59 protein-coding genes and 3 tRNA genes (1 of these 62 only partly in view) are annotated in these 54,744 nt (G+C 65.0%); 23 read left to right on the forward strand and 39 right to left on the reverse strand.

Annotated features, from left to right (window positions below; translation table 11 throughout):
* The 6 genes from ABMA46_RS02715 to ABMA46_RS02740 all read right to left on the reverse strand — a co-directional run.
* Window positions 1-552, reverse strand: the 5' end (the start) of a protein-coding gene (locus ABMA46_RS02715) for a vWA domain-containing protein (protein ID WP_425475677.1). 1,536 nt of this gene lie to the left of the window's left edge; only the first 552 of its 2,088 coding nucleotides appear in the window; the start codon lies at window positions 550-552; its stop codon lies beyond the left edge, outside the window.
* On the reverse strand, window positions 549-1,109 hold the full coding sequence (locus tag ABMA46_RS02720) for an RNA polymerase sigma factor (protein WP_348997735.1): 561 nt from the start codon (window positions 1,107-1,109) through the stop codon (window positions 549-551). Before ABMA46_RS02720 ends, ABMA46_RS02715 begins: the two co-directional genes overlap by 4 nt.
* A 182-nt stretch (window positions 1,110-1,291) precedes the next feature.
* A complete protein-coding gene (locus ABMA46_RS02725; RefSeq protein WP_348997736.1) occupies window positions 1,292-1,696 on the reverse strand; it encodes a hypothetical protein in 405 nt (134 codons plus the stop codon).
* Between the two features lie 442 nt (window positions 1,697-2,138).
* The gene (gene cobO / locus ABMA46_RS02730) at window positions 2,139-2,753 is read right to left on the reverse strand and encodes a cob(I)yrinic acid a,c-diamide adenosyltransferase (RefSeq protein ID WP_348997737.1); all 615 of its coding nucleotides are present in this window, start codon (window positions 2,751-2,753) and stop codon (window positions 2,139-2,141) included.
* Window positions 2,753-3,262, reverse strand: a complete 510-nt coding sequence (gene cobU, locus ABMA46_RS02735; RefSeq protein WP_348997738.1) for a bifunctional adenosylcobinamide kinase/adenosylcobinamide-phosphate guanylyltransferase — start codon at window positions 3,260-3,262, stop codon at window positions 2,753-2,755. Before cobU ends, cobO begins: the two co-directional genes overlap by 1 nt.
* Before the next feature lie 117 nt (window positions 3,263-3,379).
* A complete protein-coding gene (locus ABMA46_RS02740) occupies window positions 3,380-4,579 on the reverse strand; it encodes an MFS transporter (protein WP_348997739.1) in 1,200 nt (399 codons plus the stop codon).
* 178 nt (window positions 4,580-4,757) lie between these two features.
* On the opposite strand from ABMA46_RS02740, the gene ABMA46_RS02745 reads away from it, so the two are divergent.
* Together ABMA46_RS02745 and ABMA46_RS02750 are read left to right on the forward strand one after the other, a co-directional pair.
* On the forward strand, window positions 4,758-5,753 hold the full coding sequence (locus ABMA46_RS02745) for a heparan-alpha-glucosaminide N-acetyltransferase (RefSeq protein WP_348997740.1): 996 nt from the start codon (window positions 4,758-4,760) through the stop codon (window positions 5,751-5,753).
* Entirely contained in the window at window positions 5,750-6,226 is a 477-nt protein-coding gene (locus ABMA46_RS02750) for a methyltransferase family protein (protein ID WP_348997741.1), read from the forward strand. Before ABMA46_RS02745 ends, ABMA46_RS02750 begins: the two co-directional genes overlap by 4 nt.
* Window positions 6,227-6,347: 121 nt before the next feature.
* On the opposite strand, the gene ABMA46_RS02755 is transcribed toward ABMA46_RS02750, so the two are convergent.
* Both ABMA46_RS02755 and ABMA46_RS02760 read right to left on the reverse strand, forming a co-directional pair.
* On the reverse strand, window positions 6,348-6,512 hold the full coding sequence (locus ABMA46_RS02755) for a hypothetical protein (protein WP_348997742.1): 165 nt from the start codon (window positions 6,510-6,512) through the stop codon (window positions 6,348-6,350).
* 203 nt (window positions 6,513-6,715) lie between these two features.
* Window positions 6,716-6,800 (reverse strand) — tRNA-Leu (locus ABMA46_RS02760).
* Between the two features lie 263 nt (window positions 6,801-7,063).
* On the opposite strand from ABMA46_RS02760, the gene mgtE reads away from it, so the two are divergent.
* Together mgtE and ABMA46_RS02770 are read left to right on the forward strand one after the other, a co-directional pair.
* Window positions 7,064-8,479, forward strand: coding sequence for a magnesium transporter (gene mgtE, locus ABMA46_RS02765; protein WP_348997743.1), 1,416 nt, complete (start codon window positions 7,064-7,066; stop codon window positions 8,477-8,479).
* Window positions 8,480-8,792: 313 nt separating this feature from the next.
* A complete protein-coding gene (locus ABMA46_RS02770; protein WP_348997744.1) occupies window positions 8,793-9,179 on the forward strand; it encodes a MerR family transcriptional regulator in 387 nt (128 codons plus the stop codon).
* Window positions 9,180-9,217: 38 nt separating this feature from the next.
* Here ABMA46_RS02770 and ABMA46_RS02775 read toward each other — a convergent pair whose 3' ends face one another.
* Window positions 9,218-9,400, reverse strand: coding sequence for a hypothetical protein (locus ABMA46_RS02775; RefSeq protein ID WP_348997745.1), 183 nt, complete (start codon window positions 9,398-9,400; stop codon window positions 9,218-9,220).
* Between the two features lie 132 nt (window positions 9,401-9,532).
* Here ABMA46_RS02775 and lipB point away from each other — a divergent pair, with 132 nt between their 5' ends.
* Entirely contained in the window at window positions 9,533-10,273 is a 741-nt protein-coding gene (gene lipB / locus ABMA46_RS02780; RefSeq protein ID WP_348997746.1) for a lipoyl(octanoyl) transferase LipB, read from the forward strand.
* 417 nt (window positions 10,274-10,690) lie between these two features.
* On the opposite strand, the gene ABMA46_RS02785 is transcribed toward lipB, so the two are convergent.
* Window positions 10,691-10,767 (reverse strand) — tRNA-Pro (locus tag ABMA46_RS02785).
* A 324-nt stretch (window positions 10,768-11,091) separates the two neighbouring features.
* Between ABMA46_RS02785 and exbB the strand changes: the two genes are divergently transcribed.
* The 6 genes from exbB (at window position 11,092) to ABMA46_RS02815 (ending at window position 15,844) form a co-directional block, all read left to right on the forward strand.
* Window positions 11,092-12,027, forward strand: coding sequence for a tonB-system energizer ExbB (gene exbB / locus ABMA46_RS02790; protein WP_348997747.1), 936 nt, complete (start codon window positions 11,092-11,094; stop codon window positions 12,025-12,027).
* Between the two features lie 10 nt (window positions 12,028-12,037).
* A complete protein-coding gene (gene exbD / locus ABMA46_RS02795) occupies window positions 12,038-12,481 on the forward strand; it encodes a TonB system transport protein ExbD (protein ID WP_348997748.1) in 444 nt (147 codons plus the stop codon).
* Between the two features lie 38 nt (window positions 12,482-12,519).
* A complete protein-coding gene (locus ABMA46_RS02800) occupies window positions 12,520-13,404 on the forward strand; it encodes an energy transducer TonB family protein (RefSeq protein ID WP_348997749.1) in 885 nt (294 codons plus the stop codon).
* A gap of 189 nt (window positions 13,405-13,593) precedes the next feature.
* The gene (locus tag ABMA46_RS02805; RefSeq protein ID WP_348997750.1) at window positions 13,594-14,232 is read left to right on the forward strand and encodes a lysophospholipid acyltransferase family protein; all 639 of its coding nucleotides are present in this window, start codon (window positions 13,594-13,596) and stop codon (window positions 14,230-14,232) included.
* On the forward strand, window positions 14,229-15,179 hold the full coding sequence (locus tag ABMA46_RS02810; RefSeq protein ID WP_348997751.1) for a phosphatidate cytidylyltransferase: 951 nt from the start codon (window positions 14,229-14,231) through the stop codon (window positions 15,177-15,179). Before ABMA46_RS02805 ends, ABMA46_RS02810 begins: the two co-directional genes overlap by 4 nt.
* Window positions 15,176-15,844 (forward strand): CDP-alcohol phosphatidyltransferase family protein, encoded by a 669-nt coding sequence (locus tag ABMA46_RS02815; RefSeq protein ID WP_348997752.1) that lies wholly within the window; start codon window positions 15,176-15,178, stop codon window positions 15,842-15,844. Before ABMA46_RS02810 ends, ABMA46_RS02815 begins: the two co-directional genes overlap by 4 nt.
* Window positions 15,845-15,889: 45 nt before the next feature.
* Here ABMA46_RS02815 and ABMA46_RS02820 read toward each other — a convergent pair whose 3' ends face one another.
* The 7 genes from ABMA46_RS02820 to ABMA46_RS02850 all read right to left on the reverse strand — a co-directional run bounded on the left by ABMA46_RS02820 (window position 15,890) and on the right by ABMA46_RS02850 (window position 20,683).
* Window positions 15,890-16,192 (reverse strand): hypothetical protein, encoded by a 303-nt coding sequence (locus ABMA46_RS02820; protein ID WP_348997753.1) that lies wholly within the window; start codon window positions 16,190-16,192, stop codon window positions 15,890-15,892.
* Window positions 16,193-16,295: 103 nt separating this feature from the next.
* Entirely contained in the window at window positions 16,296-16,838 is a 543-nt protein-coding gene (locus ABMA46_RS02825) for a MerR family transcriptional regulator (RefSeq protein WP_348997754.1), read from the reverse strand.
* A 138-nt stretch (window positions 16,839-16,976) separates the two neighbouring features.
* The gene (locus ABMA46_RS02830) at window positions 16,977-17,297 is read right to left on the reverse strand and encodes an integration host factor subunit alpha (protein WP_348997755.1); all 321 of its coding nucleotides are present in this window, start codon (window positions 17,295-17,297) and stop codon (window positions 16,977-16,979) included.
* A gap of 103 nt (window positions 17,298-17,400) precedes the next feature.
* The gene (locus ABMA46_RS02835; RefSeq protein ID WP_348997756.1) at window positions 17,401-18,372 is read right to left on the reverse strand and encodes a beta-ketoacyl-ACP synthase III; all 972 of its coding nucleotides are present in this window, start codon (window positions 18,370-18,372) and stop codon (window positions 17,401-17,403) included.
* A 7-nt stretch (window positions 18,373-18,379) separates the two neighbouring features.
* A complete protein-coding gene (plsX, locus tag ABMA46_RS02840; RefSeq protein WP_348997757.1) occupies window positions 18,380-19,450 on the reverse strand; it encodes a phosphate acyltransferase PlsX in 1,071 nt (356 codons plus the stop codon).
* 136 nt (window positions 19,451-19,586) lie between these two features.
* Window positions 19,587-20,135: a YceD family protein gene (locus ABMA46_RS02845; RefSeq protein WP_425475678.1), complete on the reverse strand. Its 549-nt coding sequence runs from the start codon at window positions 20,133-20,135 to the stop codon at window positions 19,587-19,589.
* Entirely contained in the window at window positions 20,135-20,683 is a 549-nt protein-coding gene (locus tag ABMA46_RS02850) for a ubiquinol-cytochrome C chaperone family protein (RefSeq protein ID WP_348997758.1), read from the reverse strand. Before ABMA46_RS02850 ends, ABMA46_RS02845 begins: the two co-directional genes overlap by 1 nt.
* Window positions 20,684-20,795: 112 nt before the next feature.
* On the opposite strand from ABMA46_RS02850, the gene ABMA46_RS02855 reads away from it, so the two are divergent.
* Entirely contained in the window at window positions 20,796-21,314 is a 519-nt protein-coding gene (locus ABMA46_RS02855) for an outer membrane protein assembly factor BamE (protein WP_348997759.1), read from the forward strand.
* Window positions 21,315-21,440: 126 nt separating this feature from the next.
* Here the strand turns inward: ABMA46_RS02855 and ABMA46_RS02860 are convergent, their stop codons facing one another.
* From ABMA46_RS02860 to ABMA46_RS02930, 15 genes are all read right to left on the reverse strand, one after another.
* On the reverse strand, window positions 21,441-23,597 hold the full coding sequence (locus tag ABMA46_RS02860) for a sodium-translocating pyrophosphatase (protein ID WP_348997760.1): 2,157 nt from the start codon (window positions 23,595-23,597) through the stop codon (window positions 21,441-21,443).
* A 181-nt stretch (window positions 23,598-23,778) separates the two neighbouring features.
* A complete protein-coding gene (locus ABMA46_RS02865) occupies window positions 23,779-24,996 on the reverse strand; it encodes an MFS transporter (RefSeq protein WP_348997761.1) in 1,218 nt (405 codons plus the stop codon).
* Window positions 24,993-25,487 (reverse strand): transcription antitermination factor NusB, encoded by a 495-nt coding sequence (gene nusB, locus ABMA46_RS02870; protein WP_348997762.1) that lies wholly within the window; start codon window positions 25,485-25,487, stop codon window positions 24,993-24,995. Before nusB ends, ABMA46_RS02865 begins: the two co-directional genes overlap by 4 nt.
* Window positions 25,484-25,978: a 6,7-dimethyl-8-ribityllumazine synthase gene (gene ribH, locus ABMA46_RS02875; RefSeq protein WP_348997763.1), complete on the reverse strand. Its 495-nt coding sequence runs from the start codon at window positions 25,976-25,978 to the stop codon at window positions 25,484-25,486. Before ribH ends, nusB begins: the two co-directional genes overlap by 4 nt.
* 91 nt (window positions 25,979-26,069) lie before the next feature.
* Window positions 26,070-26,687 (reverse strand): riboflavin synthase, encoded by a 618-nt coding sequence (locus ABMA46_RS02880; protein WP_348997930.1) that lies wholly within the window; start codon window positions 26,685-26,687, stop codon window positions 26,070-26,072.
* The gene (gene ribD / locus ABMA46_RS02885; protein WP_348997764.1) at window positions 26,687-27,811 is read right to left on the reverse strand and encodes a bifunctional diaminohydroxyphosphoribosylaminopyrimidine deaminase/5-amino-6-(5-phosphoribosylamino)uracil reductase RibD; all 1,125 of its coding nucleotides are present in this window, start codon (window positions 27,809-27,811) and stop codon (window positions 26,687-26,689) included. Before ribD ends, ABMA46_RS02880 begins: the two co-directional genes overlap by 1 nt.
* Entirely contained in the window at window positions 27,811-28,278 is a 468-nt protein-coding gene (gene nrdR / locus ABMA46_RS02890; protein ID WP_348997765.1) for a transcriptional regulator NrdR, read from the reverse strand. The genes ribD and nrdR overlap by 1 nt, the downstream gene beginning before the upstream one ends.
* A 7-nt stretch (window positions 28,279-28,285) precedes the next feature.
* Window positions 28,286-28,693, reverse strand: coding sequence for a type II toxin-antitoxin system VapC family toxin (locus ABMA46_RS02895; protein ID WP_348997766.1), 408 nt, complete (start codon window positions 28,691-28,693; stop codon window positions 28,286-28,288).
* Window positions 28,690-28,923, reverse strand: coding sequence for an AbrB/MazE/SpoVT family DNA-binding domain-containing protein (locus ABMA46_RS02900; RefSeq protein ID WP_348997767.1), 234 nt, complete (start codon window positions 28,921-28,923; stop codon window positions 28,690-28,692). Before ABMA46_RS02900 ends, ABMA46_RS02895 begins: the two co-directional genes overlap by 4 nt.
* A gap of 75 nt (window positions 28,924-28,998) precedes the next feature.
* Window positions 28,999-30,312 (reverse strand): serine hydroxymethyltransferase, encoded by a 1,314-nt coding sequence (gene glyA / locus ABMA46_RS02905; protein ID WP_348997768.1) that lies wholly within the window; start codon window positions 30,310-30,312, stop codon window positions 28,999-29,001.
* A 124-nt stretch (window positions 30,313-30,436) separates the two neighbouring features.
* Entirely contained in the window at window positions 30,437-32,065 is a 1,629-nt protein-coding gene (locus tag ABMA46_RS02910) for a Na+/H+ antiporter (RefSeq protein ID WP_348997769.1), read from the reverse strand.
* 175 nt (window positions 32,066-32,240) lie between these two features.
* Window positions 32,241-33,488: a L,D-transpeptidase family protein gene (locus ABMA46_RS02915; RefSeq protein ID WP_348997770.1), complete on the reverse strand. Its 1,248-nt coding sequence runs from the start codon at window positions 33,486-33,488 to the stop codon at window positions 32,241-32,243.
* A 342-nt stretch (window positions 33,489-33,830) separates the two neighbouring features.
* Window positions 33,831-34,346 carry a transcriptional regulator LdtR gene (gene ldtR / locus ABMA46_RS02920; RefSeq protein ID WP_348997771.1) on the reverse strand — a complete coding sequence of 172 codons (516 nt, stop codon included), beginning with the start codon at window positions 34,344-34,346 and terminating at the stop codon, window positions 33,831-33,833.
* Between the two features lie 205 nt (window positions 34,347-34,551).
* The gene (locus ABMA46_RS02925) at window positions 34,552-34,974 is read right to left on the reverse strand and encodes a DUF6163 family protein (protein WP_348997772.1); all 423 of its coding nucleotides are present in this window, start codon (window positions 34,972-34,974) and stop codon (window positions 34,552-34,554) included.
* Window positions 34,971-36,014: an enoyl-CoA hydratase/isomerase family protein gene (locus ABMA46_RS02930; RefSeq protein WP_348997773.1), complete on the reverse strand. Its 1,044-nt coding sequence runs from the start codon at window positions 36,012-36,014 to the stop codon at window positions 34,971-34,973. The genes ABMA46_RS02925 and ABMA46_RS02930 overlap by 4 nt, the downstream gene beginning before the upstream one ends.
* Window positions 36,015-36,185: 171 nt before the next feature.
* Here ABMA46_RS02930 and hemB point away from each other — a divergent pair, with 171 nt between their 5' ends.
* The 4 genes from hemB to ABMA46_RS02950 are packed head-to-tail and all read left to right on the forward strand — an operon-like array spanning window position 36,186 to window position 38,978.
* Window positions 36,186-37,217 (forward strand): porphobilinogen synthase, encoded by a 1,032-nt coding sequence (hemB, locus tag ABMA46_RS02935; protein WP_348997774.1) that lies wholly within the window; start codon window positions 36,186-36,188, stop codon window positions 37,215-37,217.
* 49 nt (window positions 37,218-37,266) lie between these two features.
* Window positions 37,267-37,563 (forward strand): nucleotidyltransferase family protein, encoded by a 297-nt coding sequence (locus ABMA46_RS02940; RefSeq protein ID WP_348997775.1) that lies wholly within the window; start codon window positions 37,267-37,269, stop codon window positions 37,561-37,563.
* Window positions 37,563-37,916, forward strand: coding sequence for a HepT-like ribonuclease domain-containing protein (locus tag ABMA46_RS02945; RefSeq protein WP_348997776.1), 354 nt, complete (start codon window positions 37,563-37,565; stop codon window positions 37,914-37,916). The genes ABMA46_RS02940 and ABMA46_RS02945 overlap by 1 nt, the downstream gene beginning before the upstream one ends.
* A gap of 18 nt (window positions 37,917-37,934) precedes the next feature.
* Complete coding sequence (locus ABMA46_RS02950) at window positions 37,935-38,978, forward strand: aldo/keto reductase (protein WP_348997777.1); 1,044 nt, start codon at window positions 37,935-37,937, stop codon at window positions 38,976-38,978.
* A 3-nt stretch (window positions 38,979-38,981) separates the two neighbouring features.
* Here ABMA46_RS02950 and ABMA46_RS02955 read toward each other — a convergent pair whose 3' ends face one another.
* Window positions 38,982-39,647, reverse strand: coding sequence for a GntR family transcriptional regulator (locus ABMA46_RS02955; protein WP_348997778.1), 666 nt, complete (start codon window positions 39,645-39,647; stop codon window positions 38,982-38,984).
* A gap of 151 nt (window positions 39,648-39,798) precedes the next feature.
* Between ABMA46_RS02955 and ABMA46_RS02960 the strand changes: the two genes are divergently transcribed.
* Window positions 39,799-41,055 (forward strand): multidrug efflux MFS transporter, encoded by a 1,257-nt coding sequence (locus ABMA46_RS02960; RefSeq protein WP_348997779.1) that lies wholly within the window; start codon window positions 39,799-39,801, stop codon window positions 41,053-41,055.
* 28 nt (window positions 41,056-41,083) lie between these two features.
* On the forward strand, window positions 41,084-41,452 hold the full coding sequence (locus ABMA46_RS02965; RefSeq protein ID WP_348997780.1) for a DUF423 domain-containing protein: 369 nt from the start codon (window positions 41,084-41,086) through the stop codon (window positions 41,450-41,452).
* A 6-nt stretch (window positions 41,453-41,458) separates the two neighbouring features.
* Here ABMA46_RS02965 and recJ read toward each other — a convergent pair whose 3' ends face one another.
* The 4 genes from recJ to ABMA46_RS02985 all read right to left on the reverse strand — a co-directional run bounded on the left by recJ (window position 41,459) and on the right by ABMA46_RS02985 (window position 46,534).
* On the reverse strand, window positions 41,459-43,246 hold the full coding sequence (recJ, locus tag ABMA46_RS02970; protein ID WP_348997781.1) for a single-stranded-DNA-specific exonuclease RecJ: 1,788 nt from the start codon (window positions 43,244-43,246) through the stop codon (window positions 41,459-41,461).
* 279 nt (window positions 43,247-43,525) lie between these two features.
* On the reverse strand, window positions 43,526-44,839 hold the full coding sequence (locus ABMA46_RS02975; protein ID WP_348997782.1) for a homoserine dehydrogenase: 1,314 nt from the start codon (window positions 44,837-44,839) through the stop codon (window positions 43,526-43,528).
* 215 nt (window positions 44,840-45,054) lie between these two features.
* A complete protein-coding gene (locus ABMA46_RS02980; protein ID WP_348997783.1) occupies window positions 45,055-46,272 on the reverse strand; it encodes an LL-diaminopimelate aminotransferase in 1,218 nt (405 codons plus the stop codon).
* A 46-nt stretch (window positions 46,273-46,318) separates the two neighbouring features.
* The gene (locus ABMA46_RS02985) at window positions 46,319-46,534 is read right to left on the reverse strand and encodes a hypothetical protein (protein ID WP_348997784.1); all 216 of its coding nucleotides are present in this window, start codon (window positions 46,532-46,534) and stop codon (window positions 46,319-46,321) included.
* Between the two features lie 288 nt (window positions 46,535-46,822).
* On the opposite strand from ABMA46_RS02985, the gene phaC reads away from it, so the two are divergent.
* The 3 genes from phaC (at window position 46,823) to ABMA46_RS03000 (ending at window position 50,377) form a co-directional block, all read left to right on the forward strand.
* Window positions 46,823-48,655, forward strand: coding sequence for a class I poly(R)-hydroxyalkanoic acid synthase (gene phaC, locus ABMA46_RS02990; protein WP_348997785.1), 1,833 nt, complete (start codon window positions 46,823-46,825; stop codon window positions 48,653-48,655).
* Window positions 48,656-49,054: 399 nt separating this feature from the next.
* Window positions 49,055-50,227, forward strand: a complete 1,173-nt coding sequence (locus tag ABMA46_RS02995) for a D-Ala-D-Ala carboxypeptidase family metallohydrolase (RefSeq protein ID WP_348997786.1) — start codon at window positions 49,055-49,057, stop codon at window positions 50,225-50,227.
* Window positions 50,228-50,302: 75 nt separating this feature from the next.
* Window positions 50,303-50,377: transfer RNA gene (locus ABMA46_RS03000), tRNA-Glu, on the forward strand.
* A 212-nt stretch (window positions 50,378-50,589) separates the two neighbouring features.
* Here the strand turns inward: ABMA46_RS03000 and ABMA46_RS03005 are convergent.
* A complete protein-coding gene (locus ABMA46_RS03005; RefSeq protein WP_348997787.1) occupies window positions 50,590-51,576 on the reverse strand; it encodes an alpha/beta fold hydrolase in 987 nt (328 codons plus the stop codon).
* 132 nt (window positions 51,577-51,708) lie between these two features.
* On the opposite strand from ABMA46_RS03005, the gene ABMA46_RS03010 reads away from it, so the two are divergent.
* Both ABMA46_RS03010 and ABMA46_RS03015 read left to right on the forward strand, forming a co-directional pair.
* Window positions 51,709-52,758, forward strand: coding sequence for a PdxA family dehydrogenase (locus ABMA46_RS03010; protein ID WP_348997788.1), 1,050 nt, complete (start codon window positions 51,709-51,711; stop codon window positions 52,756-52,758).
* Between the two features lie 16 nt (window positions 52,759-52,774).
* The gene (locus tag ABMA46_RS03015; RefSeq protein WP_348997789.1) at window positions 52,775-53,848 is read left to right on the forward strand and encodes a tartrate dehydrogenase; all 1,074 of its coding nucleotides are present in this window, start codon (window positions 52,775-52,777) and stop codon (window positions 53,846-53,848) included.
* 119 nt (window positions 53,849-53,967) lie between these two features.
* Here the strand turns inward: ABMA46_RS03015 and ABMA46_RS03020 are convergent, their stop codons facing one another.
* Window positions 53,968-54,717, reverse strand: a complete 750-nt coding sequence (locus tag ABMA46_RS03020) for a 3-oxoacyl-ACP reductase family protein (protein ID WP_348997790.1) — start codon at window positions 54,715-54,717, stop codon at window positions 53,968-53,970.
* Window positions 54,718-54,744 lie beyond the last annotated feature (27 nt).

Consider the following 54,744-nt stretch of genomic DNA (forward strand, 5'->3'; position numbering starts at 1 on the left):
TTCCATCGCCATCGGCGCCGGGGCGACTTCGCGCGTCAGCGCATCCTGCGCCTGACCGGACGCCGCGCTGCTCTCTGCCTTCGGCAGGGGCGGAGCGGCCGGCGCGACCAACGTCTCGTCGAGATCGGGGCTTTGCTCGACTTCCATCTTGCCGGCCGGTTCGGTTGTAGCCGGTTTGCTGGTGGACACCGGCGCGTTGGCCTCCGGCTTGTCCGCGCTGGTCTCGGCGATCGTACGGTCACCGCCGAAATTGAAATTCTGCTGGTCGAGCAGATAGAGCGCCGTATAACCGGCGATCGGCAGTGCAATGAGTCCGGCGATGGCCGGCGTGGCGACGAGCTTCTTCTGCATGATCTCCCTCCAGAGTTTTGCTGCTCGTGAGGTGAGACGCTGTGGTTCGGCCGATCCTTGGGGAACCGGCGAATTTTCTTCCTGGGCCTCGTCAAAAGCCGTCATCGCCGCATGCAGCGCGCCGATCTTCGCTTGCGGATTCGGCACGGGGACGCGCAGGGTGCGCAGCCTTGCCAACTCGTTGTCGTCAACCATCGTCATTCATCCCCGGCTGTGCGCATCAGCACTTTCAGCCGCTTCTTCGCTTCATGGATGTGCCAGGAAACCGTCGTCTCCGAGATCGCCATCGCCTCGGCCGCCGCCGCGTGGGACAGGCCTTCGCCATAGACCAGCAATACCGCGCCCCGCTGCTTGTCCGGCAGCCTGCGCACGGCGGCCCATAGCGCCTCGGCCTGATCGTCCGGTTCTTCCGGCGTCTCGCCGGAAATCAACGCATGCACGCCATAGGCTTCGGTCTTGGCACTCTCGCGCATCGATTTCCGCGCGTGATCGCGAGCGGCGTTCAACGTCATGGCATAGAGCCAGGTGGTGAAAGCGCCGCTGCCGCGATAGTCGCGGATCGACCGGCCGAGCCGCACGCAGACGTCCTGCGCTATATCCTCGGCGTCGGCCTTGCGGCCGCACCAGCGCCAGGCGACGCGATGGACGAAGTCGTAGTGCCTTTCGACCAACCTGCCGAAGGCTTCCCTGTCTCCGTCCCTCGCCCGCCCGACCAGTTCGCTGTCGGATGCGTCGCTCTCGTCAAGCATCATCGCCATCATCGGACTGTTGGACGATAGCCGTTAGCGATTCCTTGGGGTGACGGGAGATTTTTTTGTGGCAGCAACTCCCATCGGCACGCGGCTTAGCGTTCCCGACGGCACAGTTTCCGTTCGCCAGGTTCTGGGAAGCCGTCGCTGTCAAGGATCAAGGCCCGGCCCGGAGCCTCGCGAAGTGCCGGCTACGATGTGTCCGCAGCGGGCGGTGCCTCCCGCCGACGAACCGCCCGCCCGGACTTTTTGTGCGGGTGCCGGCAGGCTGGCGGACCAGCCGCGCCGGGAAGCGCGACCCCTTGCGCCAGCAGGAGGCACAGCATCAGCGCCAGAGCGCGCAGACGTACCGCGAGGCACGCCGCATCGCCGCTTGCCTCCAGGGTGTCGAGGGGCGCCGGCTCTCCAGTCGCAACCCCGATGACGAAGGCGCGCGCCTCGGCCTCGCCGTGACTCACGATGCCGAGCACCCGCAGGCGGCGGAGGAAGGAAGCGCCGGCGGCACGGTCAGCCAGATTGGCGAGCGCGAACAGCAAAGCCACGATGCGCTTCAGCACATCGCGATCCCAGTTCGCCTCTCCGTCCCAACCTTCCATCCTGTCCTCCGCTTCGGGCGGGCCAAGTATGGAAGAGGGTTTGCGGGTGTGGAGAGATTTTTTTGCGAACGTCTGTTTCGTCATCCTCGGGCGGAGCGGGGCGCAGCTGTTTTTTCCTTCGTCATCCTCGGGCAAGCGAAGGCGAAGCCAAGAGCGACCCGAGGATCCATGCCTGACCATCAACGAAGCGCGGGACGATACACAACGAAGTGCCTTCTGCCCGTCTCACGCGGCCATACCGTTCCGGCATGGATCCTTGGGTCTTCGCCTCGCTGCGCTCGGCTCCGTCCAAGGATGACGAAAGCGCGTATCGCCGCCCCTCATCGCCTGTCATCGTCTCCCTTGTGGGGAGGGAATAAGGGTGGGGTGGGGTGCACTGCCGGTTTTGGATGCGCTGCTTGATAACAAGCGCACCGGCGATCGCGGTTGAATCGTAATGCGCTCAAAACTCGATGCCTTGCTGCGCCTTAACGCCGGCGGAGAAATGGTGCTTGGTCGACCCCATCTCGGTGACGAGATCGGCAGCCTCGACCAGCGCCGGCTTGGCGTTGCGGCCGGTGACCACGACATGCAGGTCCGGCCGCCGGCCTGAAAGGCCCGCCACGACCGTGTCGAGATCGAGATAGTCGTAGCGCAGCGCGATGTTGAGTTCGTCGAGCACGACAAGACTGATCGTCGGGTCCCCCATCAGGTCCAGCGCCTTCGCCCAGGCGGCCTGCGCCGCCGCGATGTCGCGCTTCAGGTCCTGCGTCTCCCAGGTGAATCCTTCGCCCATCGTATGCCACACGACCTTGTCGCCGAACGCGGCGAAGGCATCCTTTTCGCCGGTTTGCCACGCGCCCTTGATGAACTGCACGACCCCCACACGCCTGCCGTAGCCGAGCATCCTCAGCGCCAGCCCGAAGGCGGCCGTCGTCTTGCCCTTGCCCGGACCGGTGTTGACGATCAGCAAACCTTTCTCGATTGTCTTTTGCGCGACCTCGGCGTCCTGAACCGCCTTGCGCTTTTCCATCTTGGCGCGGTGTTTTTCCGCGTCCCGTTCATCGATCTGCGTCATCACTTCACCTTCAGCGGCAGTCCCGCAACCATCATCAACACCGTGTCCGCCGCCGAGGCGACCTGCTGGTTGAGCCGGCCCGCGGCGTCGCGAAAGCGCCGCCCCAGCGCGTTGTCCGGCACGATGCCAAGCCCGACCTCGTTGGAAACGACCACCCACGGGCCACGCGGTCGCGACAGGGTCTCGGCCAGACGGCTGCACTCGGTGGCCACATCGGCGTCCGCCAGCATGTGGTTGGTCAGCCACAGGGTCAGGCAGTCGACGAGAACGGGACGACCGTCGGGGACAGCCCGCAGCGCGCCGACAAGACCGAGCGGCGCGTCGACAGTCTCCCACCCTGCCCCGCGCCGTGCCTGATGGTCCGCGATTCGCTGCCGCATCTCGTCGTCATAGGCCTGCGCGGTCGCAATGTAGATCCACGGCGCCGCGTGCCCCGACACCAGACGTTCCGCATGGGCGCTCTTGCCCGAGCGCGCGCCGCCGAGAACAAAGGTCAGGCTTGTGGACACGGGCTGGATATTTCCTTCACAGAGCGATTCCCTTCGTGCGGGCGACTATAGGAAGACCAGTCAACGGCCGCAAATGCGGCGTCCCGACGCCGACTGCGAGGGGATGCCTGAGAACGTCTACAACGATTTCGGGAGATAACGCCATGTGACGATCGCGCAGGCGGCGGCAAGGCACCCGAGCGTGGCGAACACCGAACCGAGGCCGAAGAAGGCCAGGACGACCGAATAGACCAGCGGCGGCGTCAGCTCGGAGAAGTCGAGATAGGTGCGGTAGACCGCCGCCATCTGCGGTCGCTCATAGGCACGCACCGCGCGCATGAATGCGGTCGAGCCCAGCGCATCGACGGCAATGGTGAAAAGAGCGCCTACCAGCAGGAGCCCGGCCGTGACGAGCGGAGCGGACTCTCCCACGGCTCCGGCCGCCCACAGCGAGAGAGCCATGCACAAGAACGCCACCGTGATGACGTTGCGCACCCCGAAGCGTTTGCCCGCTTTGCCCCAGAAAATGGCGGCGAAAAGGAGCGCATTGCCCGCCGAGACAAGCAAACCGCCCGCCAGGTCGCCCTGGCCGGTAACGACCATGAACAGCGGCCCGTAGACGAAGAAGGTGCTCCAGAAGCACGACCGCCCGAATGCGATCAGCCACGCCAGCCTGAGCCGGGGCTGCGAGACGAACCGACCGATATTGGCCAGCGGGTTGATCGCACGGCTCCTGCCGGGCGCGATCATGGTGTTGTCGCTGAGCCGGTAGAACCAGAACAGCGCCACCAGCGCCAGCGCGAAGACGGCCACCGCACCGTGCGCCGCATAGATGCCGTAGCGGGAATAAAGCCAGATGCCGAGCGTCGGACCGCCCGTCCAGGCGAACATGGAAAACGCCATGCGCAGCGATTCCGCCTGCATGAAATCCGCCTTGCGGATGTGGTCCATAATATAGAGATTGAGCGTGATGGAGAGCGCGCTGGCGCCCATCACCCGCGCCAGCATGCCGAGCATCTGGCCGGGCAGCGTGTGGGTGACGAAGAACAGCGAGCCGACCGCCAGCAGGCAGGCGCCGGCCGTATAGACCCAGCGCCGGGCAAAGCGGCGGATGAGCAACGGCATGAACAGCGTCGCCGACAGGCCGGTCAATGAGACGATCGTGTAGAGGATCGAGACCATCTGCTCGTTACGGAGGATTTCGTAGGCCTGGATGGGGATGACGCTGGAGACCGTCGCCCGCGCGAAGGACTCGATGGCGTAAAGGGAAGCGAAGGTTCGCGCGTCCGCAGGCCGCACGGCGGGAAGCCAGATGGGATGGCGAACGTGTGTGGACATTTGGCCCCGGAAGCGATCGGTGCGAATCTGCGCCGGGCCATGCGGCGCCGGTAGCAGGAAACCGACACCCTCCTGTCGGAATAGAACAGCGGCCAAAGCCTTTCCGTCGCTGGCCCAACTTTACAGTGCCCGGCTTTCGCCCTACCCCTCTGCCGTTCTGGCCGGAGTGAACAGCAATATGGAACTGGAGCAAGCGCCTGCCGGGCAACGGAAGCCGACACGGCGAATCCTGGTCATCGACGCGTTGCGCGGCGCCGCCCTGCTTGCCATGGCGAGCTACCATTTCACCTGGGACCTGGAGTTCTTCGGCTATGCGGCGCCGGGCCTGACGGCCTTCGGCGGCTGGAAGATCTACGCCCGCTGCATCGCATCGACCTTCCTCTTCCTTGTCGGCGTCAGTCTCGTGCTCGCGCATGGCCGCGGCATCCGCTGGAACGGCTACCGGCAACGCCTGGCCATGATCGTCGGCGCCGCCGCGGCCATCACGCTGGTGACCTATTTCGCGACGCCGGACAGCTTTATCTTCTTCGGTATCCTGCATGAGATTGCGCTCGCCAGCGTGCTCGGGCTGGCCTTCCTGCGGCTGCCGGCGATCCTGACGCTTCTGGTCGCCGCCCTGGTCATCGCCGCGCCGCATGTCCTGCGCGCGCCGGCCTTCGATCACCCGTGGCTGTGGTGGCTGGGGCTCTCCACCGTCGACCCGCGCTCGAACGACTACGTCCCGCTTTTCCCGTGGTTCGGCGCCGTGCTCGCCGGCATCGGCGTCACCAGGCTCGCCGCATCGGCCGGCCTGTTGGAGCGGATGGCGGACGTTCCGCTCGGCCGCGCGGCGCGCCCGCTGACCTTCATCGGCCGCCACAGCCTCGCCTTCTACCTCATCCACCAGCCGGTGCTGATCGCCTGCGTGTGGCTGGTCGCGCAGGTGGCGCCACCCACGCAACTGTCGCCGCAGGAGGCCTTCACATCCTCCTGCCATGCCTCGTGCCAACAGGTCCGCGACAAGGCTTTCTGCGTCAGCTATTGTGGCTGCATGCTGGACAAGCTCGGCAGCACAAACATGCTTTCACGCCTCGACCAGGGGGACGCCGACCCTCAGCTCAGGGCGCGCATCGCCGACCTCGCCAGCACCTGCACCGTCGAGACCGAAGACACGGCGCCGGAGGAAGCGCAATGACGGAAGGCGAGTTTCGCGCGGGCAAGGTGCCGTGGCCGCCATTGGTCTATCTGGTCGCGCTGCTCGTCGGCATCGCGCTGGACGTGGCATATCCCCTGCCCTGGTTCAGCGACGTTCTGGCGGATCTACTGTTTGCGATCGGCTGGATCGCCGTGCTGGCGGTGGTTGCCCTCTGGGTTACCACCATCCGTGCCATGACGAAGGCGCGCACCACGCTCAATCCCAACGGCACGCCCGACAAACTGCTGACCGACGGGCCGTTCGCCGTCAGCCGCAACCCGATCTACCTCGCCAACACGATCCTGCTGATCGCCATCGGCCTGATCACCGGAAGCCCGTGGTTCCTCATCATGGCTTTGCTTGCCGCCCTCGCCACGCGCAAGCTGGCCATCGAGCGGGAAGAAAAAATCCTCGCCCGCAAGTTCGGCAAGAAATACCGCGACTACGCCAAGCGCGTCCGCCGCTGGATCTGAGCGGCGCGAAACCTCGACAGAGGCAGATCAGCAGGTGCGCCGCCATGCCGCTCCCGGTCAGGCGCCGGTGAGCCACAGTAGGCGGCTGAACGTTGTCTGCTCCCGAACGAATGGCCTAGCTCTAGACCGCACCCGACATCATGTCGGTGTAGAAAGCGTCGGGGAAATCCTCGCCCTTGTGGAAATACTTGTAGGCGGTGACGACCGTCAGCAGCAAAGCCGCGACGAGCAGCCAGATGACCGTGCGCCCCAGCCGGCGCGTCTTCACATTTGCAGAATGCTGCATGGACCGACCGCTTGAACCGATGATTTGGTACGATAAGCGAAATAAAGCGATTTCAACAGATCGATGAACGGTTTTGCTGAAAGCCTTGGTGCCGTCGGAAGGAGAAAACGCGAACTCGTCCTCCTACGCCAAGCCTTCGGAGGACACTTCTTCGTCTAACGATCTGCGGGTGGCTTGCCACCCGAAGCTCGAAGAGCGAAGGGTGGTGCGGTCGAGAAGACTCGAACTTCCACGGGTTGCCCCACAGCGACCTCAACGCTGCGCGTCTACCAATTCCGCCACGACCGCACGTGGTAGGAGCCGGATCGGGCCGGCCCGCGGCGTGTAGCAAATCGCTTTGGGCTAAACAAGGGTCCGCGCACCAATATTCGCACCGTGTCGATCGAAGACCGGAAGCCCGCCGCAGCGGCCTCCGGCGGCGCAAACAACCGATTTGCCACAGCCAGCGCGGATGAGACACGCCAGGACGTATTTCGTTTGATGTTCCCGCATGTTGCGCGTTAGACCTGCGCCGTATCCTTTCCCCCGGATTCCGGCAGCGGGAGAAGCCGATGGAAGGCCAGGACGAACAGCTTGATGCCGCCCCGGCCTCCGAGGGCATTCACGCCGACATCTACGATGACGACGGCGTCATACGCTCGTCCTTCCTTGCGCAGATCGGCGCGGCGATCGCCGACCGCGATACGCTGTCGCTCAAGCGCGACGTCGGCGACCTTCACCAGTCGGAACTGGGCGATCTTCTCGAAGCGCTCGTGCCCGAACAGCGGCGCACGCTGGTGGAACTGCTCGGTCAGGATTTCGATTTCTCGGCGCTTACCGAGGTCGACGAGGCCATCCGCCTCGATATCGTCGAGAACCTGCCGAACGACCAGATCGCGCAGGCGGTGCAGGAGCTCGATTCCGACGACGCCGTCTACATCCTGGAAGACCTCGACGAGGAAGACCAGGACGCGATCCTCTCGCAGCTTCCCTTCACCGAACGCATTCGCCTGCGGCGCTCGCTGGACTATCCCGAAGAAACGGCCGGCCGTCGCATGCAGACGGAATTCGTCGCCGTGCCGCCTTTCTGGACCGTCGGGCAGACCATCGACTACATGCGCGAGGACAGGAACCTGCCCGACAGGTTCAGTCAGGTCTTCGTCATCGACCCGACCTTCAAGCTGCTTGGCGCGGTCGATCTCGACCAGATCCTGCGCACGAGGCGGGCCGTCAAGATCGAGGAGGTGATGCATGAGACGCGTCACGCCATTCCCGCGACGATGGACCAGGAGGAGGCGGCCCGCGAGTTCGAGCAGTACGACCTTCTGTCGGCGGCCGTCGTCGACGAGAACGAGCGGCTGGTCGGCGTGCTCACCATCGACGACGTCGTCGACGTCATCCAGCAGGAAGCCGAGGAAGACCTTCTGCGCATGGGCGGCGTCGGCGACGAGGAACTGTCGGACTCGGTGCTGTCAACCTCGCGCTCGCGCGTGCCTTGGCTGCTGGTCAATCTGGTGACCGCCTTTCTGGCCGCCTCGGTGATCGGCCTGTTCGACAACACCATCCAGCACCTGGTGGCGCTAGCCGTGCTGATGCCGATCGTGGCCGGCATGGGCGGCAACGCCGGCTCCCAGACCATGACCGTCACCGTGCGGGCGCTGGCCACCAGGGACCTCGATATCTACAACGCCTTGCGCGTCATCCGGCGCGAACTCGGCGTCGGCCTGATCAACGGCGCCGTCTTCGCCGTGCTGATCGGCGCGGTCGCCGGGCTGTGGTTCCAGGATCCGAATATCGGCGGCATCATCGCGGCGGCGATGGTCATCAACATGATGGCGGCGGCGCTCGGCGGCATCCTCATTCCCCTGCTTCTCGACCGGATGGGCGTCGACCCGGCGGTCGCCTCTGCCGTCTTCGTCACCACGGTGACGGACGTGGTCGGCTTCTTCGCCTTCCTGGGCCTTGCGACCTGGTGGTTCGGAATGTAGCGCCGGCCGAAAGGTGTGCGCAGGTTCGAAATTGACTTTTACGTAAATGCCGTGCCAGACTTCCGGCAGGGGACGCTGGAACATTCTGCAACCGGCCGGAACCGGCCGGCGTCGTATAAATACGGCTAGAGCATTTCCAGCAGAAGTGCGAAGCGGTTTTGCGTCCGGAAATGAACCGCTCTAAGGAAACCAGGCTGGAGCAGCGGAGACCGCGTTCATCGGAGCGCCTGCCGCCATGGTCTGGCGAGCGGCGGGGCAGCCAACGGCATACCCGGAGATGGAAACGCGAGATGGCGCGGCGCGCGGAGTGACGATGAGGGAATACTACTCCATTACGGAACTGACGCGCGAATTCGACGTCTCCACCCGTACATTGCGCTTCTACGAGGACGAGGGCCTGATCGCGCCTGTCCGGCGCGGCCGCACGCGGCTGTTCCGCCCCTCCGACCGCCACCTGATTCGCCAGATCCTGCGCGGCAAGCGCCTGGGCTTTTCCATCAACGAGATCCGCGAGATCATCCAGATGTACCGGGAGCCGCCCGGCGAGGTCGGCCAGCTCAATCTCATGATCAAGCGCATCGAGGAGAAGCGCGAGGACCTCAGGCAGAAGCGCCGCGACCTGGAAGAGACGCTGGCCGAGCTCGATCAAGCCGAGGAATCATGTGTCGAGCGGCTCGTCGAACTCGGCGTCAGCACCTGACACACGCGCAAGGGAACCTGCCGCCCTTCCCGCACTCTCTAACGATGCCGGATCGATCCCGTCTCGATCGGATCGAGCCGCGCCGTCGCCGATTTCTGCATCGACACACCGGCAAGCAGCAACAGGCAGAACGCAATCGGCACGAAAAGAATGGCGACATGCAGCAGGCACAGGCCCATCGCCCGCCAGTCCGATCTCGATTTGCCGCTCTCCTGGTCCATACCCAGTCCATGCCATAAGAGCGTCAACCTTTCGTTAAAACCTTAATCGAATTGACCATACCTGGCGCCATCGGTGCCGGACTGGACGATCGCCTCGTTTGCCGCCATATGAAGGAAAGCGAGAAACAGACCATGCCCGACCGTAGCCAGCTAGCCACGTCATTCCTGCCCCTGCCCGGCTCCGCCGCGGTCGAATGGCGGATCGAACCGGGCCTGACCTCCTATCCCGACGCGCTGCAGTTCATGGAAGCGCGCGCGGCCGCCATCCGCGACGGCGCCGCAGGCGAGCTGGTCTGGCTGGTCGAGCATCCGCCCCTCTACACGGCCGGCACCTCGGCACGGTCGCACGACCTCATCGACCCCGACCGTTTCCCCGTGTTCGCGGCCGGGCGCGGCGGAGAATACACCTATCACGGGCCGGGCCAGCGGGTCGCCTATGTGATGATCGACCTGAAACGGCGACGCGAGGACGTGCGCGCTTTCGTGGCCGCGCTCGAGGAATGGATCATCGCCACGCTGGCCGCCTTCAACGTCAAGGGCGAGCGGCGCGAGGATCGGGTCGGCGTGTGGGTGGTGCGGCCCGATCGCCCCGTCATGCCGAACGGTTCGCCGGCGGAAGACAAGATCGCCGCCATCGGCATTCGCCTGAGGCGCTGGGTCAGCTTCCACGGCATCGCCATCAACGTCGAACCGGACCTGACGCATTTCACCGGCATCGTGCCGTGCGGCGTCGCCGATCACGGCGTAACCAGCCTCGTCGACCTCGGGTTGCCGGTCACCATGACCGACCTGGACGTGGCGCTGAAGACTGCTTTCGAGACCGTTTTCGGACCGGCCGTCTCCCCAGCGACACCGTTGCGCAAGGCCGGCTGAAGCCGCCTCCGGAGTCGAGAGCCAAAGCGCATCGCGATCTTTCAGGTCCGCTCCGCACCCATTTAATCACATCGCTCCGATCCAAAGTGCCATCGAGACGAGGAAGGTGCTCATGCACACCAGCGAGACGACATCCTGAACAAAATCGCTCATTTCGCTCTCCTGTTTTCAGTATGTTCGTAATTTGTTCTAATTTTGTTCGAATGTCAACGATCTCCCACAGAGAAGCGGTCGCAAGCGCACAACCGCCTCGGGACAGGGTTAAGAAATCGTTTTCGAAGGTGGATTGGACAGCCGTCATGCGAACTGCAACGATCGGCACACCGCCCTGAGCCGCGCACGAGTCAGCAATTGATATGGCGCTTATAATTACAAGCAGCCGCGACGATGAACGGCTCTGCCCGAAAGAGAGAAAAATGGTCGGAGTGGCGGGATTCGAACCCACGACCCCTTGACCCCCAGTCAAGTGCGCTACCGGGCTGCGCTACACTCCGAACCGCGCGAAGCCTTATAGGCTCGCCGGTTGCGAGGCAAGGGCTAAAACCGCTTGCCTGACCGGAAGCTGCTCATTTGCGACGCAGCGCAGCGCACCCGACCGCTTCATCTGTTTTCACGCATCTGGCACGCCGGCGCGCGGATCCACCGCCGCGCCCCCTCGCCCTGGGCAATTTGCCCGCCCGCTATCCCGGATGCGTGCCCGGATGATCGCACAGCGCGCACGAACGACGGAAACTTTGCCGATAAATCGGCATCGCGCCATTGAACCCGCACATTAGTTGAGTGTATTTGTCCAGAAATCATTCCAGCGGAATTCGCACATGAGATCGCTTGCCGTCATCGCCTGCCTTGCCCTCGCCCTCGCCGCCACGGCCTCGGCGGCGCAGGAAAGCCTCCCCGACCAGCCTTCCCAGGCGGCGCCCGCGCCGCAAACCGGCATGCTGGCCTCCGATCCGGCTCCCGTCGTTCCCGCACCCGAGGCGGCTGACGCTCAGAACGCAGTTGCGCCCGATGCCGGATCGACCACCGAGGCGGAAGCGATCCCCACGACCCTCCTGCCGCACAACCTGTCGCCGTGGGGCATGTTCATGAACGCAGACATCATCGTGAAAGCGGTGATGATCGGTCTCGCCTTCGCGTCGCTCGTCACCTGGACGGTGTGGCTCGCCAAGTCGCTCGAGCTTTTGGCCGCGCGCACCCGCGCATGGCGCGGCGCCCATGTCATCGTGCAGGCCCGCTCGCTCGACCAGGCCGCCAAGATGCTCGGTTCGGGCAGCAATGCCGCAAGCCTGCTGGTGCAGGCCGCGAGCCAGGAAGTGGAACTGTCGTCGAAAGCGCTCGACCATTGCGGCGGTGAAGGCTTGAAGGAACGCGTCGCCTCGCGCCTGTCGCGCATCGAGGCGCAGGCCGCCCGCCGCATGACCCGCGGCACCGGCCTGCTGGCGACGATCGGCTCGACGGCGCCCTTCGTCGGCCTGTTCGGCACGGTCTGGGGCATCATGAACGCCTTCATCGGCATTTCGCAGGCGCAGACGACGAACCTCGCCGTGGTCGCGCCGGGCATCGCGGAAGCGCTGCTGGCGACCGCGCTGGGTCTGGTGGCGGCTATTCCCGCTGTCGTCATCTACAACGTCTTTGCCCGCGCCATCGCCGGATACCGGCAGGTCCTCGCCGACGCTTCGGCCGGCGTCGAGCGGCTGGTCAGCCGCGACCTCGACTATCGCGCGACGCCGGCGCGCGCCCTGGCGGCCGAATAGGAGCGGGACGGTGGCCGCAAAGATCCGCGAAAGCGTCGGCGACGATCTGGAGGAAACGCACGAGATCAACGTGACGCCCTTCATCGACGTCATGCTGGTCCTGCTCATCATCTTCATGGTGGCGGCCCCCCTGGCCACGGTCGACGTCAATGTCGACCTGCCGGCCTCGACCGCTGCGGCGACGCCTCGTCCCGACAAGCCGGCGTTCCTGACGGTGAAACGCGACCTGTCCCTTTCACTCGGCAACGAGACCCTGCCGCGACAGGGATTCGGCCAGGCTCTCGACAGGATCACAGGAGCGGACAAGGAGACGCGCATATTCCTGCGCGCCGACAAGGACGTGCCCTATGGCGACCTGATGGAGGTGATGAACCTGCTGCGCGCCGCCGGCTACCTCAAGGTCGCGCTCGTCGGCATAGAGAGCGTGCCCGCGGGCGCGAGCGGCACGCCATGACAGGCCCGGCCGAACTTGCCCTGACGAGGCGGCCACCGATGCGCGACGCGGCGCTGTGGCTGATCGCAGGGCTTTTCGTGCTGGCCGCGCACGGCGCCTTCGCCTACCTGTTGCGCGACATCGACCCGGTGCCGGAGCACGACGCGATGGAGGAGGCGATGGAGATCGACCTCGCGCCGATTCCGATTTCCGTTCCGGACACGGTGCAGTCCGAAACGCTGGCGCGGGAAGATCCCGTCGACGAGGTCAACCCGGTCGAGGAAACCACCGAAGCCGTCGAGCCCGAACGCGAGAAGGTCATGGAGGACCAGCCCGAGACCGTGCAGGAGGCGCAGCCGGAGGAGGTCGCTCAGGCGGAGCCTGAGGAGGAGCAGCCTGCACCGGAGGTCGCCGAGGCGAAGCCCGATGAGCCGGAGGAGACGGAGCCTGAGATCGTCGAGCAGGAAACCGTCGCGGCGGTGACGCCGGAGGTTGCGGTTCCCCTGCCGCAGCCCCGCCCCGAAAGGAAGGTGGAGGACAGGCCGGAGCCGCCGAAGAAGAAGCCGGTGCGCCGCAAGGCGGAGGTCACGAAGGAAAAACCCAAGGAAGCCGCGCGGCCGCCCAAGCGTAGGCAGCCCCCTGCCTCGGTGGCATCGGCGGCGTCGAGCGCGCCGCAGGTCGACCCGTCGCGCTGGAACAGCGCCGTCCGCGCGGCCATCGCGCGCCGCGCCGGTGCGGTGCGCGGCATGCGCGGCACCGTCCGCGTCAGCTTCGTGGTGAGCGCATCGGGCTCCATCGTCTCGGCAAGCATCTCCGGTTCGTCCGGCAATGCAAGGCTCGACAGGGCGGCGCTCGGCATGGTGCGGGCCGCGCGCGTGCCGGCGCCGCCAGACGGCCTCGGCGGCGGGCGCCATTCCTTCGCGATCCCGCTGACGTTCCGCTGAGAAACCCTGCCCTTCCCGGTCCGTCGCCCGGTTTGCAGAAATGCACCCATCGGCTAAAGCATGTCGCCCAAAAGTGCGCAGCGGTTTTGGGACAACGACATGCGAAAAACAAAAGCTTGCAGCACGACACATGAATCCGATCAAACACGTCGTGCTGTAAGGAAGGGCCGAAGCAACGCGAGGGGCTCGATGAAATCGGTGATTGCCAGGCCGGTGGCGACGGCCATCCTGCTGTTCGCGCGCGCCGTGACCGCCGTTCGTCCGATCTGGAGCGACAGCGGCCCGCCTCGCCGGCGCTCGGTCTATTTCGCTAACCATTCGAGCCACGGCGACTTCATCCTGATCTGGGCCGTGCTGCCGCCGCGCCTGCGCCGCCGGGTGCGCCCGGTGGCCGGCGCCGACTACTGGCTGAAGTCGAAGCTGCGCCGCTTCATCGGCCGTGACGTCTTCAACGCCGTCCTGATCGAACGCGATCGTGACAGGCGCACCGTCGACCCTGTTGCGCAGATGGGCGAAGCCATGCGGGAAGGCTCGTCGCTCATCCTCTTCCCCGAAGGAACCCGCAACCAGACGGACGAGCCTCTCCAGCCCTTCAAGTCGGGCCTGTACCATCTGGCGACGCTCCAGCCCGATTTCGACCTCGTGCCCGTCTGGATCACCAACCTGAACCGGGTCATGCCGAAGGGCGAATTCATCCCCGTGCCGCTGATCTGCACCGTCACCTTCGGCGCTCCGCTGCGCCTGGCCGAAGGCGAGAGCAAGGAAGCGTTCCTGCAACGCGCCAGTAATGCCCTCCTCGCCCTTTCGCCCGGAAAGGCTTCCGAATGAGTCAGACCCAATCCGACATGCTGGTGCTCGTGCTCGGCATTTGCGGCGTCCTGCTCGTCGCTTCTTTCGTCGGCCACATGCTGGAGCGGCGCCTGTCGCCGGACGGATCGAACGCGGCCATCGAGAACCTCAACGCCCGCATCAACGCCTGGTGGATCATGGCGATCCTGATCGCCGTCGCCTTTTTGGCCGGCAGGATCGGCGTGCTGATCCTTTTCGCCTTCTGCTCCTTCGCGGCGCTGCGCGAATTCGTGACGCTGACCAACACGCGCCGCGCCGACCACTGGGCGCTGGCGACGGCGTTCTTCGTTGTCCTGCCGGCGCAATACGTGCTGCTCTGGTTCGAGAACTACGGCATCTTTTCCGTATTCATCCCGGTCTACGCCTTCCTGCTGATGCCGATCATCTCGGCCGTGCGCGGCGACACGCAGCATTTCCTTGTGCGCATAGCGGAAGTGCAGTGGGCGCTGATGATCTGCGTCTTCTGCGCCTCGCACGTGCCCGCCCTGCTCACCTTGCATATTCCAGGTTACGAGGGACGCAACGTCCTGCTCATCGCCTTCCTGGTGATCGTCGTGCAGTTGAGCGACGTTCTGCAATATGTATGGGGCAAGATGCTGGGACGCACCAGGATCGCCCCCAACCTCTCGCCCTCCAAGACCGTGGAGGGGTTTGTGGGCGGCGTCGCCAGCGCCAGCCTGATCGGCGCCGGCCTGTGGTGGATCACCCCCTTCACGCCGTTGCAGGCCGGGGCGATGGCCTTCGTCATCACGCTGATGGGCTTCTTCGGCGGGCTGGTGATGTCGGCGATCAAGCGTGACCGCGGCGTCAAGGACTGGGGTCATCTCATCGAAGGGCATGGCGGCCTGATCGACCGGCTGGACTCGGTGGTGTTTTCCGCGCCGGTCTTCTTCCATCTCACCCGCTACTGGTGGTCGCTGACATGACAAAAGGAGAAGATCCGAGGACACCCAAGGGCGACCGCCGGCCGCTGGCGAGCCGCGACACGCGCTGGGCGCAGGCGACCGCCAGGTATCTGGCGTCGCGCGCGATAACGCCGAACCTCATCTCCAAGGGCAGCATCGTCGCCGGCATCCTGGCCGGCGCGGCCTTCTGGCTGGCGGGCCGGAGCGACGGCATGGCAAGGATTGCGCTGCTGATCGCAGCCGCCCTGTTCTGCCAGCTTCGTCTCCTGTGCAACCTTTTCGACGGCATGGTCGCGGTCGAAGGCGGCAAGGCGGAGGCCGACGGTCCATTCTGGAACGAGTTCCCCGACCGGGTCGCCGATGTCGCGATCATGGCGGGCATCGGCTACGGCGTGGACATGCCCGGCCTGGGCTGGGCCGCCGCCTGCTTTTCGGTGCTGACCGCCTATGTCCGCGAGCTCGGCCGCGCCAATGGCGGGCCGAGCGACTTTTCCGGCCCCATGGCCAAGCAACACCGCATGGCGCTGGTCACGGCGGCGGCGCTCCTGTCGATTCTCGAACCGCTGTGGAACGGCCGCAACGACGTGCTGATTGTCGCTCTCGCCATCGTGGCCGTTGGCTCGGCTGTAACCGCGTTGCGGCGCGGCTATCGTCAGATCGCATGGTTGAAAGGCAACCGCGGCTGATGCCGTGGCTGTCCCCGCTTCACATCTGTAAGGAAGCGTCGAACCCTATCTGCGATTGAAGGCGAGCGTGGCGATCAACCCGAGCACAACGAGCCCGACGGCGACGGTAGCGGCAGGATGGTCCCGTGCGGTCTCTTCCACCATCCGCGCGCGCTTACGGATATGCGGCAGGCTCTGCGCGATGCGATCGCTCAGATCCGAATAATAGTCCATCGCCATGTCGCGGCCGTCTTCGTAGTAACCGCTGCCGCGGCGCGCGACGGCCTTCTTGAGTGTCGTCAATTCCTTGCTGAGCGCGGCAATCTGGTGCTCGAGGTCCACATCCGTGAGATCGCGAAAACCGGCCATGTCCAAATCCCTCTGATCCGTTGATACGTGAGGGAACAGAACGGTTTTCGGCCCGGAAGGTTCCTGGCGTTCCTGTTGCCGCGACCGGTGCCTGGTCGCCCCGTCAGCGAACCTGGTCGAGCAGGCGCTTGCACTCCAACAGGTCGAACAGGGCTTCCTGAAGCAGGGCGCGGTTGTCACGCGAAAGCTTGCCGCCGTCCGCGGCGACCGGCCCTTCGTCCTCGGCCTTGCCGAGGCCGAAGAAGCGGCGGCTCGGCTTGGCCCTGGCCTGCCCCACCAGCATCTCGTCGTCGCCTTGCCTGGGTTGCGCGCCGGGCGTCAGCGGCACGGCGTCGGCCTGCTTGCGCTGGGCGATCGCCTCGATGGCGGCGACGTCGCCATTGCCGATCGCGACCAGGAACTGATTGCCGTTCTCCCGCAGGAGCTTCTGAACGCCTTTGATCGTGTAGCCCTGGTCGTAGAGCATGTGGCGAATGCCCTTGATCAGGTCGACATCCTGCGGCCGGTAATAGCGACGGCCGCCGCCGCGCTTCATAGGCTTGATCTGGTTGAAGCGGGTCTCCCAGAAACGCAGCACGTGCTGCGGCAGGTCGAGTTCCTCGGCGACCTCGCTGATGGTGCGGAAAGCATCGGGGCTCTTGTCCATGGGCGCATCCTCACGCTGGACCATTGGAAACGACGCTCACGCGCCGAATCGAACCTCATTTCAGCGATTTATGCCTCATCATTCAAGCCCGGCGTCAGATATGCCGGCTTTGTCAACCGGGTTTTCGAGAAAGCGGGCCTACTTGCCGCTCTTCGCCCGGTTCTGATGCGAGCGCAGGATACGGCTCTTGAGCACGTTGGACGCCTTGAACGTCATGACCCGACGCGGCAGGATCGGCACTTCCTCGCCGGTCTTGGGATTGCGGCCGATGCGTTCGTTCTTGGAGCGGACATGGAAGGTTGCGAAGGAGGAAAGCTTCACGGTCTCGCCGCGGACGATTGCCTCGCAGATCTCGTCCAGCACCGCTTCGACCAGTTCCGCTGACTCGGTGCGCGACAGGCCGACTTTCCTGTAAACGGCCTCGGCAAGGTCGGCACGCGTAAGTGTCTTTCCCCCCATCGACCGTCCCATCAGTTAAAAAAATAAATCGATATAAGCAGCGGCAGCGAAGCGTATGGAATTGATCCGGCTAGGTCAAGGGACCGTACCGCTCGGTTCGTCCCTACCAGCGAATCAGAACGACGCCCCATGTGAAACCGCCGCCCATCGCTTCGAGCAGCACCAGGTCGCCCCGCTTGATGCGGCCGTCATGGGCCGCGATCGACAACGCCAGCGGCACCGATGCCGCTGATGTATTACCGTGAAGATCGACGGTAACCACTACCTTGCGCTCTTCTATCCCGAGCTTCTTGGCGGAAGCGTCAATAATTCGTTTATTCGCCTGGTGCGGCACGAACCAGTCGAGGTCCGAGGCCGTTATGCCGGCCTGCCCGAACGTCGCCTCGATCACGTCGGTGATCATGCCGACCGCGTGCTTGAAGACCTCGCGTCCTTCCATCCTCAGATGGCCGACCGTGCCCGTGGTCGAGGGGCCGCCGTCGACATAGAGCTTGTCCTTGTGCGCGCCGTCGGAGCGCAGGCTGAGCGCCAGCACGCCGCGATCGGCGATAGTCCCCTCGCCCTGCTGCGCCTCCAGCACCAGCGCACCGGCGCCGTCGCCGAACAGCACGCAGGTCGAACGGTCGTTCCAGTCGAGGATGCGCGAGAAGGTTTCCGAGCCGATGACCAGCACGCGCTTTGCGATGCCGCCGCGGATGTAGGCGTCCGCCGTGGTAACAGCATAGACGAAGCCGGAACACACGGCCTGCATGTCGAAGGCGAAGCCGTGGCGCATGCCGAGCCGGTTCTGGATTTCGACCGCGGTGGCGGGAAAGGTGTTGTTGGGCGTCGAGGTGGCGACCAGCACGAGGTCGATGTCGTCCGGCGTCAGGCCTGCATCGGCCAGGGCCGCGCGCGCTGCAGCTTCACCGAGCGAGGCCGTCGTCTCGTCGTCGGAAGCGATGTGGCGCTGGCGAATGCCGGTGCGCTGCACGATCCATTCGTCGGTGGTCTCGACCACGCCCTCGAAGTCGATGTTCTTCATGATGCGCCGGGGCAGAGCGGAGCCTGTGCCGCGCACGACTGATCTGATCAAGGGAATTCTATCCTTCTTCGTCGACTTCGACGTCGGCGCTCTTGGTTGCGGCCGCCTGCCGGTTGCGGGCGTGGAACAGGTCCAGGTCGGCCTCGATGCGGTCCAGTATCCGGTTGCGCACCATGTCGTAGGCGAGTTCCACCGCCGCGGCGAACCCTTCGGAATCGGCGCCGCCGTGGCTCTTCACCACAATGCCGTTCAGCCCCAGGAAAACGCCGCCATTGGCGCGGCTGACATCCATCTTGTCGCGCAGCGCATTGAAGGCGCTCTTGGCAAAGATATAACCGATCCGGGCCATCAGCGTGCGCCTCATGGCCGAGCGCAGATAGCCGGCGATCTGGCGCGCCGTGCCCTCGGCGGTCTTGAGCGCGATGTTGCCGGAAAAGCCTTCCGTCACCACGACATCGACCGTGCCCTTGCCGATGTCGTCGCCCTCGACGAAGCCGCGATAGGTCATCGATCCGAGATCGGCCTCGCGCAGCATCCGGCCGGCGTCCTTTACCTCTTCCTGGCCTTTGACCTCTTCCACCCCGACATTGAGGAGCCCCACGGTCGGCCGGTCTATGCCGAACACCGAGCGCGCCATGGCGGCGCCGAGGATGGCGAAGTCGACGAGCTGGTGCGAATCCGCGCCGATGGTCGCGCCGACGTCGAGCACAACGCTTTCGCTGCGCAGCGTCGGCCAGATCGCCGCGATCGCCGGCCGGTCGATCGACGCCATCGTGCGCAGGCAGAACTTCGACATGGCCATCAGCGCGCCGGTGTTGCCGGCCGACACGCAGGCGTCCGACGTGTCGGACTTCACCGCCTCGATTGCCTTCCACATGGACGACTTCCAGCGGCCGTGCCGCAGCGCCGCGCTCGGTTTCTCGTCCATCTTCACCGCGACCTCGCAATGGACGAACTCGCTCTTTTCGGCCAGTTGCGGGAACTTGGCCAGTTCAGGACGAACCTGGTCTTCCAGCCCGTAGATGATGAAGCGGATGTCGGGACGCCGTGTCGCGACGGTCATGAGCGCGGGGATAACCACGTTCGGTCCGTGATCGCCGCCCATGGCATCGATGGAAATTCTGATCACGCGCTGTTCTTCTCGCCTTTTCGCGCCGGACGCCCCGGCGCCCGGCGGAAAATAGCGGTTTTGAGCCGCCGCACAACCGACTTTTCTCTCAATGCCGAGCCTTTCACGCAGTTGTGGGACGAGGGATACAGGTCCGTCAGCTTTTCTTCAGCAGCGACCGCAACTTGCGCTGGAAGTCGCTTTCTTCCGCTCCCTCTTCGCCGCCGGCGTCCAGCGTCGCGCCGGGCTTGCGCGGATAGGGATCGATGGCGAGGCCGAAAAACTGCTCCGCCAGCGCGCCCACGTCGATGCTGTCGCCGTGAAAGGTCTCGGGACTGTCCGGCCCCTCGGCGGCGAGCAGAATCTCGCCGCTTCCCTCGAAGCCGAGCCGCCCCAGCTTCGATTCATCCGGCAGGAACAGCCCCTCGACCGCTTCGTCGATATGCGTTTTCAACGGCTCGAGCGTGACCACGCATTCCTGCGTGATGTCGGCCTCGACGCGGCCCGTGACCTTGACGCCGTGCCGCTTCCACGGTTCGACCGACAGGTCGGCCCGAAACTTCTCCACCGAGACAATCCCGTGTTCCGCCGCCAGCGCCAGGCGCTGGGTCTCGTCGGCCTCGATGACGACCGGCAACCCCCTCTGCGGCAAGCGCGCGACATGGGCCAGAAAGGAGACCGGGCTTTTCTTGTCTTCTGCGTGCATCAGCGCAAGCTTTCGATCGCTTCCGGAAAATTCAGCTGTCCAGCACAGATGGCGTCCGTCGGCTGGGCGGCCAGCGCCTTTTGCGCATCGAACGCATAGGCAGCCAGAGCGTCGGCCTCCGGCCACGTAGCGGTATCGGGCCGCACGTTGCGCATCAATGCTCTTGTCATGGCATCCCTCTCGTCGGCGTCGAGCGCCTCGGTATAGGCGGCGGTGCGGCCGTAGAACATGCGGGCGAGCTTTTTCATGCGCTTCGGCACGCCCGGATCGCTGATGCCGAGCTCGCGCAGCGAATGCTCGACATCGGTGAAGAACTCGTCGATCAGCACCTGCGCCACATCCCTTGCGACACCGTCCTCCCCGCGCAGCCGATGCTGGAACAGGAGCATCATCAGCGACACCATTTCGAAACGCCCCAGCGGCGTGTCGGGAACGAACCATTGCGAATAAAACACAGGCTGCCGCGCCGCCGCCACGATTCGCTCATAAAGCGCCTCGGTGACGGTCCGGTTGGCCTTGGTTTCACGGCCGAACAGACGCTGGAACATGAGGGCGGTCTCCGGAGCCCGTGAAGGGCGTTGTTGCATCGTCAGCCAAGCTGGTTTACCGGTTTCGCGGCCCCGCGCAAGCCGGCGCCGGAAGGGGAACAGGGAGTTGTCGTTGCGCGCGCTGAAATTCAAGTCCGGTCATCATGGTTTTGCGGGTGCGGCCTCGGTGCTTGTCGTGGCGGCGGCGCTGACCGGCTGCAACACCTCCAAGATGGTCGGCGACCTCAATCCGGGCGAAACGCTCAATCAGGGTTACATTATCGATCAGGACACATTGGATCAGGTTCCGGTCGGGTCGAGCCGTGAGCAGGTGCTGCTGGCGCTCGGAACGCCGTCCACCACCGCGACCTTCGACAACGAGGTCTTCTACTACATATCGCAGACACGCCGGCGCTCCGTCGCCTTCGAGAACCCGAAGCTGGTGGACCAGAAGGTGCTGGCCATCTATTTCGGCTCGGACAACCGCGTCAGCCGGATCGCCAATTACGGGCTGAAGGACGGCAAGGTCTTCGATTTCGTCTCGCGCACCACGCCGACGGGCGGCAAGGACCAGAATTTCCTGTCCCAGATCATCTCCGGCGCAGGCAAGATGAGCGCCGGCTCGGCCGCCAGCCTGCTCGGTGGCGGATAATCCTCCGCCGAAATCGCCGATCTTCCCGCACCGGCCTTCCCAAAAACAAAACCCGCAGGATCGCTCCTGCGGGTTTTTTTCTTGGTTGTCGGCCCGGCTTGCTTTCAGGGCCGTTGCGCAGTGCGATCAGCTATGCGCCAGCACGGCCAGCAGCAGCAGCGCCACGATGTTGGTGATCTTGATCGCCGGGTTGACGGCCGGGCCGGCGGTGTCCTTGTAGGGATCGCCAACCGTGTCGCCCGTCACCGACGCCTTGTGCGCCTCGGAACCCTTGAGGTGCTTGACGCCGTCCTTGTCGACGAAACCGTCCTCGAACGACTTCTTGGCGTTGTCCCACGCGCCGCCGCCGGAGGTCATGGAGATGGCGACGAACAGGCCGTTGACGATCACGCCGAGCAGCGAGGCGCCGAGCGCGGCGAAGGCCGAGGCCTTGGAGCCGGAGATCAGCAGCACGCCGAAATAGACCACCAGCGGCGCCAGCACCGGCAGCAGCGACGGGATGATCATCTCCTTGATCGCCGCCCTGGTCAGCAGGTCGACGGCGCGCGCGTAGTTCGGCTTGGACGTGCCCTGCATGATGCCGGGATCCTCGCGGAACTGGCGGCGCACTTCCTCCACGATCGAGCCTGCCGCGCGACCCACCGCCGTCATGGCGATGCCGCCGAACAGGTAGGGGATCAGGCCGCCGAAGATCAGACCGGCCACGACATACGGGTTCGAAAGGTCGAACGAGACGCTGCCGAGATCGGAGAAGTACGGATACTGCGCCCCGTTCGCCGCGAAATACTGCAGGTCGTTGGAGTAGGCGGCGAACAGCACCAGCGCGCCGAGACCGGCGGAACCGATCGCGTAGCCCTTGGTGACGGCCTTGGTCGTGTTGCCGACCGCGTCCAGCGCGTCCGTGGAATGGCGCACCTCGGCGGGAAGGCCCGACATTTCGGCGATGCCGCCGGCATTGTCGGTCACAGGGCCGAAGGCGTCGAGCGCGACGATCATGCCGGCGAGGCCAAGCATGGTGGTCACCGCGATCGCCGTGCCGAACAGGCCGGCGAGCTGGTAGGTCGCGATGATGCCGCCGACGATGACGATGGCCGGCAGCGCCGTCGATTCCAGCGAGACCGCGAGGCCCTGGATGACGTTGGTGCCGTGGCCGGTGACCGACGACTGGGCGATCGAGACCACCGGCCGCTTGCCGGTGCCGGTGTAGTACTCGGTGATGACGACGATGAGGCCCGTCACGACGAGGCCGATCAGGCCGCAGATGAACAGGTTGCTGCCGGTGATCGTCATATCCGCGCCGAGCACGCTCTTGACGGTTCCGACCTCGCCCCAGCCGATCGTCAGCATGTTGGCGATCGCCAGACCCACGATCGACAGGATGCCGGTGACGATCAGGCCCTTGTAGAGGGCGCCCATGATCGAGCCGTTGGAGCCGAGCTTGACGAAGAAGGTGCCGATGATCGAGGTGACGATGCAGGCGCCGCAGATGACCAGCGGGTAAAGCATCACCTCGGCGAGGTTCGCAGCCGCGCCGAAGAAGATCGCCGCCAGGACCATGGTCGCGACGACGGTCACGGCATAGGTCTCGAACAGGTCGGCCGCCATGCCGGCGCAGTCGCCGACATTGTCGCCCACATTGTCGGCGATGGTCGCCGGGTTGCGCGGATCGTCTTCCGGAATGCCGGCCTCGACCTTGCCGACGAGATCGCCGCCGACATCCGCACCCTTGGTGAAGATGCCGCCGCCGAGACGGGCGAAGATGGAAATCAGCGAAGCGCCGAAGCCGAGCGCGACCAGCGCGTCGATCACCTCGCGGTCGCCCGGCTGATGGCCGAGCGGCCCGGTCAGCACCCAGTAGTAGACCGACACGCCCAACAGCGCGAGGCCGGCAACCAGAAGGCCGGTGATGGCGCCGGATTTGAAAGCGATGTCGAGGCCGGCGGCCAGGCTGTTGGAAGCGGCCTGCGCCGTGCGCACATTGGCGCGCACCGAAACGTTCATGCCGATGTAGCCGGCGGCGCCGGACAGCACGGCGCCGACCAGGAAGCCGACGGCGGCGGCGGCCGAAAGCAGCCACCAGGCGAGCAGGAACACCACGACGCCCACGATGGCGATGGTCGTGTATTGCCGATTGAGATAAGCCTGCGCGCCCTCGCGGATCGCAGCCGAGATCTCCTGCATGCGTGCATTGCCCTGATCGGCCGCCATTACCGAGCGCGTGGCCCAGATGGCATAGACGATGGACAAGACGCCGCAGAGAATGACGACAAAAAGCATGGTCATTTGCGGATTTTCCTCACTTGATGGCCCCTTGGGACCCCTCCCCGGGCCGTTGGACGCGGGCCTGCCCCGCCGCCGGCGACGCTGGTCCCTCGCTTCGGCTTATGCGAAACGGCCCGACCAACGTCAAGCTATCGGCCGGTTTTTGCCTGCTTTTCAAACGAAAGGACGAGGAGAAGCGCCGTCAGGTGACCGTGCCGCGCCGGCCAAGGAAACGCAGGGAACCGATCCCCAGGATACCGAGCAGTGCCACGGGGAGGATGATTCTCACCAGCACGTCCCAGCCCCAGTGGTTGTAAACCGTTCCCGACATCAGCGAGGCGAATGCGACGCTCGAAAACAGCACGAAGTCGTGGAAACCCTGCGCCCTGCCCTTTTCCTCGGGCGCGTAGCATTGAGCCACGATGGCGGTGGAGCCGATAAAGGCGAAATTCCAGCCGAGGCCGAGCAGGACAAGCGCCGTCCAGAACTGCCATAGCTGGATGCCCGACATGGCCACAGTGGCGCAGCCGATCAGAAGCAGGAAGCCGCAGGCGACGATCGTGGGGGCGCCGAAACGATGGATGAGGCGGCCGGTGAAAAAGCTAGGCCCGAACATGGCCATGACGTGCCAGGAGATGCCGAGCGTCGCCTGATCGGATGAGAAGCCGCAGCCCACCATGGCCAGCGGCGCACCCGTCATCACGAACGTCATGAGCGCGTAGGCGGCGACGCCGCATCCCAGCGCCACCGCATAGCGCGGCTGCGTGACGATCTCGGCAAGCGAGCGTCCGGCGTGGGACTCTGCCTGCCGGGCCTCGATGCGGCTTTCCTTGCGCAGCAGGAACAGGATGGATGCGCCGATGCCGGCCAGCACCACGATTGCCGCGAAGGAACCCGCGAAGGGCACCGGCGCCAGCAGGTCATGCGTGAAGATCACCGTCTGCGGTCCGACGACGGCGGTGACGATGCCGCCGGCCAGCACGAAGGAGATGGCGCGCGCCTTGAATTCCGGCGGCGCATTGTCGGCGGCAGCGAAACGAAACTGCTGCACGAAGGCGTTGCCGGACCCGACCACCAGCAATCCGAGGGCAAAGAGCCAGAAACTGGAATGGAAGAGCGCGATGGTCGCCAGCAGGCCGCCGAAAGCCGTCAGCAAGGTTCCGGTCATGAATCCGTTGCGGTGGCCGAGCGCGCGGACGACGGCGGCGGCCGGAAGCGCTCCCAGCGCGACACCGATATTGAAACCGGTGAGCGGCGCGGTTGCCAGGGACTTGTCGGCGCCGAGCATATAGCTGCCGGCCAAAGCGCCGAGCGCGAAGCAGATCGGCGCGCCGGAACCCAATATGGCCTGCGCGGCTGCGAGGATGAGCGCCGTGCGGCGCGCCTCGCGGGCGGCGCCGGCAGCCGCTGTCGCGCTCACGCGCCCTTTCCCCGGCCCTCGCCGCGAACCCGGCGCGAAACCCTGTCGAGCACCGCATTGACGAGCTTCGGCTCGTCCTCGTCGTAGAACGCCTTGCCGATGTCGACATATTCGGAAACGATGACCGCCACCGGCACGTCCGAGCGCTTCATCAACTCGTAGACGCCGGCACGCAGGATGGCGCGCAGGGTCGAATCCAGGCGCGAAAGCGGCCAGTCCTCCGTCAGCGCCTGGCGGATGATCGGGTCGATGCTTTTCTGGTTCTCGACGACGCCGGAAAGGATGGCCCGGAACCATTGGGCGTCGGCCTCGCGATAGGTCGCGCCGTCCACTTCCTTGCCAAGCCGGAACGCCTCGTATTCGGCGGTCGTCTCCAGGAGTCCGCTGCCGGCGACGTCCATCTGGTAAAGCGCCTGCACGGCCGCCAGACGGGCAGCGCCACGCTTGTTTGCCGGTCGGCCCTGCTGGCCCGACGTGACGGGATCGCTCACGCGCCCCTCCCCAGTCGGTCCTTGAGCGCGATCATGGTCAGCGCCGCGCGAGCCGCGAAGCCGCCCTTGTCGCCCTCGCTCTTGCGCGCGCGCGCCCAGGCCTGCTCATCGTTTTCGGTGGTCAGGATGCCGTTGCCGATGCAGACCGAGTCCTGCACGGACAGGTCCATCAGCGCGCGCGATGATTCATTGGCGACGATATCGAAATGATAGGTGTCGCCGCGAATGACCGTGCCGAGCGCGACGAAACCGTCATAGCCGCGCCCGCCGGCAGCGCCGCCGTCCAGGGCGAAGGAAATGACTGCGGGAATCTCCAGCGAGCCAGGCACGGTGACGACGTCGTAGGTTGCGCCCGCTTCATCCAGCGCGCTCTTCGCGCCGTCGAGCAGCGCGTCGGCCAGGTCGTCATGGAAGCGCGCCTCGATAATAAGAAGGTGCACGCTCCGCTCGGGGCGGACGAATGCCTTGCCGTGTTCTGATGTTCCAGCCATCGGGGTCTCCAGGAAGCGCGTCCCTTAGGCCGAAGCGGCCGCGACCGCAAGCGCGGAGAGCGGCCAGGCCTTCAGATTCGCGCGATCTGTCTCAAAGCCCCTGCCCGGCCGCTTCGGCAAGCCGCGCCGCATAGCGCGCCATCGTGTCGACCTCCAGGTTGACACGATCGCCGACCAGCCGCTCGCCCCATGTCGTGACCGACAGGGAATGCTGGATCAGAAGCACGTCGAAGCGCGTGCCTTCCACCTTGTTGACCGTCAGCGACGTGCCGTCGAGCGCCACCGACCCCTTGGGCGCGATGAATTTCGCAAGCTCTCGCGGCGCTTCGAGCGTGAAGCGCACGGCGTCGCCCTCTTCCTCGCGCCCCACGATCTCGGCCATGCCGTCGACATGGCCGGAAACGATGTGCCCGCCCAGTTCGTCGCCGATCTTCAGCGCGCGCTCCAGATTGACATGCGTGCCGGCCTTCCATTGCGAGGCCGTGGTCAGCCGCAGCGCCTCCTCCCACGCCTCGACCTCGAACCAGCGCGCGTTGGACCCAGCTTCGGGCAGACCCGTGACGGTCAGGCAAACGCCGCCGCAGGAAATCGAGGCGCCGATGTCGATCCTCCCGGGGTCATAGACGGTGTCGATGCGCAGCCCCACGCCTTCGCGCAGCCGCTTGACCGCCGCAACGGTGCCGATATCGGTGACGATGCCCGTGAACATCAGGCCTCTCTTGTCCATTCGTTGCAGACGTCATCGGCAAACTGCATCGTCCGGACATGCCTGAAGCCGTCCGGGATGCTGCGCTCGTCGATCGGCGAAGCCACGCCGCCCTCGCCGATTTCGACCGTCCCCCTGAACAGCACGATCCTGTCGACGAGGCCGTCCTCAAGGAATGCTCTCGCAACATCCGCACCGCCCTCGACCAGTACGCTCGCCATGCCGATCGCGCCCAGATCTTCCATCAATTCAGGAAGGGCAATATGGCCATCCACCGTCTCGGTGCCGATGAAGCGCACGCCGTACCGTTCCAGCGCGGCGCGGCGTGCCGTATCCGCTTCGGCGCAGGCCGCGACATAGAGCGGGACCCGATCGGCACCTGCGACTAGCTTCGAGGTCTCCGGCAGACGGATCTGCCGATCCAGCACGATGCGGGCCGGCGAGCGGCTTTCCAGACCGGGCGAGCGCACGGTAAGCGCCGGATCGTCCTCCAGCACCGTGCCGATGCCGACAAGGATGGCATCGGCCTCGACCCGCATCAGTTGCACCTCGCGCCGCGCGATCTCGCCGGTGATGGAAACCTGGCCCGCGCCGCGCCGGCCGATCATGCCGTCGCAGGACAGCGCCAGCTTCAGGACGATCTCAGGCCGTTTGCGCAACGACCGGCTCATATAACCGGCCATTTGGTCGGCGGTTTCCGCAGCCAGCACACCTTCTACCACCTCGACGCCCGCCGCGCGCAGAATCGCGTAGCCCTTGCCGGACACACGCGGATCGGGGTCGCTTGCCGCCCCCACCACGCGGCTGACACCTGCGGCGACCAGCGCATTGGCGCAGGGCGGCGTGCGGCCATGATGCGCACAGGGCTCCAGCGTGACATAGGCAGTGGCGGCGCGCGCCAGCGCGCCGGCCTCGGCCAACGCCTCGGTTTCCGCATGCGGCCGCCCGCCGATCGCTGTGACGCCCCGGCCCACGATCATGGGACCATCGCCGTCGTCGCGCACGATCAGCGTGCCGACCGAGGGATTGGTGCCGGTGCGGCCGAGGTTGCGCCGCGACAGCCTGAGCGCCGCCGCCATATAGCGCCTGTCCAGTATGTCCTGCACGCTGCCTTCGCCTGCAGCCATCACTCCGCTGCGTCCTCGTCGCCCTTCAACTCGCCGAGCAGTTCGTGGAAATCCTTGGCCTCGCGAAAATTGCGGTAGACCGAGGCGAAACGCACATAGGCGACGTCGTCGAGCGATTTCAGCGCGTCCATGACGAGACGCCCTACCTCGACCGACGGAATTTCGGTTTCGCCCGAACTCTCCAGTTGGCGCACGATGCCGCTGACGGCGCGGTCGATCCGCTCGGGATCGACGTTGCGCTTGCGCACCGCGATCTCCACCGACCGCAACAGCTTGTCGCGATCGAAGGGCACCTTGCGGCCCGACTTCTTGACGACGACCAGATCCCGCAACTGCACGCGCTCGAAGGTCGTAAAACGCCCGCCGCAATCGGGGCAGACACGCCGCCGCCGGATCGCCGCGCCGTCTTCCGCCGGCCGCGAATCCTTCACCTGCGTGTCTTCGGACTGGCAATAGGGGCAGCGCATGTTCAGCTCAATTCATATGGGGTGCGATCAGGCGCACTTCGGGAAAATAGGTTCTGTAGCGGCGCACATCGCGGGTGAGCAGCGGAACGCTCAGCGCCTGCGCGTGCGCGCCGATGAAGAAGTCGGAAAGAACCCCGGTTTTGGTTCCACCCGACAAGCGGTACTTCGAATAGGCTTTTGCGGCGAGAAAGGCGGTGCGGTTCGAAAGATCGACAACCTGAATTCCGGTCACTTCGAGAAAATTGTCCACTTCCGCAAGTGTCTCATATCTGACTGACAACTCTGCGTAGATAACGGCATTGATGGAGACCGGGCCGGCTACGGCTGCATTGCCCAGTGCATGTAAGGACCAATCCAACCAATCAGTGTTGCGAGTGACAAGATCGAACAAGATGTTCGTATCGACGAGCGTCAATCATCATCTCCGCGCAGGAACCTCATGAGCTCGTCCGTCGTTGGACCTGGCCCCGCATGGCCGATCGCCTTCTCAAACCGGCTGACCGGGGGCGCGCCGTCCGCCCGCTCAAGAACGATCTCCTTGTTCCGATAGCGGAATTTCACCTCGCTACCGGGTTTCAAGTTCAACAGATCACGTATTTCCTTTGGAATCGTCACCTGACCCTTTGTCGTGACCTTCGTGCTCATGACAACCTCTGTAATACCTGCTTTCAGGAAGGTATTACCGTGGCCGGTCGAAATCAAGGGAACGGCCGCTTCCCTTCACCCCAGATACGGATAGAGCGGAAAACGGCCCGTCAGCGCCACGACCTTTTCCTTCACGGCAGCCTCGACCGACGCGTTGCCTTCATCGGAATTCGCCGCCTTCAGCCCGTCCAGCACCTCGGCGATCAGCTTGCCGATCTCGCGGAACTCGGCCTGGCCGAAGCCGCGCGTCGTGCCGGCGGGCGTGCCGAGGCGAACGCCGGAGGTGACGAACGGCTTTTCGGGATCGAAGGGAATGCCGTTCTTGTTGCAGGTGATGTTGGCCCGGCCGAGCGCCGCCTCGGCGCGCTTGCCGGTGGCGTTCTTCGGGCGAAGGTCGACCAACATGAGATGGTTGTCGGTGCCTCCCGACACGATGTCGAGCCCGGTTTCCTGCAACGATGAGGCCAGCGCCTTGGCGTTGGCGGCGACGTTTTGCGCATAGGTCTTGAACGAAGGCTTCAACGCTTCGCCGAAGGCTACCGCCTTGGCGGCGATGACGTGCATCAGCGGGCCGCCCTGCAAGCCCGGAAACACCGCCGAGTTGATCTTCTTGGCGATGTCCTCGTGATTGGTCAGCACCATGCCGCCGCGCGGGCCGCGCAGGCTCTTGTGCGTGGTGGTGGTGACGACATGGGCGTGCGGCAGCGGCGAGGGATGCACCCCGCCGGCGACGAGCCCGGCGATGTGGGCCATGTCGACCATCAGATAGGCGCCGACCGCATCGGCGATCTCGCGGAACCGCTTCCAGTCCCAGATGCGCGAATAGGCGGTGCCGCCGGCCAGGATCAGCTTCGGCTTGTGCTCATGCGCCAGCCTCTCGATCTCGTTCATGTCGAGCAGATGGTCGTCCTTGCGCACGCCGTAGGACACGACCTTGAACCACTTGCCGCTCATGTTGACGGGCGAGCCGTGCGTCAGATGGCCTCCGGAGTTGAGGTCCAGGCCCATGAAGGTGTCGCCGGGCTGCAGCAGCGCGAGAAACACGGCCTGGTTCATCTGGCTGCCGGAATTCGGCTGGACGTTGGCGAACCCGCAATCGAACAGCTTCTTGGCGCGCTCGATGGCGAGTTCCTCGGCCACGTCGACGAACTGGCAGCCGCCGTAGTAGCGCTTGCCCGGATAGCCTTCCGCATACTTGTTGGTCATGATCGAGCCCTGCGCTTCCAGAACGGCGCGCGAGACGATGTTTTCGGAAGCGATCAGCTCGATCTCGTGGCGCTGGCGGCCGAGTTCGTCGCGGATGGCACCGAAGATTTCGGGATCGGCATCTGCAAGGGTGGTCTCGAAAAATGACTCGAAGGAATCGGAAGCGGCCGTCGCGGTTGCCATGGGCGGAAATCCTCGCTGCGGGAAAGACTGCGCGCCATTAACACAGTTGTTTCAGGCTCGCCACGTTTGCGGCGCGAAATTTGCTGGCCGGATTGCGCCAGCGCATCCAGCGGTCGGAAACCGGCTATTTGCGACGCGCCTGGGACAAGGCCTGGCTGAGCGTCAGCTCGCCGCTGATGGTGCGCAGCGTCGTGTCGTTGATCTTGCGCTCCTTGAAAAGCTTGGCGAGCGCCGTCCTCTCGGCTTCGAGCGCCGCCACCCGCATGTCCAGCAGCGCCGAGCGCAACAGCGCGCCTACGGAATCGTCCGCCTCGTCGGCGATCACGCGATGGCGATAGATCGGAATGATGTAGCGCGCCGCCGCCTGTCGTGCTTCGTGCAAGGCGGGATCGCCGGCGCTCTCGTCCACCAGTTGCTCGATACGGGCCACGGCTGCCTCGGCCGCCGTCGTGCGGGCCAATTGCTCTTCATTGGCTATTCTGTCCTCCTTCTCCAGCGGAATACCGCGGGCCACCAGAGGCAGCACGAAACTCGCCAGAAGCAGGGAACAGAGGATGACGCCGGCGGCAATGAAGATCGCCAGGTCGCGGGCGGGAAACGGGCTTCCGTCGGGCATCGCGAACGGCAGCGAAAGCACGCCCGCCAGGGTGATCGCGCCGCGCACGCCGGCCAGCGCGGCGAACAGCTTGAGCCTGCCGCGCAGGCGCTCGCTCCTACAATTGCGCACCTTGTCGACGATCTTGTTGAGCAGGGAACCGAAATTGATCCAGGCATAGCGGATCGCAAGCAGGATGAAGGTCAGCAGCACGACCGCCAGGATCGGCTCCCAGACCGTCCCGTACAGCGACAGTTCCGGCGGTACCTTGCGCACGATATCGGGAAGCTGCATGCCCAGCATCAGGAAGATGGCGCCGTTGAACACGAAGGAGAGGATGCCGATCAGCGCGAAGTTCTGCATCCGCGCCGGAACGCTGAGCGAACCGAACAGGCCGGACGCGTTGATATAGAGGCCGGCCGCGACGGCCGCCAGAATTCCCGAGGCATGGAAGCGCTCCGCCAGCAGGTAGGCGGCGAACGGCAACAGGAAAAGGATGACCACCTGCACCTCGTCCTTGATGTCGCCGATCTTCGCCACCAGCCGCAACGCAAGCGCCGTGAGCCACAGCATCGCGATGCCGCACACCACCCCGCCGAGCGCGACGGCGAAGAACGTCAGCGCCGTCTCGCCAAGCGAGAAATGGCCGGTAAGCGCCGCCATCACGGCAAAGCGGAAGATGACCAGGCCGGATGCGTCATTGAGAAGCGACTCGCCCTCCAGGATGTGGCGCACCCGCGCCGACACCATTCCGTTGCCGACGATGGACGAGACGGCCACGGCATCTGTCGGAGACAGCACCGCCGCCAGCGCGAAGGCGACCGGCAGGGGCATGGAGGGAATGAGCCAGTTGAGCGCATAGCCGAACAGCACGACGGTGAGGAACACCAGCCCGAAGGCCAGCCCGAAGATCGGTCGCGCCAGTTCGGCGAATTCCCGCTTCGGCACGAGGAACCCGTCGATGAACAGCAGCGGCGACACGAACACCAGGAGGAATATCTCCGGCTCCAGCTTGACGTGCAGACCCGCGGCGGGCCACGCCAGCGCGACACCGAGCGCGATCTGGATGAGCGGCAGCGGCACCGGCAGGAAGCGTATCACAATGCCGGAAATCGCGATCAGCAGCAGCACGATCAGGATGAAGGTCGCGAGTCCCATTGAATCTCTTTCGGGATCACAGCAGCGCCGGCCCAGCCGGCAACGGCAACACAAGGATCGGCGGCTGCCATGCGCTCACAGGTTCCGCGGCACTATGCCTGCCCCGCCGCGCAAGTTCAAACCGGCAACAAAAAGGCCGCCCGAAAGGCGGCCTTTTATCACGAAAATCAGGTCCTTACAGGGAAGAGGTCATCTGCAGTTCGTCGACGCCGTCGCGGCCGTAGATGTCGTCACGGAACTGAACGACGCCGGGACCCGTCGACCAGGCGCTGATATAGGCGAAATAGACCGGGACCGGATTGACGACCTTGATCGGTGTCGTCTCGCCCGTCTTGATGGCCGCTTCGAAATGCTGGCGGTCCCAGCCGGGCGTGTCGCGCAGGATCCAGGTGACCAGGTCGCGCACGTTCTGCACGCGCACGCAGCCCGAGGAATCGAAGCGCATCATCTTGCCGAACAGGCTCTGCTGCGGCGTATCGTGCATGTAGACGCCGTCCGGGCTCGGGAAGTTGATCTTGACGGTCGCCATCGCGTTCATCGCACCGGGATCCTGGCGGAAACGGTATTTCGCCGCGTCGTCGGTGTTCCAGTCGATCGTCATCGGATCGACCTCGCTGCCGTCCGGCGCGAACAGGCGGATGTGGCTGTCCTTCAGGTAGTTCGGATTCTTCCGCATCAGCGGAATAATGTCCTTGCGGACGATCGAGACCGGCGCGTTCCAGTAGGGATTGACGATAATCTCGTTGATCTTCGAGTTCACGATCGGCGTCTGGCGGTCGACCTTGCCGACGATGGCGGCATGGCGCAGCACGACGCGCCCGTTATCGACGGCTTCGACCTGCTGGGCAGGGATATTGACCATCACGTAGCGGTCGCCGAGGAAACCGCCCATCGAGCGCAGGCGCACGAGGTTGGTCTCAAGCTGGCCCAGCCGTACCTGCGCCGACACATTCATGGCCGAGTAGGTATATTTGCCCGTGACGCCGTCGGCGGGAAGGCCGTGGCGAAGCTGAAAGCGCTTCAGCGCCGCGTCGACGTAGGAATCGAACGCATCGGAGATGCCCGCGCTTTGCGGCAGGTCGCCCGAGATCATCAGCCGCTTGCGCATGGCCACGACATCGGGATCGACGACGCCAAGCTGGAGTTTCTTGGTCGCCGGGACCATCGGCCAGCCGCCCTGAGAGGAGATGCCCTGATACTGCGAGATGGCCTGCTCGGTGAAAGATATCGTCTGCGGGCTGAAGACCGGAAGCGTCGAGGCCACCTTGCCGCCGTCGCCGGAGCGAGCGTCGAACGTATCGCCCCAGCTGTCGGTTGCCTTGAGGATATCGCCGATGACGTCTTGGGCGCTCGCCCTGCTCGCTGCGAGAGACGCGGCAAGGGCGGCTGTTCCGGAAAGGAAGAAACGGCGGCTGGTGATCATGGACGTTCCAGACATTCTCGATCGGTTCAACAAACAGGCTGTCGCCTGACACAGTAGGGTTGGCAGTCTTAACAATGTGCCAACCACGTTTGGCATCGCCGGCAGACGCTGCGTCGATTTGAACGCTGGTCCGCAATAGCCGGTTCCCGCCGTCATGCAGCGAAATCGTCCCTATCGCTATGACGCTGAATATGGCGGCAACGTGGCGTTGTTGCAATGGAGAGCCTGCAACAGTGACGCTTGCCGCAATAAAGAACGGGCCGTGCCTTTTCGGCATCGGCCCGTGACTGGAAGTCTGTTTCCCCGGCGGCGCTTCTTTTCGGCGCCGCTTTCCGCTTCCGCTTACATGCGATAGGCGATCGTATCGTTCCAGAACCGGTCGAGGCGCTGCAGCGCACGGTTCATCTGCTTGAACTCGTCCTGGTTGATGCCGCCGACCTGCTCGATCGAGCCGATATGACGCTCGTAGAGACCGGCGACGACTTCGGCCACGTCCTGGCCCTTCGGGGTCAGCGAGACGCGGACGGAACGGCGGTCGATGCGCGAGCGCTGGTGGTTGATGAAGCCGAGATCGACCAGCTTCTTGAGATTGTAGGACACGTTGGAGCCCAGATAGTAGCCGCGCGAGCGCAGTTCGCCGGCGGTTAGCTCGGAATTGCCGATGTTGAACAGCAGCAGCGCCTGGATGGCGTTGATGTCGGAGCGGCCGTTGCGGTCGAACTCGTCCTTGATGACGTCCAGCAACCGGCGATGCAGACGCTCGACCAGTTGCAGTGATTCCATGTACAGCGAACGGATCGCTTCACGGCGTTCGTTGGTTTCGGTAGCGGGCTTTGCCGCCTGACGCGAATTGATCATTGTCTTTGCCTCTCGTTTGTCGCCCGGTGACTTTTTGTTTTTCTCACCTTGGTCGCGAGACTATCGAATACCCATAAAATTCGACTTAAACGCCAAGGCTAACAAGAGCTTACCGGTAAGAGGTTTCGTAACAGGCTTAACGAAATGCCATGCGAGGGGCAAAAATTAACGTAAATATTTAGCGGCCTTCGCCTACGACGGCTGGTCAGGCGGCGGGCTGCCGTCTGCGCCAGAAGATGACGAGGCGAAAGGCGATGTAGACGCACGCGACAAAGGTATGTGCACCCACGATAGGCCAGCGTTCGCCGAACAGGTCGGGAAAGCCGGCATACATCACCGTCTCCGTGGCGGCGCAGATGAACCAGATCACCGGCCCCCACGACGCCAGCATCCACAATCCGGCGGCGGCGAAAGGGAAAAAGACCGCCAGAACGCTCGCGGCAACCTGCCAGTAGACGGGCATGAGGTCGAAGCGCCACGCATCGCCGGGATAAAACCCGATCAGCCGCACCCAGTAGAGCACGCCGAAGAACAGGCAATAGAGCGCGACCAGCCGCAGGAACCATGCGAACGCGGTCTCGACAATGGAGGGCTCGAAGGCGCCGGAACCGGAGACGGTCTCGCTCAAAGCCCCAACTCCCGCTCGCCGAGCGGCGCGAAATAGGCGTCGATCATCGCCGGGTCGATTGCATCCAGGCCGGCCGGTCGCCATTTCGGCTGCCGATCCTTGTCAACAAGCACAGCGCGGATACCCTCGTAAAAATCGTGTCCCGCCAGCATCCGGTTGAGGATGCGGAATTCCATGTTCATGCACTCTGCCATCGTCAGCGCGCGCCCGGCGCCGATCTGCCGGAACGCCACGGCCATGCTGGTGGGTGACCGGGACTCAAGCGTCGCGAGGGTGCGGGCAGCGAAATCATCGCCTTGCGCGGCGGCCCTGAGACTGTGGACGATCGCTTCGAGCGACGGCAGGGAAAAATGACGATCGATCGCCGACAACGCCACCTTGTCCGTCTCGGGCGGCAGCGGTTTGAACAAACCGCGCAGCGCTTCATCCGGGCTGTCGGTCGACGTCAGCGCCGCGACGAGCGCGTCGAGGTCGTCGGCCTGCACCGTATGGGTCGCAAGGCCGCACCCCAGCGCATCGCCGGCTCCGATGCGGTTTCCGGTCAGCGCGAGATACATGCCGTAGCTGCCGAGCCGGGGCAGGATATGACTGCCGCCGACATCGGGAAAGAACCCGATGCCGACCTCCGGCATGGCGAACTGGGCGTTCTGCGTCAGGATACGGTGCGAACCGTGGAAGGAGATGCCGACGCCGCCGCCCATGACGATCCCGTCGATGAGCGCGACATAGGGCTTGCGATAACGCTCGATGCGGGCGTTCATGCGGTATTCGTCGGAAAAGAAGCCGGCGGGCGGTTCGGCGCCGGCCCGGCGTGCCTCGTAGACCTGCATGATGTCGCCGCCGGCGCAGAAGGCCCTGCCCTCTCCTTTGACGAGCACCAGCGCGACCGCGTCGTCCCCTTCCCAGGCGTCGAGAGCCCTGGCGAGCGCCCTGACCATATCGTGCGACAGCGCGTTGAGCGCCTTGGGACGCGTGAGCGTGACGACGCCGGCCCTGCCGATGCGCTCGAAGCGGATGTCGTCTCCGCCGCCAAAATCCATCAACGATCTCCCTCCCCGCCGGCCCAGAAGTGCTAAGCGGCAGCCGCCGCGAGGTCAACCATGCAAGGCTAAGCCGTGCACCGGCAATCGTTCCGAAAGGCTGGCACAACCATGTCGCATTGGTCATGCGGGGCGGCGCGTGATAAAAGCCGCGCCATCCGGAGTTTGACCATGAACAAGTTCACCTCGACGAAAGCAGCCGGCGCGCGCAGCGTCGACGAGATCACCGGCGCGCGCCGCCTGCGCCGTATGCGCAAGGCCGATTGGTCGCGCCGGCTCGTGCAGGAAAACCGGCTCACCGTGGATGACCTGATCTGGCCGATCTTCGTCATCGACGGCGACAACAGGCGCGAGCCGATCGAAGCCATGCCGGGCGTTTTCCGCATGTCGGTCGATCTCGCGGCCAAGGAAGCTGAGCGCGCGGCGAAACTCGGCATACCGGCCATCGCGACCTTCCCGAACGTCGAACTTTCGCTACGCGACCAGACCGGATCGGCAATCCTCGATGCCGATAATCTCATCAACCGCGCGACGCGCGCCATCAAGAAAGCCGCTCCCGAAATCGGCGTCATCACCGACGCAGCCCTCGACCCCTTCACCAGCCACGGCCATGACGGCATCCTGCGCGACGGCATCATCGTCAATGACGAGACGGTGGAACAGGTGACGGCGGCGGCCGTGCTGCAGGCGGCTGCCGGAGCCGACATCATCGCGCCGTCCGACATGATGGACGGCCGCATCGGCGCCATCCGCGACGCGCTGGACGTCAACGGCTTCCAGGACGTGGCGATCATGTCCTACGCGACGAAGTTCCACTCCGCCTTCTATGGCCCCTATCGCGAGGCGATCGGCACGTCGGGCCTGCTTCAGGGCGACAAGAAGACCTATTACCTCGACCACGCCAATTCCGACGAGGCCGTGCGCGAGGCCGAACAGGACCTCGCCGAAGGGGCGGACATGATTATGGTCAAGCCCGGCCTCCCCTATCTCGACATCATCCGCCGTCTGAAGGATGAATTCGCGATGCCGACCTTCGCCTATCAGGTCTCCGGCGAATATTCGATGATAAAGGCGGCGGCGGCCAATGGCTGGATCGACGGCGAAAAGGCGATGCTGGAATCCCTGCTCGCCTTCAAGCGCGCCGGCTGCGACGGCATCCTTACCTATTTCGCGCCGCAGGTGGCGGAGATGCTGAAGGGGTAGGAGCCCGTCGCCGCTTTGGATTTCGGGGCAGTTGCTCTAGATTATGCTCATGGATCGAAACCAGATCATGGAGCGCCTACGGCTCAAGGCGGACGACCTCAGGCGGCGTGGCGCGCTTTCGCTCTACCTGTTCGGGTCGACCGCGCGCGACGATGCGGGAGTCGGAAGCGATCTCGATCTTTTCATCGATTACGATCCGGCCAGCCGATTTTCCCTCATCGATCTCGTCGGCATCAAGCAATTCCTCGAAGAGGAGATGTCGCGGCCGATCGACATCACCACGCGTGACAGCCTCCATCCGATGCTGCGGGATGAGATCGAGCGTTCCGCCCTGCGTGTGTTTTGATGGCGCGACGCCGCATCGAGCCGATCCTGGTTGAGATGCTGGATGCCCTGGACGGCATCGACGCCGCCACGTCCGGCAAGACCATCGATGACTTTCGCGGCAATTGGCTGCTTCGGCGCGGTATAGAGCGCGGCATCGAGATCATATCGGAAGCGTCGCGTCATATACCTGACGACCTGTTGAAAGTGGCGCCGGACATTCCTTGGAAGCAGATCAGGGGAATAGGCAACGTACTGCGCCACGAATATCATCGTACGTCGGATTCGATTATCTGGGCCGTCGTCACGGACAATCTGCCTTCGCTTCGCCAGGCGGTCGAACAGATGAAGCAGACAATCGCATCGAATGGCTGAAAGCCGGAAAGACTGGTTATGCAATACCGCACGCTCGGCCGCTCGGGGCTGAAAGTTTCAACGCTGACCATGGGCACCATGACTTTCGGCGGCGCCGGCAATTTCGTCAAGGTGGGCAAGACCGATCTGGCCGAGGCGAAACGCCAGATCGACCTCTGCCTCGACGCGGGCATCAACCTGATCGATACGGCGAACGTCTATTCCAACGGCCTGTCGGAGGAGATCATCGGCGAGGCTCTCGGCGGCAAGCGCAAGAACGACGTGCTGATCGCTTCCAAGGCCCGCATGCGGATCGGCGACGGTCCGAACGACGAGGGCCTGTCGCGCCATCACCTGATCCGCGAATGCGAGCGCAGCCTGAAACGCCTCAAGACCGACGTCATCGACCTCTACCTGCTGCACGAATGGGACGGCACGACCCCGCTGGAAGAAACCATGGCGGCGCTCGACACCCTCGTACAGCATGGCAAGGTCCGCTATGTCGGCTGCTCGAATTTCTCCGGCTGGCACATCATGAAGGCACTGGCGATCAGCGACCGCAACCGGCTGCCCCGCTTCATCGCCCAGCAGATCCACTACACGCTCGAAGCCCGAGAGGCCGAGTACGAGCTTTTGCCGGTCTCGCTCGACCAGGGCCTCGGCGTCATGGTCTGGAGCCCGCTGGCCGGAGGCCTGCTCTCCGGCAAATACAGCCGCGACGAGGGCACTGCCCGCCAGCTCGCCGGCTGGAACGAACCGCCGATCCGCGACGAGGACAGGCTGTGGACGATCGTCGACGCGCTGGCGGAAATCGGCAAGGAGCGCGGCGTTTCCGCCGCCCAGGTGGCGCTCGCCTGGCTGCTCGGACGCCCTGCCGTTTCCACGCTGGTGGTTGGCGGCCGCAACGAGACGCAATTCAAGGACAATATCGCAGCCGCGTCGCTGACGCTGAGCGCGGAAGAGACTGCCCGGCTCGACGCCGTCAGCCGTCCGCCCCTGCTCTATCCCTACTGGCACCAGCGCTGGACGGCGCGCAGCCGGCTTGGTCCATCGGATATCGTGGCGAACCGGGAAGAGGACTGAGATTTAAGCCGCGACCACGGCGAATCCTCTGGCGCGCAGGCCCCTGCTGTCGGCGCGGAGCGAGTCGAGCAGCCTGTCGCGGCTGCCGAGGATATGCCGCGACAAAAGCCGCGCCGCCGCTTCGGCGTCGCCCTCGCGCGCCGCGGCGATGATCGCGCGGTGCTCCGCCCAGGCGCGGTCGCGCGCCGCGTCGTCGGAGACTTCCAGCCAGCGTGCCCGCGACAGCCGGTTCATGGCGTCGCGCACGCCGCGAAACAGATAGTCGTTGCCGGACAGGCGCGCGAGTTCGATGTGGAAATCCATGCCGACCCGGTGCCATTCCTCGCGCGGCGTCCCATCCTCGCAGGAATCGAGCATGGCCTCGATCGTCTCCAGGCCGGACCTGTCCTCCAGGCGGCAGGTCAGGCGCAGCGCCGCGACCTCGAGCGCCTCGCGATAGACCGCGATCTGTTCGAGCTCCGACAGGTTGATCGGTGAAACCGCCCAGCCGCGACCTTCCCGTCCCACGAGGCCTTCCGTCTCCAGCCGAAGCAGCGCCGCGCGCACCGGTGTGCGTGACGCGCCGAACAGGCTCTCCATCCAGCGTTCGGAAAGCTTTTCGCCAGGCCCCAGTTCGAGACCGAGGATCATGCGGCGAAGCTGTTGCTCGATCTGCTGCATCTGGGACATTGCAGGTGGCTCTCCTCTTGCCGTCGCCTTCGCTCGATCCAGACGCCCTCCAGCCCCCGTTGACAGGTCGAACGGGCGGGTCCATGACGTATACCAATCTGGTATCCCAAAACGGTGTCCAGTTCAACAGCTCCGCCGACAGGCCAGGATCATGCCCAACCAGGACACCGCAGACGCCAGCACCGTTTATAATCGACATTGGCGGAGGAACCTCGTCGTCTGCCTGCTCGGCTCCTTCACAACCATCGTGGCGATGACGCTGCTCCTGCCCTTCCTGCCGCTCTATGTGGAGGAACTGGGCGCGAAGAGCCACGCCGCCATCGTGCAATGGTCCGGCATCGCCTATGGCGCCACCTTCTTCGCCGCGGCGCTGGTCGCGCCGCTGTGGGGCCGGCTCGGCGATCGCTACGGCCGCAAGGTCATGCTGGTGCGCGCCTCCTTCGGCATGGCGATCTGCATGTCGCTGACCGGCATGGTGCAGAGCGTCTGGCAACTGGTGCTGCTGCGCCTGCTGATCGGCTTCGCCGGGGGCTACTCTTCCGGCTCCACCATCCTCGTCGCCATGCAGACGCCGAAGGAGCGCTCGGGCTGGGCGCTCGGCACGCTGGCGGCCGGCATCATGGCCGGCAATCTGGTCGGCCCGCTGATCGGCGGCGGCCTGCCGCCGCTCATCGGCATCCGCGCCACCTTCCTGCTGGCCGGCGGGGTGATCTTCCTCGCCTTCCTCGCCACCACCTTCCTCATCAAGGAGGACGTCGCCGCAAAACCTCGCAAGCAGGCCGGGCCACGCAAGGGCGGATGGGCACAGATTCCCGACAAGCGTCCCGTCGTCGCCATGCTGGTGACGGGTATGCTGCTGATGTTCGCCACCATGTCGATCGAGCCGATCATCACCGTTTATGTGCAGCAACTGGTAGACGATCCGTCGCGCGTCACGTGGATCGCCGGCATCGTCATGTCGGCGGCCGCGCTCGGGTCGATCCTGTCTTCCTCGCGACTCGGCCGGTTCGCCGACCGCGTCGGCCATTGGGGCGTGGTCGTCGGTGCGCTGGCCGTCTCGGCGCTGCTGCTCATCCCCCAGGCCTTCGTCACCGAAGGCTGGCAGCTGATCGCGCTGCGCTTCCTGATGGGGCTGGCGCTCGGCGGGCTCCTGCCTGCCATCACCAGCGTCATCCGCCACAACGTGCCGGACGGCGTCGGCGGCAACGTGCTCGGCCTGTCGATCTCGGCACAGTATGTCGGCCAGGTCGCCGGCCCGCTGCTCGGCGGCTTCGTCGGCGGTCATTTCGGCATGAGGGCGGTGTTCCTGGCGACCGCGCTCCTGATGGCGCTGGGCGCGCTCTACAATTGGCTGATGCGCGCACGGTACGAGAAAGCGGAGATTGCCAGCGCCGACGGAGCGGCATAGACCGTATCCGCATCGAGGAGAACCGGCCATGGCAAGCATACGATCGGCCAGACCAAGCCGCACCCTGGTCGTGCTTGCCGGTCTGTGCGGTGCGGTCGGCGTCACCCTGTCGGCCTTGGCCGCGCATCGCGGCGGCGCCTTCACCGGGACGGCCGCGAACTTCCTGCTCTTTCATGCGGCAGCGCTGCTTGCCATCGGGCTCGCAGCGGCGAACAGAGGACTGCGGCTCGGCGCGCTCGTGCTTGTCTTCGGCCTGGTCTTCTTCTGCGGCGACCTCATCTCGCGCGATCTGCTGGACGACCGGCTCTTTCCCTACGCCGCCCCCATCGGCGGTACGGCGCTGATCGCCGGCTGGCTGATCGTCGCGATTTCAGGGTTGTTCAGATTGCAGGATTGACGGCCGTCAGGCCGGCGCGGCGTCGACGATGCGGAACTGCACCCGGCGCGTCCCGTTCCAGTAATTGCCCGACAGCGAGCCGGCGACATGCACGGTCGCGCCCCGGTTGCGCAACAGGAAGTCTCCCAGAGGCGTATCGGCCGCTCGGAAGGCTATCCCCTGGATGCGACCGCCGCTTTCAGAGGCCAGGTCCGCGCGCAGATGATTAGCGCCGACCTGCCGCACGTCGATCAGGCGATGGCGCGGCAGGGCGAACAGCGGCGCGATGTGGCCGGCGCCGAACGGGCCTGCCTTTTCCAGCGAATCGAGCAAACCGAGAGTCGCGCCCTCGGCCGCCAACGCCGCGTCGACCGACAGGCTTTCCTCATCCTGCAAACGGAACACGTCGGCAGCCGCCCGATCCTCGAAGAAGGCGCGCAGGGCGCCGAGCTTCGCGCGCTCGACGGTGATACCGGCCGCCATGGCGTGGCCGCCGCCCTTGACAATCAGTCCGGCCTCCGCCGCCTCGCGCACCAATCGCCCGAGATCGAAGCCGGTCACGGACCGCCCCGAGCCTGTGCCGACGCCATTGGGATTGAACGCGATCGCGAAAGCCGGCCGGCGAGCGTAGTCCTTCAGGCGCGAGGCGATCAATCCGACGATGCCGGGGTGCCAGGCGTCGCTCGCCGTGACGATGATCGCCGGGCCGTTGCCGCCCGCGAGTTCCGCGTCGGCTTCGGCGCGCGCCTCCGCCAGCATCTCCTGCTCCATCGCCTGCCGTTCCTGGTTCAGCCGGTCGAGCGTCTCGGCGATGGTCCGCGCCTCCACCGGATCGTCGGTGGCCAGCAGCTTGCTGCCGAGGGCCGCGTCGCCGATGCGCCCGCCGGCATTGATGCGCGGCCCTATCATGAAGGAGAGGTGGAAGGCGTTGAGCGGCTCGCCGATGCGCGCCACGCGCGCCAGTTCCGCGAGACCGGGATTGCTCTGCTGGCGCATCACCTGCAGACCCTTGACCACGAAAGCGCGGTTGACGCCGGTGAGCGGCACCACGTCGCAGACGGTCGCCAGGGCGACGAGATCGAGCAGGTCCAGGAGGCTGGGCATGGCCGTGTCGCGCGTCCGTTCCCGCAGCAGCGCGGCGGTACGCACCAGCGCCAGGAAAACCACGCCGGCGGCGCACAGATGCCCCTGCCCCGAAAGGTCGTCCTGCCGGTTCGGATTGACGACCGCCGCGGCGGCAGCCGGCAGCGCGCCGCCCACCTGGTGATGGTCCAGCACCACCACGTCCGCGCCGGCCTCTCTTGCCGCCTCTATGGCGGCGGCGCTGTTGGTGCCGCAATCAACGGTGACGATCAGCCGCGCGCCGCGCGACACCAGGTCTCGCATCGCATCGGGATTTGGCCCGTAGCCTTCGAAAATGCGGTCGGGAATATAGATCTCGCTCGGCATGTCGAAATGCGCGAGGAACCGCTTCAGCAAGGCGGAGGACGCCGCGCCGTCCACGTCGTAGTCGCCGAAGATGGCGACCTTCTCCTTCCTCGCAACGGCTTCGGCCAGCCGGCCGGCGGCCTTGTCCATGTCGGTCAGCGAAGACGGGTCGGGCAGAAGATCGCGGATCGTCGGATCGAGAAACCGCGCGGCATCGATGGCGGACACGCCGCGTCCGGCCAGCACCCGCGCGACGATATCCGGCAGGCCGTGGTCCTGGGCGATGGCGAGCGCGGCCATGTCCTGCCGCTCGGAAAGGCGGTGCGTCCAGGCAAGACCGCCCGCCGACCGGCGCACATCCAGGAAAAACCGTTTTTCGCCCGTCATGGGACGCGTTGCACGAACCGACTCATCATTCGCACTATGCGCCGCGCGAGCGGCGGGAATCAAAACTTTTCGAGGTCTTGATGACGCACATTGATTGGGTCGAGGCCAACGGAAATGGTCCGGGCGATGGTCATGGGCGTTTTATCGAAAAGCGCTTGTCGGATAGCCCACACCCTTTTGTCAGAGCCCAACGACAGCGGCAAGACCACCGTACGCACTTTTCAAAACGAAAGAAATATCAAAAGGTTGAAAGATAAACCGGAATCATCGCAGCAGCGGTCACCCGGCCCGCTCGATGCGGATGACCTGCGGCTTGTCGACCATGTGGCCGTCCTTGGTGATCCCTTCGACCGCCTTGCGAACCGCCGCTTCCGTGGTCTCGTGGGTGACGAGGATGACGGTCTTCGTCGACGGATCGCTCGGGCCGGCCGAATGCTGGACGATCGATTCCAGCGAGATGTCGTTGTCGGCCATGCGCTTGGCGACGGCGGCGAAGACGCCGACCCGGTCATGCACGGTGAGCCGGATGAAATAGCCGCCGGCATGGGCACGCATGCGCGCTTTTTTGTAAGGCTTCAATTCCTTCGCCGGGCGGCCGAAGACCGGGCCGTGCTGGAAGCCCGGCCGGCTCTTTGCGATGTCGGCAATGTCGCCGATCACGGCCGAGGCCGTGGCGTTGCCGCCCGCGCCCGGCCCGGACAGCAGAAGCTCGCCCAATATATCCGTCTCGATCGCGACGGCGTTGGTGACGCCATGCACCTGCGCGATCACGCTGGCGGTCGGCACCATGGTCGGATGCACGCGCTGCTCGATGCCGCTTTCCGTCACCAGCGCCACGCCGAGCAGCTTGATCCGGTAGCCGAGTTCGCCGGCGGCGCGGATATCGGCCTGGGTGATGTTGGAAATGCCTTCGAGATAGATGTCGTCGGCCGCGATCTTCGTTCCGAAGGCGAGACTGGTCAGGATCGCCAGCTTGTGCGCCGTGTCGTTGCCTTCGATGTCGAAGGTCGGGTCGGCTTCGGCGTAGCCGAGGCGCTGCGCGTCCTTGAGACAATCCTGAAAACTCAGTCCCTCCGCCTCCATGCGCGTCAGGATATAGTTGCAGGTACCGTTGAGGATGCCGAACACGCGCGACACCGAATTGCCGGCCATCGCCTCGCGCATCGTCTTGATGACGGGAATGCCGCCGGCCACCGCCGCCTCGTAGTTGAGCAGCACGCCCTTCTTCTCGGCGATCTCGGCCAGCGCCACGCCGTGCTTGGCAAGCAGCGCCTTGTTGGCCGTCACCACATGGCGCCCGGCCTCCAGCGCCGCCTTCACCGAGGTGCGGGCAGCCCCCTCGTCGCCGCCGATCAGTTCCACGAAGACGTCGATTTCGGCCGTCCGCGCCATCTCGACCGGGTCGTCGAACCAGCGCACGCCGTCAAGCTCGATGCCACGGTCCCTGGAGCGATCGCGCGCCGAGACCGCCGTGACAGCGAGTTCGCGCCCGCACTGGCGGGTGAGTTCGACCGCCTTGTCGCGCAGCACCCGCGCCACGGATGCGCCGACCGTGCCGAGACCGGCAATTCCAATACGCAATGCTTCGGCCATCCTCGAATAGTCCTCAACGACGATGCCGAGCCGTTTGGTCGGCGATATGGGAACCTGTCATCCCGGAAGGCCGCAGGCGAAGCCTGTCGGCATATCCGGGATCCATTCCGTAACCTGTCTAAGGTCAGGAATGGATTCCGGCTCGTCCTTCGCTTCGTCAATGGGCCGGAATGACGACCTGAAAACTCCGGTCAATGTCCAGAGTCGCGCCGTTCTTAGCGATGCGCTGCGAGCGGCACAACATTGTTGGGCTGCTTCGCGCTCGTCGCGAGAAATCGCTTGATGCTGCGCGCCGCCTGGCGGATGCGATGCTCGTTTTCGACCAGCGCGACGCGCACATAGTCGTCGCCATGTTCGCCGAAGCCGATGCCCGGCGCCACCGCCACGTCGGCATGCTCGATCAGCAGCTTGGAAAACTCCAGCGACCCGAGATGCCGGAAGGGCTCCGGGATGGGCGCCCAGGCGAACATCGAGGCCGCCGGCGCGGGAATGGTCCAGCCGGCGCGGGCGAAGGAATCGACCATCACGTCGCGGCGCTTGCGGTAGACCTCGCGCACCTCCGCGATATCGGAGCCGTCGCCGTTGAGCGCCGCCGTCGCCGCCACCTGGATCGGCGTGAAGGCGCCGTAGTCGAGATAGGACTTCACCCTGGTCAGCGCCGAGATCAGCCGCTCGTTGCCGACGGCGAAGCCCATGCGCCAGCCAGGCATCGAGAATGTCTTCGACATGGAGGTGAATTCGACCGCGACGTCCATCGCGCCCGGCACCTGCAGAACCGAAGGCGGCGGATTGCCGTCGAAATAGATCTCGGAATAGGCGAGATCCGACAGGATGATGATGTCGTTCTTCTTCGCGAAGGCGACCACGTCCTTGTAGAAGTCGAGCGAGGCGACCAGCGCCGTCGGATTCGACGGGTAGTTGAGGATCAGCGCCAGCGGCTTCGGGATCGAGTGGCGCACGCCCCGCTCCAGCGCCGGGATGAAGCCGTCGTCAGGCTCGACCTGCAGCGAACGGATCACGCCGCCCGACATGATGAAGCCGAAGGCGTGGATCGGATAGGTCGGGTTCGGGCACAGCACCACGTCGCCGGGCGCGGTGATCGCCTGCGCCATGTTGGCGAAGCCTTCCTTGGAACCCAGCGTCGCCACCACCTGCGTATCGGGATCGAGCTTCACGCCGAATCGGCGCGCATAATAGGCGGCCTGGGCGCGGCGCAGCCCCGGAATGCCGCGCGACGAGGAATAGCGATGCGTGCGCGGGTCACGCACGACCTCGACCAGCTTGTCGACGATCGCCTTGGGCGTGGGAAGATCGGGATTGCCCATGCCGAGATCGATGATGTCGGCGCCGCGCGAACGCGCGCTGGCCTTCAGCCGGTTCACCTGCTCGAAGACGTAGGGCGGAAGGCGGCGAACCTTGTGAAACTCTTCCATTGCGGTTCCAGACAAAGAGGGGGCGAACTGGCCGCGGCCTATACGCCTATTTGCAGTTGGGGTCGAGCGTCGGATCGCACTTCGCGCCGATCGCCTTCAAGGTATCCTTGCCGTGGTTTCTGGCGAGTTGCCCGAGTTGGGCCGAATCCCTCGGATTCGGAGGCGCGCCGACGCTGCGCTGCGTCGCATGGCCCTGCGCGGCCAGCGACGCGAGCTTCGCCTTGCTGTCGGCATCGCTCAACTGCGGCGCCGCCTGCTGCATGGGAATGTTCAAATTGGGATAGGTGCCCGTGTCCTGGGGGCCGACCACGTTCGGCCCGGATGCCGTCGGCCCGGCATTGTCCGCACTGGAACTCGCGCAACCGCCCAGTCCGAGAGCGACGACGCATAGCACCGCGCAGCCGATACCTCCGGCGTGGGAAAGAACAGCTCGACCTGCCGAATATGCCATATTGTTTTCCTGCCGAAGCGGACAATGTGCATTGGACCCTATCCGACGTCCCATGATACTGTGTCAAGGAAACGCTTCCAGGGAGGAACCGCGCATATCATGGCTGACGCACCCGGCGCCGGCAAGGCGGAGGAAAACGACTCTCCTTCCGTCGAGCAATATCTGGTGAAGGACCCGGAGCGCTTTGCGCTCAACGTCGCGCGCATGATCGAGCAGGCGGGCAAGGCCGCGTCCGCATGGGCTGGACCGCGCGAAACGGGCGAGCGCCGCGATCACGTCGCCGAGCCGATGGCGGACATGGTGCGGACCTTCTCCAAGCTCACCGAATACTGGCTGTCCGATCCGCAGCGCGCGCTGGAAGCGCAGACGCGGCTATTCTCCGGCTACATGGGCGTTTGGGCGAATTCCATTGCCAAAATGAGCGGCACCGAGAGCCGCGAGCCCGAGCTCGCGCCCGAACGCGGCGACAAGCGCTTTCTGGACCCGGAATGGGGCAAGAACGCCTTCTTCGACTTTCTCAAGCAGGCCTATCTGGTTATGTCGCGATGGGCGAACGATCTCGTCGAGCATGCGGAGGGGCTGGACGAGCATACGCGCCATAAGGCCGGCTTCTACGTCAAGCAGGTTTCCAACGCGATCTCGCCTTCCAACTTCATCCTCACCAATCCGGAGCTGTTCCGCGAAACGGTCGCGACGAACGGCGAAAACCTGGTTCGCGGCATGAAGATGCTCGCCGAGGACATCGCCGCCGGCAAGGGCGACCTGAAGCTCAGGCAATCCGATTATTCGCGCTTCGAGATCGGCAGGAACATCGCCGTCTCGCCGGGAAAGGTCGTCGGGCGCAGCGACATCGCCGAGATCATCCAGTACGAGCCGTCGACGGAAAAGGTGCTGAAGCGGCCTCTGCTGATCTGTCCGCCCTGGATCAACAAGTTCTACATACTCGACCTCAATCCGGAGAAATCCTTCATCCGCTGGGCGGTCGAGCAGGGACATACCGTCTTCGTCATTTCCTGGGTCAACCCCGACGAGCGCCACGGCTCCAAGAATTGGGAAGCCTACACCCGCGAGGGCGTTCAGTACGGGCTCGACATCATCGAGAAGGAGACGGGCGAGCGGGAGGTGAACGCAATCGGCTATTGCGTCGGCGGCACGCTGCTTGCGGCGGCGCTCGCGCTGCTGGCGAAGGAAGGCGACGAACGCGTCAAGTCCGCGACCTTCTTCACCACCCAGGTCGATTTCACCCATGCAGGCGACCTGAAGGTGTTCGTCGACGAGGAACAGATCGCCGCGCTCGAACAGGCGATGGGCGAAAAGGGCTATCTCGAAGGCACGCGCATGGCGATGGCCTTCAACATGCTGCGCTCGGGCGACCTGATCTGGCCCTACGTCGTTTCCAACTATATGCGCGGCAAGGCCCCCCTGCCCTTCGATCTTCTCTATTGGAACGCCGATGCCACCCGCATGGGCGCGGCCAACCACTCGTTCTACCTGCGCAACTGCTACCTCGAGAACAATCTCTCGAACGGACGCATGGAAATGGGCGGCCACGCGATCTCGCTGGCCGACGTCACCATTCCGGTCTGTAACATCGCCACCAGGGAAGACCACATCGCGCCGGCGAAATCGGTCTTCCTCGGAAGCCGTTTCTTCGGCGGAGAGGTCGAGTTCATCCTCGCCGGCTCGGGCCATATCGCCGGGGTGGTCAATCCGCCGGCACGCCAGAAATACCAATATTGGACGGGCGGAAAGCCCGAAGGCGAGCTCGAGGACTGGCTGGCCGGGGCCACCGAGCATCCCGGATCATGGTGGCCCTATTGGCACGAATGGATCGAAAAGCAGGACGCCCGCCGCGTCTCTGCCCGCAAGCCGGGGAAGAGGCTGAAACCGCTTGGCGAAGCGCCCGGCACCTATGTCAGGATGCGCGCCTGACGCGTCGTCCGCGCCCTTTGGCTCCGGGGATGGTTCAATTCGACTCAGGGCCGATCCAGAGCCGGTTCCGACAGCGCCGGGATCGGCCCACCCCGCAAATGGCGCGCCGCTCTGGCCGCGCCAGCCTCACGCAACCTTTTATAATGTAACAGACTGTCATGTCTGGTGAGTTGACGCATTCGCCAAAGCGGGCGAAATGGTCACGGTCAAGCATGAATCTGACGGCGAATCCTCGACTGCGGCGAATTTTTCCGAGGATTGCGAAATTGTTACAGGTCTCGTTTCCGGCGGCGGAAACAGCATCGTCCGAAGAGGGGACGGCGTTCCGGGCCGAAATGCGAGGGGGAAGCCGGTTTGAAATCGAAGGAAGCTGGACTCGCGAGAGGAGAGTGCCGCGCATTGGCCGCGGTCTTGCTTTCTGCGCTGGTCGCTTCCTGCACCTCCGTCAACGACACGACGCTTTCGGCCGGTATGCCGGCCTACAATTCGATGCCGGGCGCTGCCTCGACCACGGAAGGCGGCTCGCAGGCAGGCATGACCGACCAGGCTGCCATGGCGCAGGCCACGCCATCCGCGCCACAGGCGCTGATGAGCGCCGAGGGCGATACGCCGCTTCCCGAACAGGTCGCCTATGTCCCGATGACCAGGCCGACCGCGGCCGCCTCCGCGACCGCTCTTGAGATATCCACACCAAGCGGTGCCGATGCGATCGCCGGGTCGACGCCTGATGCCCTGGCCGATGCCAGCCGGCAGCCGGGAGCCACGCAGACGGCGGCGAATACAGCTCCCGCGACCCCGACCGAAAAGCCGGTCATGGACAATCCCGTCTACGTGACCGCCGGTCCCGGTCCGCAACAGCAGATGACTCAGCAGACGATTGCGCCGAAAAAGAAGGGCTTCCTCGCTTCGTTCTTCGGATCGTCGTCCAGAAAGGCGGTGCCCGCGCCAGCACCGGCTGCGCCCAAACCGCTGATCGACGAGAACGAACCTGCAAAGCCCGTGGTGACGCTTGCCTCGGCAAAGACCGAAGCCAAGCCGCTGGCGCTCGCCTCGACCGGATCCGGCGAAGGCTGGTCGGGCGACTCGCTGCCGGGCGTGCGCAAGACGGCGCTGTTCGAGATCACCCGCAAGTCCGGCATCGACGACGACAGCGACGTGGACATCAACGAGGACGGCGGCTCCTATGAGGTCGCCTCCGCGGCCGGCCTGGCGCGCCTTGCGCCGAACGGCCTGCTCAAGCAGACCGAGAGCGTCGACGTCGCTTGCCTCAAGCCCGCTCTGGTCCGCGTCCTGAAGACGATCGAGAGCCACTACGGCAAGAAGCTCGTCGTCACCTCCGGCTTCCGCGATCCGAATCGCAACCGCAGGGCGCGCGGGGCGAGGAATTCGCTGCATATGTATTGCGCCGCGGCCGACATCCAGGTGCCGGGCGTCAGCAAATGGGAACTGGCGGCTTTCGCCCGCTCCATGCCCGGACGTGGCGGCGTCGGCACCTATTGCCACACGAATTCGGTCCATGTCGACGTCGGCCCTGAACGCGACTGGAACTGGCGCTGCCGGCGCCGCAAGTAAGCCGAAAAAAGTTGCATTTTCCCGACTGTCGCGGGCTTGCCCATAGCGAGCAACGCCACTATACAGGCCCCGGCTGCGCCCTTCGTCTATCGGTTAGGACGGCACCCTTTCACGGTGCAGAGAGGGGTTCGACTCCCCTAGGGCGTACCAGTTCTTTCCCTCGATGCGAGCGGTTTTGGCGGACCGGTCGCGCATGCTGATCAATTTCTGTTCCCGCCGCCATATGTTTCCTTCAAACGGCGGAATGGCGAGCGAGAAGCCGAAACTGTCGCGTGAAACGGGCGTCACGCGACAGGCTGCAGGTCATCGTTTTTCGCATGTCCCTATCCGAAACCGCGTCTCGCGGCCGGGGAGGACATGGTTCAGGCGGCCCGGTCCGCTTCGGCGTCGTACGGCTTGGGTTCGAGGCCGTTGAAGAAACTCCACAGGCTCTCATAGACCAGATCTGGGCGATGCTCGGCCGGATAGTGGCCCGTCGGGATCGCCCAGCCGCGCAGGTCGGGCGCCCACGGCGTCCAGGCTTCGATCGGCTTGAGGTGGCGGCCGACATGGCTGTTCGAGCCCCACAGCACCAGCACCGGGCACTCTATCTTCTTCTTGCCGAAATCGGCCGTGTCGAGGGCGAGGTCCAGCGTCACCGTCGCGCGGTAGTCCTCGCATACGGCGTGGATCTGCTCGGGCGTCGTGCAGCGGGCGTATTCCTTGAACGCCTCGGGCGTGAATATCTGCAGGCCAACGCCTTTCTTGTTCAGCTTGTACTGGATGTAATAGTCGAGGTCCGCGCAGATCAGCTTCTCGGGGAACGGCGCCTTCTGCGCCATGAAGAACCAGTGATAGCTCTCCAGCCCCCACCCGAGCGTGACGTTTGTCAGCAGATGGTGGGTCGGGATGATATCCAGCGCGCAGAAGCGGGTGATCCTGTCCGGCTGGTCGAGCGCCATGCGAAAGCCCGTCCGCGCGCCCCGGTCATGGCCGGCAAGCGCGAATTTGTCGAAGCCGAGTTCGCTCATCACGTCGAATCCGTCCTCGCCCATGGCGCGGAAGGAATAGGCGGCGTGGTCCGGCCCGCCCTCGGGCTTTGAACTGTCGCCGTAGCCGCGCAGATCCATCGCCACCACGGTAAAGGATTTCGCCAGGCTGGGCGCGATGCGGTGCCAGCTCACATGGGTCAGCGGATTGCCGTGCACCAGCAGCAGCGGCGGTCCCTCGCCTGCCACCGCGACGTTGATTTCCGCGCCCCGCGTCTTGATGCGGCGGTAGGAAAAGCCTTCCATCAGGCTTTTGTGGTTCGCCTCCAGAGGGGGCATGGCCGCGCTTGCGGCGGATGACGGACTGGTCTGGCTGGTCATGATGTGTCTCCGGAATGACGTCCAAACCTTGCTCCAAAATTGAATACTGTCAACAATTTTCAGTTGACTTTTTGGGCGCACGGCGCGACACCGCCTCTCGATCGGAACGTTTCCATGCCCGAGGTGAGATCAATGGCCCTTCCGGAACGCTCGACCGGCGACGCGACTTCGCCCCGGCCCCGCCTCGCCCTACTTCTGGGCGACATGACCGGCATAGGGCCGGAACTCGTGGCGCGCGTGGTTTCCGACAGGCGGCTCGCCGATGTCGCCGACATCGTCGTGCTGGGCGACCGGCGCGTGCTCGAAATGGGCGCTCGCGATGCCGGCGTCACCCTGGCGATCGACAGCGTGGCCGACGTCGCGGCGATCGACTGGGATGCCCCCGCCGTTCCGCTGATCGACCTCGGCAACATCGATCCGACAGCCCTGCCCCGCGCGGAAGTCTCGGCCGAGTCCGGTCGCCTGACCGGAGAGACGCTGGCCGAAGCGGTGAAGCGGTCGGTCATGGGCGAGTTCGACGCCATCACCTTCGCGCCGCTCAACAAGGCGGCGCTCCATGCCGGCGGCTGGAAGTTTCCGGACGAGCACAAGATGTTCGCGCATCTGCTTGACCATAAAGGTTACTTTTCCGAGATGAACGTGCTCGACGGCCAATGGATGTCGCGCGTGACGTCGCATGTCTCGCTGCGCACGGCGCTCGACCAGATCACCCACGACAGCATCATCGAGGCGATCAACCTCGTCGATCGCACCATGCGCCGCGCCGGCATCGAAAAGCCGCGTATCGCGGTCGCCGCGCTCAACCCGCATGCCGGCGAGAACGGCCTGTTCGGCCGTGAGGAAATCGACCTGATCGGCCCGGCGGTGCAGGCCGCAGCGGCCACCGGCATCGATTGCAAGGGGCCCTTCCCCGCCGACACCATCTACCTGAAGGCCTTCGCCGGCGACTATGACAGTGTGGTGGCTATGTATCACGACCAGGGACAGATCGCGACCAAGCTGCGGGGCTTCAACCGCGGCGTGACGGTGACGGCCGGTCTCGACACCGTTTTCACGACGCCGGCGCACGGCACGGCCTTCGACATCGTCGGCAAGGGCGCCGCCTCGACAGGCGCGCTGGAAAACGCGATCCGGCTGGCCGCGCAGCTTGCCGGCCGCAGGAATGCCGGCACGCAGGCCTGAAGCAGGGAGACACCGCATGACCCAGTCCAACAGCTTCCGCATCGCCGTCATCCCGGGTGACGGCATCGGCAAGGAGGTCGTACCCGAGGGCGTGCGCGTGCTCGAAAAAGCCGCCGCGCGCTTCGGCATCGGCCTCTCCTTCGACTGGTTCGACTTCGCTTCCTACGACTATCACGCCAGGCACGGCCAGATGATGCCCGACGACTGGAAGGAGAAGATCGGCTCGCATGACGCCATCTTCTTCGGCGCGGTGGGTTGGCCGGCCGGCGTGCCGGATCATGTCTCGCTGTGGGGCTCGCTGCTGCAGTTCCGGCGCGAATTCGACCAGTACGTCAACCTGCGCCCGGTGCGGCTGATGCCGGGCGTGCCGAGCCCGCTCGCCGGGCGCGGCCCCGGCGACATCGACTTCTGGGTCGTCCGCGAGAACACCGAGGGCGAATACTCCTCCATCGGCGGCAAGATCTTCGCCGGCACCGAGCGGGAGGTCGTCATGCAGGAAACGGTGATGACGCGCATCGGCGTCGACAGGGTTCTGAAATTCGCCTTCGAACTCGCTGCGAAAAGAGAGTGCAAGCACCTGACCTCGGCGACCAAGTCCAACGGCATCTCGATCAGCATGCCTTATTGGGACGAGCGGGTGGAGGCGATGGCCAAATCCTATCCCGATGTCCGTTGGGACAAATACCATATCGACATCCTGACCGCGCAGTTCGTGCTGCATCCCGACTGGTTCGACGTGGTGGTGGCGTCGAACCTGTTCGGCGACATTCTTTCCGACCTCGGCCCCGCCTGCACCGGCACCATCGGCATCGCGCCGAGCGCCAACATCAACCCCGAGCGCAATTTCCCCTCGCTGTTCGAGCCGGTGCACGGCTCCGCGCCTGACATCGCCGGCCAGGGCATCGCCAACCCCATCGGCCAGATCTGGTCGGCGGCGATGATGCTGGATCATCTCGGGCAGGCAGAGGCGGCGGCGGCGATCGTCACGGCCATCGAGACGGTCCTGGCCGAGCCCGCCGCACGCACGCGCGATCTCGGCGGCCCTGCCGATACGGCGGCTTGCGGCAAGGCCGTCGCCGGGGCGCTGTAGACAGCGACCGGGTGCCGCACACCGGCAGCACTATCGAAACGAAACCGGAATCCGAGGTCGACCGGCCGCCTCGCACAGTTGCCGCGTATAGTCCCTTGGCGGCACAACCCAGCGGTCTGTCAGGCCATGAAGGTGCCGCCGTTGACGTGGATCGTCTGGCCGGTGATGTAGCGCGCGGCAGGCCCGCACAGATAGCGCACAAGCGAAGCGACTTCCTGCGGCGTTCCCATTCGCCCGACCGGCGGCAGCCTGCCGGCATGGTGCGACGGTTCGGGGCCGTCCCGCACGGTGTCGATCATGCCGGGCGACACGCAGTTCACCGTGATGCCGTCGCCGGCGAGTTCGTGCGCCAGCGCTCGCGTCAGCCCCGAAAGCCCGGCCTTGGCGGCCACGACATGCGCCCTTCCCGCCGCGCCCGTATGCGCCGACAACCCGCCGATATTGACGATCGCCGCCTGGTCGGACCCCTTCAGATGGGTAAGGGCGGCCTGCGTGGTCAGGAAAGCGCCGTCGAGAATCGTCGACACCACCTCGCGCCATTCGGCGAGCCCCATCGTCTCGAACGCCGTCTCGCGCCGCACCGCCGCGCTGTTCACCAGAATGTCGAGGCGGCCGAACTGCTCGACCGAGGCCTGCACCAGCGCCTTGACGCTTTGCGGATCGGTCACGTCCGCCAGGATCGCCTTGGCCTTGCCGCCACCGGCGGTGATCTCGTCCGCCACCGCGTCTGCCTCCGCCTTCGAGCGTCGCGCATGCACCACCACGGCAGCGCCCGCATTGGCCAGGTCCAGCGCCATCAGGCGGCCGATGTTGCGGGCTGCTCCGGTCACTAAAGCGACACGGCCTTCGAGTTCCCTTGTCAGTTCCAAACCGCTCTCCCGAGTTCGATTACGGCG

This window comes from Mesorhizobium hunchu (genome assembly GCF_040081975.1).
GTDB classification, from domain to species: Bacteria; Pseudomonadota; Alphaproteobacteria; order Rhizobiales; family Rhizobiaceae; genus Mesorhizobium; species Mesorhizobium hunchu.

Excerpts from the sequence above, each read along its gene's own strand:
- ABMA46_RS02720 (WP_348997735.1), bottom strand. The coding sequence starts at position 1,109 with ATGGCGATGATGCTTGACGAGAGCGACGCATCCGACAGCGAACTGGTC.
- ABMA46_RS02725 (WP_348997736.1), bottom strand. The coding sequence starts at position 1,696 with ATGGAAGGTTGGGACGGAGAGGCGAACTGGGATCGCGATGTGCTGAAG.
- cobO (WP_348997737.1), bottom strand. The coding sequence starts at position 2,753 with ATGACGCAGATCGATGAACGGGACGCGGAAAAACACCGCGCCAAGATG.
- ABMA46_RS02740 (WP_348997739.1), bottom strand. The coding sequence starts at position 4,579 with ATGTCCACACACGTTCGCCATCCCATCTGGCTTCCCGCCGTGCGGCCT.
- ABMA46_RS02745 (WP_348997740.1), top strand. The coding sequence starts at position 4,758 with ATGGAACTGGAGCAAGCGCCTGCCGGGCAACGGAAGCCGACACGGCGA.
- ABMA46_RS02750 (WP_348997741.1), top strand. The coding sequence starts at position 5,750 with ATGACGGAAGGCGAGTTTCGCGCGGGCAAGGTGCCGTGGCCGCCATTG.
- ABMA46_RS02755 (WP_348997742.1), bottom strand. The coding sequence starts at position 6,512 with ATGCAGCATTCTGCAAATGTGAAGACGCGCCGGCTGGGGCGCACGGTC.
- mgtE (WP_348997743.1), top strand. The coding sequence starts at position 7,064 with ATGGAAGGCCAGGACGAACAGCTTGATGCCGCCCCGGCCTCCGAGGGC.
- ABMA46_RS02770 (WP_348997744.1), top strand. The coding sequence starts at position 8,793 with ATGAGGGAATACTACTCCATTACGGAACTGACGCGCGAATTCGACGTC.
- ABMA46_RS02775 (WP_348997745.1), bottom strand. The coding sequence starts at position 9,400 with ATGGACCAGGAGAGCGGCAAATCGAGATCGGACTGGCGGGCGATGGGC.
- lipB (WP_348997746.1), top strand. The coding sequence starts at position 9,533 with ATGCCCGACCGTAGCCAGCTAGCCACGTCATTCCTGCCCCTGCCCGGC.
- exbB (WP_348997747.1), top strand. The coding sequence starts at position 11,092 with ATGAGATCGCTTGCCGTCATCGCCTGCCTTGCCCTCGCCCTCGCCGCC.
- ABMA46_RS02800 (WP_348997749.1), top strand. The coding sequence starts at position 12,520 with ATGCGCGACGCGGCGCTGTGGCTGATCGCAGGGCTTTTCGTGCTGGCC.
- ABMA46_RS02805 (WP_348997750.1), top strand. The coding sequence starts at position 13,594 with ATGAAATCGGTGATTGCCAGGCCGGTGGCGACGGCCATCCTGCTGTTC.
- ABMA46_RS02810 (WP_348997751.1), top strand. The coding sequence starts at position 14,229 with ATGAGTCAGACCCAATCCGACATGCTGGTGCTCGTGCTCGGCATTTGC.
- ABMA46_RS02815 (WP_348997752.1), top strand. The coding sequence starts at position 15,176 with ATGACAAAAGGAGAAGATCCGAGGACACCCAAGGGCGACCGCCGGCCG.
- ABMA46_RS02820 (WP_348997753.1), bottom strand. The coding sequence starts at position 16,192 with ATGGCCGGTTTTCGCGATCTCACGGATGTGGACCTCGAGCACCAGATT.
- ABMA46_RS02825 (WP_348997754.1), bottom strand. The coding sequence starts at position 16,838 with ATGGACAAGAGCCCCGATGCTTTCCGCACCATCAGCGAGGTCGCCGAG.
- ABMA46_RS02830 (WP_348997755.1), bottom strand. The coding sequence starts at position 17,297 with ATGGGGGGAAAGACACTTACGCGTGCCGACCTTGCCGAGGCCGTTTAC.
- ABMA46_RS02845 (WP_425475678.1), bottom strand. The coding sequence starts at position 20,135 with ATGCACGCAGAAGACAAGAAAAGCCCGGTCTCCTTTCTGGCCCATGTC.
- ABMA46_RS02850 (WP_348997758.1), bottom strand. The coding sequence starts at position 20,683 with ATGTTCCAGCGTCTGTTCGGCCGTGAAACCAAGGCCAACCGGACCGTC.
- ABMA46_RS02860 (WP_348997760.1), bottom strand. The coding sequence starts at position 23,597 with ATGACCATGCTTTTTGTCGTCATTCTCTGCGGCGTCTTGTCCATCGTC.
- ribH (WP_348997763.1), bottom strand. The coding sequence starts at position 25,978 with ATGGCTGGAACATCAGAACACGGCAAGGCATTCGTCCGCCCCGAGCGG.
- ABMA46_RS02880 (WP_348997930.1), bottom strand. The coding sequence starts at position 26,687 with ATGTTCACGGGCATCGTCACCGATATCGGCACCGTTGCGGCGGTCAAG.
- ribD (WP_348997764.1), bottom strand. The coding sequence starts at position 27,811 with ATGGCTGCAGGCGAAGGCAGCGTGCAGGACATACTGGACAGGCGCTAT.
- nrdR (WP_348997765.1), bottom strand. The coding sequence starts at position 28,278 with ATGCGCTGCCCCTATTGCCAGTCCGAAGACACGCAGGTGAAGGATTCG.
- ABMA46_RS02900 (WP_348997767.1), bottom strand. The coding sequence starts at position 28,923 with ATGAGCACGAAGGTCACGACAAAGGGTCAGGTGACGATTCCAAAGGAA.
- glyA (WP_348997768.1), bottom strand. The coding sequence starts at position 30,312 with ATGGCAACCGCGACGGCCGCTTCCGATTCCTTCGAGTCATTTTTCGAG.
- ABMA46_RS02910 (WP_348997769.1), bottom strand. The coding sequence starts at position 32,065 with ATGGGACTCGCGACCTTCATCCTGATCGTGCTGCTGCTGATCGCGATT.
- ABMA46_RS02915 (WP_348997770.1), bottom strand. The coding sequence starts at position 33,488 with ATGATCACCAGCCGCCGTTTCTTCCTTTCCGGAACAGCCGCCCTTGCC.
- ldtR (WP_348997771.1), bottom strand. The coding sequence starts at position 34,346 with ATGATCAATTCGCGTCAGGCGGCAAAGCCCGCTACCGAAACCAACGAA.
- ABMA46_RS02930 (WP_348997773.1), bottom strand. The coding sequence starts at position 36,014 with ATGGATTTTGGCGGCGGAGACGACATCCGCTTCGAGCGCATCGGCAGG.
- hemB (WP_348997774.1), top strand. The coding sequence starts at position 36,186 with ATGAACAAGTTCACCTCGACGAAAGCAGCCGGCGCGCGCAGCGTCGAC.
- ABMA46_RS02940 (WP_348997775.1), top strand. The coding sequence starts at position 37,267 with ATGGATCGAAACCAGATCATGGAGCGCCTACGGCTCAAGGCGGACGAC.
- ABMA46_RS02945 (WP_348997776.1), top strand. The coding sequence starts at position 37,563 with ATGGCGCGACGCCGCATCGAGCCGATCCTGGTTGAGATGCTGGATGCC.
- ABMA46_RS02950 (WP_348997777.1), top strand. The coding sequence starts at position 37,935 with ATGCAATACCGCACGCTCGGCCGCTCGGGGCTGAAAGTTTCAACGCTG.
- ABMA46_RS02955 (WP_348997778.1), bottom strand. The coding sequence starts at position 39,647 with ATGTCCCAGATGCAGCAGATCGAGCAACAGCTTCGCCGCATGATCCTC.
- ABMA46_RS02960 (WP_348997779.1), top strand. The coding sequence starts at position 39,799 with ATGCCCAACCAGGACACCGCAGACGCCAGCACCGTTTATAATCGACAT.
- ABMA46_RS02965 (WP_348997780.1), top strand. The coding sequence starts at position 41,084 with ATGGCAAGCATACGATCGGCCAGACCAAGCCGCACCCTGGTCGTGCTT.
- recJ (WP_348997781.1), bottom strand. The coding sequence starts at position 43,246 with ATGACGGGCGAAAAACGGTTTTTCCTGGATGTGCGCCGGTCGGCGGGC.
- ABMA46_RS02975 (WP_348997782.1), bottom strand. The coding sequence starts at position 44,839 with ATGGCCGAAGCATTGCGTATTGGAATTGCCGGTCTCGGCACGGTCGGC.
- ABMA46_RS02980 (WP_348997783.1), bottom strand. The coding sequence starts at position 46,272 with ATGGAAGAGTTTCACAAGGTTCGCCGCCTTCCGCCCTACGTCTTCGAG.
- ABMA46_RS02985 (WP_348997784.1), bottom strand. The coding sequence starts at position 46,534 with ATGCAGCAGGCGGCGCCGCAGTTGAGCGATGCCGACAGCAAGGCGAAG.
- phaC (WP_348997785.1), top strand. The coding sequence starts at position 46,823 with ATGGCTGACGCACCCGGCGCCGGCAAGGCGGAGGAAAACGACTCTCCT.
- ABMA46_RS03005 (WP_348997787.1), bottom strand. The coding sequence starts at position 51,576 with ATGACCAGCCAGACCAGTCCGTCATCCGCCGCAAGCGCGGCCATGCCC.
- ABMA46_RS03010 (WP_348997788.1), top strand. The coding sequence starts at position 51,709 with ATGGCCCTTCCGGAACGCTCGACCGGCGACGCGACTTCGCCCCGGCCC.
- ABMA46_RS03015 (WP_348997789.1), top strand. The coding sequence starts at position 52,775 with ATGACCCAGTCCAACAGCTTCCGCATCGCCGTCATCCCGGGTGACGGC.